At 40.9% G+C, this 57,671-nt stretch carries 51 protein-coding genes and 1 pseudogene (1 of these 52 running past the window's edge); 9 read left to right on the plus strand and 43 right to left on the minus strand.

Annotated features, from left to right (window positions below):
- Positions 1–99: 99 nt before the first annotated feature.
- The 16 genes from ABES02_RS13995 to ABES02_RS14070 all read right to left on the minus strand — a co-directional run bounded on the left by ABES02_RS13995 (position 100) and on the right by ABES02_RS14070 (position 13,147).
- On the minus strand, positions 100–552 hold the full coding sequence (locus ABES02_RS13995; RefSeq protein ID WP_430135737.1) for an SRPBCC family protein: 453 nt from the start codon (positions 550–552) through the stop codon (positions 100–102).
- A 116-nt stretch (positions 553–668) separates the two neighbouring features.
- Positions 669–1,487 carry an urease accessory protein UreD gene (locus tag ABES02_RS14000; protein WP_430135740.1) on the minus strand — a complete coding sequence of 273 codons (819 nt, stop codon included), beginning with the start codon at positions 1,485–1,487 and terminating at the stop codon, positions 669–671.
- The gene (gene ureG / locus ABES02_RS14005; RefSeq protein WP_430135743.1) at positions 1,488–2,099 is read right to left on the minus strand and encodes an urease accessory protein UreG; all 612 of its coding nucleotides are present in this window, start codon (positions 2,097–2,099) and stop codon (positions 1,488–1,490) included.
- Between the two features lie 25 nt (positions 2,100–2,124).
- The gene (locus ABES02_RS14010; protein ID WP_430135746.1) at positions 2,125–2,811 is read right to left on the minus strand and encodes an urease accessory protein UreF; all 687 of its coding nucleotides are present in this window, start codon (positions 2,809–2,811) and stop codon (positions 2,125–2,127) included.
- Complete coding sequence (gene ureE / locus ABES02_RS14015; protein WP_430135749.1) at positions 2,804–3,250, minus strand: urease accessory protein UreE; 447 nt, start codon at positions 3,248–3,250, stop codon at positions 2,804–2,806. The genes ABES02_RS14010 and ureE overlap by 8 nt, the downstream gene beginning before the upstream one ends.
- Before the next feature lie 14 nt (positions 3,251–3,264).
- A complete protein-coding gene (gene ureC / locus ABES02_RS14020; RefSeq protein ID WP_430135751.1) occupies positions 3,265–4,977 on the minus strand; it encodes an urease subunit alpha in 1,713 nt (570 codons plus the stop codon).
- On the minus strand, positions 4,974–5,303 hold the full coding sequence (locus ABES02_RS14025) for an urease subunit beta (protein WP_430135754.1): 330 nt from the start codon (positions 5,301–5,303) through the stop codon (positions 4,974–4,976). The genes ureC and ABES02_RS14025 overlap by 4 nt, the downstream gene beginning before the upstream one ends.
- Before the next feature lie 161 nt (positions 5,304–5,464).
- Positions 5,465–5,767, minus strand: a complete 303-nt coding sequence (locus ABES02_RS14030; protein ID WP_430135756.1) for an urease subunit gamma — start codon at positions 5,765–5,767, stop codon at positions 5,465–5,467.
- On the minus strand, positions 5,764–7,023 hold the full coding sequence (locus ABES02_RS14035; protein ID WP_430135759.1) for an ArgE/DapE family deacylase: 1,260 nt from the start codon (positions 7,021–7,023) through the stop codon (positions 5,764–5,766). Before ABES02_RS14035 ends, ABES02_RS14030 begins: the two co-directional genes overlap by 4 nt.
- Position 7,024: 1 nt before the next feature.
- Complete coding sequence (gene allC, locus ABES02_RS14040; RefSeq protein ID WP_430135762.1) at positions 7,025–8,269, minus strand: allantoate deiminase; 1,245 nt, start codon at positions 8,267–8,269, stop codon at positions 7,025–7,027.
- Between the two features lie 15 nt (positions 8,270–8,284).
- Positions 8,285–9,646: an allantoinase AllB gene (gene allB, locus ABES02_RS14045; RefSeq protein ID WP_430135765.1), complete on the minus strand. Its 1,362-nt coding sequence runs from the start codon at positions 9,644–9,646 to the stop codon at positions 8,285–8,287.
- A 10-nt stretch (positions 9,647–9,656) separates the two neighbouring features.
- Positions 9,657–10,016: a hydroxyisourate hydrolase gene (gene uraH, locus ABES02_RS14050; protein ID WP_430135767.1), complete on the minus strand. Its 360-nt coding sequence runs from the start codon at positions 10,014–10,016 to the stop codon at positions 9,657–9,659.
- Positions 10,013–10,966 carry a factor-independent urate hydroxylase gene (gene pucL / locus ABES02_RS14055; RefSeq protein WP_430135770.1) on the minus strand — a complete coding sequence of 318 codons (954 nt, stop codon included), beginning with the start codon at positions 10,964–10,966 and terminating at the stop codon, positions 10,013–10,015. Before pucL ends, uraH begins: the two co-directional genes overlap by 4 nt.
- Positions 10,967–10,979: 13 nt before the next feature.
- Positions 10,980–11,447, minus strand: a complete 468-nt coding sequence (gene uraD / locus ABES02_RS14060; RefSeq protein WP_430135774.1) for a 2-oxo-4-hydroxy-4-carboxy-5-ureidoimidazoline decarboxylase — start codon at positions 11,445–11,447, stop codon at positions 10,980–10,982.
- Between the two features lie 25 nt (positions 11,448–11,472).
- Positions 11,473–12,090, minus strand: a complete 618-nt coding sequence (locus ABES02_RS14065) for an NTP transferase domain-containing protein (protein ID WP_430135777.1) — start codon at positions 12,088–12,090, stop codon at positions 11,473–11,475.
- A gap of 4 nt (positions 12,091–12,094) precedes the next feature.
- Positions 12,095–13,147, minus strand: a complete 1,053-nt coding sequence (locus ABES02_RS14070) for an XdhC family protein (protein WP_430135780.1) — start codon at positions 13,145–13,147, stop codon at positions 12,095–12,097.
- Positions 13,148–13,724: 577 nt separating this feature from the next.
- Between ABES02_RS14070 and ade the strand changes: the two genes are divergently transcribed.
- Positions 13,725–15,464 carry an adenine deaminase gene (gene ade / locus ABES02_RS14075; protein ID WP_430135783.1) on the plus strand — a complete coding sequence of 580 codons (1,740 nt, stop codon included), beginning with the start codon at positions 13,725–13,727 and terminating at the stop codon, positions 15,462–15,464.
- Positions 15,465–15,517: 53 nt separating this feature from the next.
- Here the strand turns inward: ade and ABES02_RS14080 are convergent, their stop codons facing one another.
- Entirely contained in the window at positions 15,518–16,486 is a 969-nt protein-coding gene (locus tag ABES02_RS14080; RefSeq protein ID WP_430135786.1) for a bile acid:sodium symporter family protein, read from the minus strand.
- Between the two features lie 16 nt (positions 16,487–16,502).
- Positions 16,503–16,859, minus strand: a complete 357-nt coding sequence (locus tag ABES02_RS14085; RefSeq protein ID WP_430136138.1) for a rhodanese-like domain-containing protein — start codon at positions 16,857–16,859, stop codon at positions 16,503–16,505.
- A 187-nt stretch (positions 16,860–17,046) separates the two neighbouring features.
- Here ABES02_RS14085 and liaG point away from each other — a divergent pair, with 187 nt between their 5' ends.
- Together liaG and ABES02_RS14095 are read left to right on the plus strand one after the other, a co-directional pair.
- Positions 17,047–17,913, plus strand: a complete 867-nt coding sequence (gene liaG, locus ABES02_RS14090) for a LiaG family protein (protein WP_430135789.1) — start codon at positions 17,047–17,049, stop codon at positions 17,911–17,913.
- Positions 17,914–18,042: 129 nt separating this feature from the next.
- Positions 18,043–18,432: a hypothetical protein gene (locus tag ABES02_RS14095; protein WP_430135793.1), complete on the plus strand. Its 390-nt coding sequence runs from the start codon at positions 18,043–18,045 to the stop codon at positions 18,430–18,432.
- A 54-nt stretch (positions 18,433–18,486) separates the two neighbouring features.
- On the opposite strand, the gene ABES02_RS14100 is transcribed toward ABES02_RS14095, so the two are convergent.
- Positions 18,487–20,727 (minus strand): putative bifunctional diguanylate cyclase/phosphodiesterase, encoded by a 2,241-nt coding sequence (locus ABES02_RS14100; RefSeq protein WP_430135796.1) that lies wholly within the window; start codon positions 20,725–20,727, stop codon positions 18,487–18,489.
- Positions 20,728–21,028: 301 nt separating this feature from the next.
- Here ABES02_RS14100 and ABES02_RS14105 point away from each other — a divergent pair, with 301 nt between their 5' ends.
- Positions 21,029–21,550 (plus strand): DoxX family membrane protein, encoded by a 522-nt coding sequence (locus ABES02_RS14105; RefSeq protein ID WP_430135799.1) that lies wholly within the window; start codon positions 21,029–21,031, stop codon positions 21,548–21,550.
- Between the two features lie 55 nt (positions 21,551–21,605).
- Here the strand turns inward: ABES02_RS14105 and ABES02_RS14110 are convergent, their stop codons facing one another.
- From ABES02_RS14110 to ABES02_RS14155, 10 genes and pseudogenes are all read right to left on the minus strand, one after another.
- Positions 21,606–22,571, minus strand: a complete 966-nt coding sequence (locus ABES02_RS14110; RefSeq protein WP_430135802.1) for a carbohydrate kinase family protein — start codon at positions 22,569–22,571, stop codon at positions 21,606–21,608.
- A 26-nt stretch (positions 22,572–22,597) separates the two neighbouring features.
- Positions 22,598–24,067 carry a glycoside hydrolase family 32 protein gene (locus ABES02_RS14115; protein ID WP_430135805.1) on the minus strand — a complete coding sequence of 490 codons (1,470 nt, stop codon included), beginning with the start codon at positions 24,065–24,067 and terminating at the stop codon, positions 22,598–22,600.
- A 68-nt stretch (positions 24,068–24,135) separates the two neighbouring features.
- Positions 24,136–25,584 carry a sucrose-specific PTS transporter subunit IIBC gene (locus tag ABES02_RS14120; protein ID WP_430135808.1) on the minus strand — a complete coding sequence of 483 codons (1,449 nt, stop codon included), beginning with the start codon at positions 25,582–25,584 and terminating at the stop codon, positions 24,136–24,138.
- Between the two features lie 159 nt (positions 25,585–25,743).
- Positions 25,744–26,730 (minus strand): LacI family DNA-binding transcriptional regulator, encoded by a 987-nt coding sequence (locus ABES02_RS14125; RefSeq protein WP_430135811.1) that lies wholly within the window; start codon positions 26,728–26,730, stop codon positions 25,744–25,746.
- A 113-nt stretch (positions 26,731–26,843) separates the two neighbouring features.
- Entirely contained in the window at positions 26,844–28,514 is a 1,671-nt protein-coding gene (locus tag ABES02_RS14130; RefSeq protein ID WP_430135814.1) for a glycoside hydrolase family 13 protein, read from the minus strand.
- Between the two features lie 188 nt (positions 28,515–28,702).
- The gene (locus tag ABES02_RS14135) at positions 28,703–29,671 is read right to left on the minus strand and encodes a sugar phosphate isomerase/epimerase family protein (RefSeq protein WP_430135817.1); all 969 of its coding nucleotides are present in this window, start codon (positions 29,669–29,671) and stop codon (positions 28,703–28,705) included.
- Positions 29,668–30,687, minus strand: a pseudogene (locus ABES02_RS14140) (Gfo/Idh/MocA family protein). The gene ABES02_RS14135 and the pseudogene ABES02_RS14140 overlap by 4 nt, the downstream one beginning before the upstream one ends.
- Entirely contained in the window at positions 30,684–31,718 is a 1,035-nt protein-coding gene (locus tag ABES02_RS14145; protein WP_430135819.1) for a Gfo/Idh/MocA family protein, read from the minus strand. The pseudogene ABES02_RS14140 and the gene ABES02_RS14145 overlap by 4 nt, the downstream one beginning before the upstream one ends.
- A 2-nt stretch (positions 31,719–31,720) precedes the next feature.
- On the minus strand, positions 31,721–32,446 hold the full coding sequence (locus ABES02_RS14150) for a ThuA domain-containing protein (RefSeq protein WP_430135822.1): 726 nt from the start codon (positions 32,444–32,446) through the stop codon (positions 31,721–31,723).
- 109 nt (positions 32,447–32,555) lie between these two features.
- Entirely contained in the window at positions 32,556–33,314 is a 759-nt protein-coding gene (locus tag ABES02_RS14155; RefSeq protein ID WP_430135826.1) for a sugar phosphate isomerase/epimerase family protein, read from the minus strand.
- 127 nt (positions 33,315–33,441) lie between these two features.
- Here ABES02_RS14155 and ABES02_RS14160 point away from each other — a divergent pair, with 127 nt between their 5' ends.
- Complete coding sequence (locus ABES02_RS14160) at positions 33,442–34,218, plus strand: helix-turn-helix domain-containing protein (RefSeq protein ID WP_430135829.1); 777 nt, start codon at positions 33,442–33,444, stop codon at positions 34,216–34,218.
- 139 nt (positions 34,219–34,357) lie between these two features.
- Here ABES02_RS14160 and ABES02_RS14165 read toward each other — a convergent pair whose 3' ends face one another.
- From ABES02_RS14165 to ABES02_RS14185, 5 genes are all read right to left on the minus strand, one after another.
- The gene (locus tag ABES02_RS14165) at positions 34,358–35,185 is read right to left on the minus strand and encodes a carbohydrate ABC transporter permease (RefSeq protein ID WP_430064394.1); all 828 of its coding nucleotides are present in this window, start codon (positions 35,183–35,185) and stop codon (positions 34,358–34,360) included.
- Positions 35,186–35,211: 26 nt separating this feature from the next.
- Positions 35,212–36,441 (minus strand): ABC transporter permease subunit, encoded by a 1,230-nt coding sequence (locus ABES02_RS14170; RefSeq protein WP_430136140.1) that lies wholly within the window; start codon positions 36,439–36,441, stop codon positions 35,212–35,214.
- 205 nt (positions 36,442–36,646) lie between these two features.
- Positions 36,647–37,960, minus strand: coding sequence for an ABC transporter substrate-binding protein (locus ABES02_RS14175; protein ID WP_430135832.1), 1,314 nt, complete (start codon positions 37,958–37,960; stop codon positions 36,647–36,649).
- Between the two features lie 11 nt (positions 37,961–37,971).
- A complete protein-coding gene (locus ABES02_RS14180) occupies positions 37,972–38,985 on the minus strand; it encodes a LacI family DNA-binding transcriptional regulator (protein WP_430135834.1) in 1,014 nt (337 codons plus the stop codon).
- Positions 38,986–39,216: 231 nt separating this feature from the next.
- Positions 39,217–40,284, minus strand: coding sequence for a LacI family DNA-binding transcriptional regulator (locus tag ABES02_RS14185; protein ID WP_430135837.1), 1,068 nt, complete (start codon positions 40,282–40,284; stop codon positions 39,217–39,219).
- A gap of 458 nt (positions 40,285–40,742) precedes the next feature.
- On the opposite strand from ABES02_RS14185, the gene ABES02_RS14190 reads away from it, so the two are divergent.
- Positions 40,743–45,167 (plus strand): alpha-amylase family glycosyl hydrolase, encoded by a 4,425-nt coding sequence (locus ABES02_RS14190; RefSeq protein WP_430135840.1) that lies wholly within the window; start codon positions 40,743–40,745, stop codon positions 45,165–45,167.
- A 264-nt stretch (positions 45,168–45,431) separates the two neighbouring features.
- Here the strand turns inward: ABES02_RS14190 and ABES02_RS14195 are convergent, their stop codons facing one another.
- A complete protein-coding gene (locus tag ABES02_RS14195) occupies positions 45,432–47,015 on the minus strand; it encodes a response regulator transcription factor (RefSeq protein ID WP_430135843.1) in 1,584 nt (527 codons plus the stop codon).
- Positions 47,012–48,853, minus strand: a complete 1,842-nt coding sequence (locus tag ABES02_RS14200; protein WP_430135846.1) for a sensor histidine kinase — start codon at positions 48,851–48,853, stop codon at positions 47,012–47,014. Before ABES02_RS14200 ends, ABES02_RS14195 begins: the two co-directional genes overlap by 4 nt.
- Before the next feature lie 277 nt (positions 48,854–49,130).
- Between ABES02_RS14200 and ABES02_RS14205 the strand changes: the two genes are divergently transcribed.
- From ABES02_RS14205 to ABES02_RS14215, 3 genes are all read left to right on the plus strand, one after another.
- Positions 49,131–50,015 (plus strand): carbohydrate ABC transporter permease, encoded by an 885-nt coding sequence (locus ABES02_RS14205; RefSeq protein ID WP_430136142.1) that lies wholly within the window; start codon positions 49,131–49,133, stop codon positions 50,013–50,015.
- Positions 50,015–50,842: a carbohydrate ABC transporter permease gene (locus ABES02_RS14210; RefSeq protein WP_430135849.1), complete on the plus strand. Its 828-nt coding sequence runs from the start codon at positions 50,015–50,017 to the stop codon at positions 50,840–50,842. The genes ABES02_RS14205 and ABES02_RS14210 overlap by 1 nt, the downstream gene beginning before the upstream one ends.
- Positions 50,843–50,915: 73 nt before the next feature.
- Positions 50,916–52,214 (plus strand): ABC transporter substrate-binding protein, encoded by a 1,299-nt coding sequence (locus ABES02_RS14215; protein ID WP_430135852.1) that lies wholly within the window; start codon positions 50,916–50,918, stop codon positions 52,212–52,214.
- Between the two features lie 75 nt (positions 52,215–52,289).
- Here the strand turns inward: ABES02_RS14215 and ABES02_RS14220 are convergent, their stop codons facing one another.
- The 7 genes from ABES02_RS14220 to ABES02_RS14250 form a co-directional block, all read right to left on the minus strand.
- On the minus strand, positions 52,290–52,967 hold the full coding sequence (locus tag ABES02_RS14220; protein ID WP_430135855.1) for a helix-turn-helix transcriptional regulator: 678 nt from the start codon (positions 52,965–52,967) through the stop codon (positions 52,290–52,292).
- Between the two features lie 57 nt (positions 52,968–53,024).
- The gene (locus ABES02_RS14225) at positions 53,025–53,486 is read right to left on the minus strand and encodes a DUF2231 domain-containing protein (protein ID WP_430135857.1); all 462 of its coding nucleotides are present in this window, start codon (positions 53,484–53,486) and stop codon (positions 53,025–53,027) included.
- A 17-nt stretch (positions 53,487–53,503) separates the two neighbouring features.
- Positions 53,504–53,830, minus strand: a complete 327-nt coding sequence (locus ABES02_RS14230) for a hypothetical protein (RefSeq protein WP_430135860.1) — start codon at positions 53,828–53,830, stop codon at positions 53,504–53,506.
- Positions 53,831–53,980: 150 nt separating this feature from the next.
- A complete protein-coding gene (locus ABES02_RS14235; protein WP_430135862.1) occupies positions 53,981–55,369 on the minus strand; it encodes a sigma-54 interaction domain-containing protein in 1,389 nt (462 codons plus the stop codon).
- Between the two features lie 415 nt (positions 55,370–55,784).
- On the minus strand, positions 55,785–56,570 hold the full coding sequence (locus ABES02_RS14240) for a 3-hydroxybutyrate dehydrogenase (RefSeq protein WP_430135864.1): 786 nt from the start codon (positions 56,568–56,570) through the stop codon (positions 55,785–55,787).
- 17 nt (positions 56,571–56,587) lie between these two features.
- Entirely contained in the window at positions 56,588–57,241 is a 654-nt protein-coding gene (locus ABES02_RS14245; RefSeq protein WP_430135867.1) for a 3-oxoacid CoA-transferase subunit B, read from the minus strand.
- Between the two features lie 15 nt (positions 57,242–57,256).
- Positions 57,257–57,671, minus strand: the 3' portion of a protein-coding gene (locus ABES02_RS14250; RefSeq protein ID WP_430135870.1) for a CoA transferase subunit A. It continues 287 nt past the right edge of the window; the window shows 415 of its 702 coding nt (coding positions 288–702); its start codon lies off the right edge, out of view — the gene reads right to left on this strand; the stop codon is at positions 57,257–57,259.

Below are 57,671 nucleotides of genomic sequence, written 5' to 3' on the forward strand. Positions count from 1 at the left end.
ATCAACGAGCTTCGAAAATCATCAATGTACTTTAACATAGCTTTTATTTAAATTTCATCACCTTGAAAAGAGCTAGAAATGTCTAGCCCTTTTAAAAAATTATCTCTCCGCAAACGCTTTAATTTTCGGCAGCACGTTATCCCAGATGTCGGCACTCATGTCACGATATTTTTTGCCATCCTCCATGACGGAAAAATCGCCCTGTAAAATATGTAGAGTGGTTTTTCCATTCGCCTCAGACAGTTTGAAGGTGATTCCATCTTCTTCGGTTACTAGATGCCTATCCTCATATCGAACATCAGATACAGTAAATCTGAGCAATTTATTTGGTTCTAGAGCTGTAACGATTCCTTCCACTGCCACTTCTCCGTCCTGTCCCTTCCAATACACGGGACTGCCAAGCTCCCAAGTAGTTTCGATATGAAACTCTGGCCCGCCGCTTGAGAATTCCACTGCCCATTGATCGGTAAATTCGCGTTTGGTAATGGCTTCCCATACTTTCGATGCAGAAGCATTAATTTCAGTCGTTTTGTCTACGAACAATTTTTCCATATGTACCTCCAAGGATTTTTAATAAGTTATTTCCATTATATCTCAAGCATTAACAACGCTACAAAAATTTATAAAGCCAGCGCCTTAAAAAAGCGCTGGCTCATTCAAAAACACTTTTAATATTTTCTAAGAAAAACAGCCTCTTTATCCAACAATCTTTCCCGGATGGTTTCGTGACAGTGTGATAGAATCTTTTCTATTGACTGTGTGGAATTGGCCAAAATCCTAAGAGCAAATCCAGGAACAGCGAGTATCGAAAGACCAATCTTGCAATTGAGCATTAGCTCAAATCGTTCATGTAATACTTCTAATAAATCCTGATTCACATCATCATGGATGACGACCATCGTCCCAAAATGAGTAAACCCTTCCATCAATCCAATACCAATGATATCCTTATCTGGTTCTAGTTTGATATGATCAAATAAGATAAGCCTATCGGCCATAAAGACTTCCATCTTCGATTGCAGCAGGTCATATTGAAAAACCGTTCCATCCGGTGCCCAGCCTGGGGTAAAAATTTCTGCACAGATTAGCGATGCTCCACTCTCCATCCGAACAACCATCTTTTGTTTGAAACATGCATGCTGATAAGCAATGACCGGATCCGGCAGATATTCTAAGACACTACCACTTTTCAAGAGGATATCCATCTCCTGAATGGCAGGACAAGTCCGTGTTTTGTATATCTTAGTAGAGGATTGATTGGTCACAACGGCCTCAGCATTCTCTTCCAGTACAATGTCAATCTTATAGGAATCCCCGTTAAGGTAACCTCCGCCTGGATTCATAATATAAAAAAAAGCCTCACCGCTTGCTGTCAGATAAACCGGTCTGGTAATTTTAAAAGCTCCCTCTGAATACGACTCTTTTAAAATCGTTTTTTGTCCTTTTCGGGCACCTACCAGTTTTAAATATCCAGTTCCTTTTTCCACTTACGCTAACCCTGCGAGTAAAGCGTTTCTCTTAATCCAATCTATGACTTTACCAACACCTGTATCCGTTTTTAAGTTGGTGAAAATATAAGGTCTACTCCCTCTGGCCACCTTCGTATCTTCCTCCATTACTTCCAAACTTGCTCCTACATAAGGGGCTAAATCAATCTTATTAATGATGAATAAGTCGGATTTAATCATTCCTTGCCCCCCCTTACGAGGAATTTTTTCCCCTTGGGCAACATCGATAATATATATTGAAAAATCAACCAATTCCGGACTAAAGGTAGCAGCAAGGTTATCACCGCCGCTCTCTACAAAAATAATTGAAAGATCCGGATGTTTGTTCTTTAACTCATCAATGGCAGCAAAATTCATCGAGGCGTCTTCACGAATGGCGGTATGTGGACACCCGCCTGTCTCCACTCCGATAATCCGGTCCGCCGGGAGAACGCTGTTTTTTATCAAAAATTGGGCATCTTCCTTTGTATAAATATCATTGGTTACCACCGCCATTTTAAATTCAGCATTCAAGTGTCTAGTCAATCTTTCCACCAGCATGGTCTTCCCCGCTCCCACTGGTCCACCAATTCCAATTCGTATCGGCTCCATCGTCTCCCCCACTTTCGTTTTTATGCTAAGACATAAACAATCGTACATGTAATCGTTGATGACGCATTTGTGCAATTTCCAAACCTGGAGTAACAGCCCCAAAGTCATCTCGATCTAGCATTTCTATTTGCTTCATTGCTTTCAATAAATAGGGGTGGATTTCCAATAATATCCTCTGCCCGTCTGTCTGCCCAAGAGGAATTCCGCGAACTCCATTTTGAACAAGAGTCCCGATTGAAGAATATAAATAGGTCAATATCGCCTGCTTTTTTTCTATTTTTAAAAAATAACAAATCATAGCAAAGACAATTGCTGGATGACCAAAGGCTTCCTTTGTGCGTATTTTTTCTAAATATACATTTAATAAAGGAATAGCGTATAAATCTATTCCCATTTTAATCAGCCTTTCGCCAATACGCCTGTTGGCCTGTCTGGTTTCTTCAGGGATGTTTTGTACGAACAATCTTTGATCCAGTGACCAAATTTCATTCATTTCATTATGATTCAAAGCATCAAAGGCTAACCGGCAGGCCAGCCCATCGGTATAGGTGATTTGTTTTTCTAAATAGACCCTGATCCATTCAAAAAACGTTGTTTTATTATGAACACTTCCTTCCTGAACATAGGTTTCCAGTCCAAAAGAGTGCGAGAAGGCACCAGAGGGAAAATTGGAATCACCTAATTGCAGTAATGCCAATAGATGGCTATCCATGATGATGACCGATATGACGAAAGGCCTTTTTCACTTTCCTTTCCTCTCTAGCAAAGGGAATCTTTAGGGAATCTAACAGCTCCTCAACTAGATAATCGAATTGTACAAGCATTTCATCTCCTTCAAACTGGGCAGGTAAATGCCGGTTGCCTAATTGATGAGCTATTTCTCCCATTTGCTGCAAGTTTGTCGGCCGAATCACAAGTAAGTCATCCGTCATGACACTTACCACTATTATATTTCGATCATCTATATATAAAATATCTCCATCAAGTAAGTCCCTAGGTTCCTTGAGACGGATGCCAATCTCTTTTCCGTGGTCGGTTTTCACTCGCTGTATTCGTTTCATCAAGTCATCGCTAGATAAGAAGACTTTCTCGATATGGCGGCCAGATACAGGGGTTTCAACCACATTACCCACGATTTGCTCGATGATCATTCAAAATTTCCTCCTTAAAATAAGAAATAACGCTGGGCCATCGGTAGAACATCAAGTGGTTCACAGGTGACAAGTTGTCCATTTACGGTCACTTCATATGTTTGTGGATCGACATCGATCAAGGGCATTTCGCCATTAAGCTTCATATCTTTTTTTGTTAGGTTACGTACTCCTTTTACTGCCTTAATCTGCTTTTTTAAACCTAACTTTTCATGCACGCCGAGCTCTATCGCCGATTTAGACATGAATGTAATCGAGGTGGCGTACTTTGCTTTTCCGAATGAAGCAAACATGGGGCGATATAGTACCGGCTGCGGAGTGGGGATGGAAGCATTAGGATCACCCATCAAGCTATGAGCAATCATTCCCCCTTTAATGACCATCTCCGGTTTCACTCCAAAAAAAGCTGGATCCCAAATAACAAGGTCAGCGATTTTTCCAACCTCCACAGACCCGACATCGTCTGCAATTCCATGTGTTATCGCCGGATTGATCGTATATTTGGCTATGTAACGCTTCACCCGATAATTGTCGCCTGCACCCGAATCTTCCAACAGCTTTCCTCTTTGTTTTCTCATCTTATCTGCCGTTTGCCAAGTCCGGGTAATGACCTCCCCCACACGTCCCATCGCCTGAGAATCCGAGCTAATCATGCTGAATACACCCATATCATGAAGAATGTCCTCAGCGGCAATGGTTTCTTTTCGAATCCTTGAATCAGCAAAGGCAATATCCTCCGGGACTTCAAGGTCTAGATGATGGCAGACCATGAGCATATCTAAGTGTTCATCTAAGGTGTTGATTGTATAAGGTCGAGTTGGATTGGTAGAGGATGGAAGGATGTAAGGGAAGCTTGCCACCTTTATAATATCAGGAGCGTGTCCACCGCCAGCCCCCTCCGTATGGTAGGTATGAATGACTCTTCCATTAATGGCAGCCAAGGTATCCTCGACAAACCCGCCTTCATTCAATGTATCCGTGTGGATGGCTACTTGAATATCATATTGGTCGGCGACCCTAAGACAATGGTCAATCGCCGATGCCGTTGTTCCCCAGTCTTCATGGAGTTTAAGGCCGATTACACCGGCATTGATTTGTTCAATTAATGGTTCTTCTGCAGACGCATTTCCCTTTCCTAAGAATCCTAGATTCATAGGAAATTCCTCTGCTGCTTCTAGCATGCGGTAGATATTCCATTCCCCTGGCGTACAAGTTGTCGCATTCGTTCCGGTTGCTGGGCCCGTTCCGCCGCCAATCATCGTGGTAATTCCAGACGATAGAGCTGTTTCAATTTGCTGGGGACTAATAAAGTGGATATGTGCATCGATCCCGCCGCCTGTGACAATCATTCCTTCTCCAGCAATGACCTCAGTCGAAGCTCCAATGACCATGTCTACACCATCCATGAGTAATGGGTTACCGCTTTTGCCGATCCCGGCAATCCTACCATCGCGAATCCCGATGTCAGCTTTATAAATCCCGCTATAATCGACAATAATGGCATTAGTAATAACAGTATCGAGCGCTCCTTCAGCACGGGTGGCACGCGGGTGCTGACCCATTCCGTCACGAATCACCTTGCCGCCTCCGAACTTTACTTCATCCCCATAAACAGTAAAGTCTTTTTCGATTTCAATAAATAAATCTGTGTCGGCCAGGCGGATGAGATCGCCGGTAGTGGGACCAAACATATCGGCGTATTGCTTTCTTGACATTCGAAAGCTCATGAAGGGCCTCCCTCCCTTTGATCCAATTTCCCATCGGTTTTATTGTTCAACCCATAGACTTCACGCTGTCCGGAGAATGGGACGAGTTCTATTTCTTTTGCATCGCCAGGTTCAAATCGGACAGCGGTACCTGCCGGGATATTTAAATGCTTGCCAAATGCTTCGTTACGTGTGAATTCAAGTGCCTTATTTACTTCGAAAAAATGAAAGTGAGAGCCTATTTGAATCGGACGGTCTCCTTTATTGAGTACACTTACTTTTGAGACTGGCCGACTCGTATTGCAGATAATAGGTTCTTTTTTTAGACGGTATTCTCCCGGAATCATTATTTTCAACTCCTATTAAACTTGCAATTTGTAGAATAGTCTCTCTAAATTGTAGAATAGACCCCTTTTTTTGTAGAATACCTCCTATAATTTGTAGAATAGCCCCCTTTTTTTGTAGAATACAAGTTTTAAACCTAAACTAAACCCCCATTTGTATATAGCTATCGAATCGGTTCATGGACCGTGACTAGCTTTGTTCCATCCGGGAATGTTGCCTCTACTTGGATATCTCTAATCATTTCTGGAATGCCTTCCATTACATCCTGTGAAGTTAGTATTTTTGTCCCCTCACTCATCAGCTCCGCTACCGATTTTCCATCTCGTGCACCTTCGATAATCTCGTAAGTAATGAGAGCAACTGCTTCTGGATAATTTAACTTTAGACCGCGATCCTTTCTGCGCCTTGCCAGGTCCGCGGCGACAACAATCATTAATTTTTCTTGCTCCCGTTGAGTAAGTTTCACGCCTTCTCACCACCCAATAAATCATACAGGGTGCAAGCGATGATTTTTGCAGCATCGAGTAAATCCTCAAGACGAATATTTTCATCGGCCCGATGTCCATTCGCTTCTTCTAACACTTTCGGTCCGACACCAAACATAATTGTGGGGATACCTTCTGCATAGAAATGACGGGCATCCGCATAGATAGGGACACCGTTGATGGATAATTCACCTTTTCCCTTCATAATCGATTGCCAATTCGCACCAAGCGCAGCAATAAGCGGTGAATCTTCTGGAACAGGACCAAAGCTATTGGCATGGAGGATTTTGTGAATATCCACTTTTAATCCCTCGATATCTGCAGCTGCTTGATTCACCACTTCTCGAAGCTCTGCTTCGGCTAGAACCGCGTCTTCTCCAGGAATCAATCTTCGATCAATCCGGATCTTGCATTCATCTGGTACGACATTGGTGTTGATTCCTCCAGTGATTAGCCCCACTACCAAGGTCGGGTGATCGATGCCTGGTACCGCTGATTTTTTCGCACTAAGTGTTTTACGATATTCATATAAAGCCTTTAAAATTTCTGTCGTGGCTTCAATCGCGTCTATTCCAGTATGGGGAAGCGCGGCATGGGCAGATTTTCCGATCGTTTTAATTTCGAAATGCAAGCAGCCGTTGTGGGCATTCACGGCAGAATAGGTAAACCCCGCGGCAATGGCGAGATCAGGTTTAATGACCCCTTGATCAAGCAGCCGCTTCGGTCCTATTTCTCCCCCCGTTTCTTCGTCAAAAGTAAAAGCCAAATCGACTTTCCCTTGCAGGGCGACATCGAGCTTTGCCTGTTTTAACGCCAGTACGGCATACGTATAGGCTGCAATATCTGATTTGGAGACAGCCACTCCCCGGCCATACATTTTTCCATCGATAATCTCCCCTCCATAGGGGTCAGTACTCCAGCCTAAACCTGGCGGCACCACATCACCGTGTGCATTTAACACAACATTTGTCCCTTCGCCGCTGCCAAATTCGGCGCTGGCAACGACATTCGCTAAACTAATCATTCCTGCCGCTTTCACGGCAGCCTCTTCCACCTCCAATAAAGACGAATCCTCAAATCCGAGCTCAACTAGCTGCTGGTGGAGGAGGGCGGCAATAGGATAACAGTCTCCCGCCGGATTATCCGATGGGGTCTGCACCAATTTTTTTAGAAAACTGATCATGTCCTCTTGGTGCTCGTCAATCCACTGAATCACCCTTTTCTTATCTTGGTTCAACTCACTTCTCCCCTTTCTCTTGGTAGGCCAGCTGATATAACAATTGAATGACTACTTGAAGCCCTGTTTCTAAATCGTTGGTCGCAGTATATTCGAAGGGAGAATGACTAATTCCTCCCTGACTGGGGACGAACACGATCGTGGTGGGACAAACCCGGGCAAACAGCTGGGCATCATGCCCCGCTCCGCTATTCATCACATGATACGTAATACCCCGATCCATGCAAATGGACTTAACCTTTTCATTTAAGGCAGCATCCATTTGAACAGGTTCAACCTCATGCCATTTTTCTATCTGAAGCTTCAGGCCCATTTGTTTAGCGATTTCCAAAGAGCGTCCAGCAAATTGCTCGCAAAACCGGCACAGAACCGATTCCAATGGATGCCGGGCATCCACCGTAAAAACAACTTGGCCGGGAATCACATTGGGCACATTCGGTTCAACCACAAACTGCCCTACCGTTGTGACCAGATTCTCATCGTATTTTTTAGCTTGTTCATATAATTCATGAATCATTGACACCGCTCCATGGAGCGGATCTTTCCGCCATTTCATCAGGGTTGTACCGGCATGGTTGGACTCTCCCTTGACGGTGATTCGATACCTTTTTTGACCTACAATCGTCTGAACAACCCCAATCGATTTTTGCGTTTTTTCCAAACTCGGGCCTTGTTCAATATGTAATTCAATAAAGGCGTCGATATCGCTGCGGATATTATAATCAAAGTTAGAAAACCCAAATCCAGCCTCTTTCATCGCTTCCTCAAAGCGGATTCCCTCTGAATCTTTTAGATGATAAATATCTTGATAGGAATAGACACCTGTCATCATCCCAGACCCCCAGCAAGCAAGGGGAAAGCGGCTCCCCTCCTCTTCGCATAGCGAGACGACCTCTAGATTTACACGTGGATGGCCATACTGCTGTTTAAGCTCATCTAAGGCTAGGATTCCTGCCAGGATCCCATAAGCTCCATCAAACCTTCCCCCAGTATTCACGGTATCGACATGCGAACCTGCAAGAATGGTCGGGGCTTGCAAGTCACCGCAAGTCAATCGTCCAAACAGATTTCCAATCGAATCATAATACGTTTGCAGTCCAAGTTCCTCCATCCATTCCTTAAGGGCCTGCTGCGCTTCTTTCCATGGCTTGGAATAAAGCGGGCGGGTAACGCCGCCGCTAGGAACGGCTCCAAATGAGCTAAGCCACTCGATGGCTTCCGCCAGATTTTTGGGGTAATGACCCATCACACTCTCTCCCTGTTAGAGACTTTGACCAAACTTCTCTTTCGTTACACCCGCTTGATCATCATAAATAACCTTGCCGCGCAAAAGGGTTTTCTTTATTTTGAGAAAAAATTCCCGGTCCTCATATGGGGAATATCGATTTCGAAAAGCAAAGGATTTTTGATCGGCTACGGTTGTTTCATCTAATCGTATCAATACTAAATCCGCATCCAGTCCCGGTTGGATCCTTCCTTTTCTCCCTGCGATTCCAAACCGCTGCGCAACATTGGAGCTCCCTAAAGGCAAAATGTATTTTAAAGGAATTTTCCGTTCAAGGGCCTCATCCATGACAGCAAGCCAAGTAAATTGAACCCCCTGTATCCCGCCCCATGCGTCCCAGATAGAATCAGTAGATTTCATTGAATATAGACATGGAGAATGATCGGATCCGATGGTATCAATCAAGCCATTTGCGAGGCAGTCCCATAATCCTTCTACCTCATCTCGCGGTCTTAGCGGCGGCGCACATTTATAAATGGCCCCATTTTTATTAAAATCCTCTTCATCAAAAATTAAATAATGCGGGCAGGTTTCAACCGTTACGTCCACGCCGCTTTTTTTGGCTTGCTCAATAAGCTCCACCACTTTTGCCGAACTGATATGGACAAAATGGAGGGCCGTTCCATACTTCGCTGCAAGCTCTAAGGCGTAACGAACAGCCTTTTCTTCAGCGGATACCGGCCTGCTTGCTAAAAAAGCCTTCCGCTCATTCATCCTAGGTCGATTTTTATAATAAGCTGTCAGTCTACTAATCTCCTCTTCCCATTCCGCATGCAAAGCGAGTATTTTATCGTGTTCCTTTGCCGCTTGCATTGCCTGTTTTAATTCATTCGGTGATACACACGGAAAATCTTCGATTCCACTCGCGCTCATAAACGCCTTCCAGGCGATAATCCCCTCACTCATTTGTGCCAGCTCGGACCGATTTTGCAAATTATCAGCAGTCATCCCGCCCCAAAGAGCGTAATCAATAGAAGACAAAACAGATAAGTATCCTTTTTTCCGAGTAAGATGCTTCATGTTTGTGATTGATGGCGAACAATTCAGCGGCATATCGAAGATGGTTGTCGTGCCGCCGATTGCAGCAGCTTTGCTCCCGGTCTCCATTCCTTCCCATTCGGTCCTACCGGGATCATTAAAATGGACATGGGCATCAATAAATCCCGGAACCACCAGACAGCCGCTTGCATCGATAATCGCTTCTGTTTTCTCTATTAAAGGTTCTGCTTGAATTTTTACAAGCGAGTCAATCCGCTCATCAATGATTTTAATATTTACTTCCTGAAACCCTTCATCCGTAAAAACAAGCCCATTTTTCACCCATAACTCTGTCGGCATCGGTTTCACCCTAACTTCCTCGATAAGTACTGTATCCCCCAGGTGAAATCAACAGAGGGACATGATAATGGGAGACAGGATCGGAAATACCAAACCGAACAGGAACGCACTCTAGGAACGAAGGATCGCCATTTAATGTTCCACGGTTTCGGTAATATTCTCCAATATGAAATCGAAGTTCATAGATTCCTTTTTTCATGGATGGTCCCTCCAAGAGCGGCTGGCTTAGACGGCCATCCTCGTTCGTATGACTTATTTGTAAGAACTCAAACTGTTTATCGGATTCAACCAGCCATAATTCAACTAACACACCGGCTGCCGGCTTTCCGATACTCACATCTAGAACATGGGTTGTCAGCCTGCCCGTCATTTGTGTGAATCCTCACCATTAGCAAGATCCGCTCGTGTCATCGAAAAACGTTGAAAACCAAACGGAGGGCGTGGCTCGGTAAAGACTTTTCCTTCCTCTGAAGCAGGGATCTCGTCTAAAACCGTTTCCCATGTCCGGTTGTTGGATTCAAAGCGGACCTCGACTAGCTGTGGGAACCTTTCCAGTATTCGCTTTCCAATCCGATAAATCAGATTTTGGATAGACGGTGAGTTTTCTTCATGGAAAACCGTATAGGCAATATCTCTTATCTGCTCTGCGGCAACATAACCATCGGGTGAATGGCCCCTCGCATCCTCTAAATCGTTATAACGCCAATCAATATTTAAAAAGATAAATAACGGGCGATCATAGGATTCCGGCAGTGTCGTATACTCATCCTTCACATAGCCGTAAAAAGAACTGCCCCTGACCTTTATCAGCTTTAGCCCTTTTAAACTGCTTATATGGTCTGAAGTAGCTATTTCACCCTCTGAGCGTATCAGATCAACAGATGCACATGCCTGTTCATTTAATGAATAGCGGAACACCAATGGACTTGGTGCAAAACCACCCTTTGTCGGAACAGGAAGTTCGTCAAAGGGAATTTGTTCGCCGGAAATCTTGATAGCGGTCATTTGCGGGTATTTTTCCAGAAACCTTTGTCCGACAAATTCCAAGAATCCTTCCTGTGTTGCACCCTCATAGTCCCCTGCATGCTTGAGAATAAAATTCTTCATCGAATCCGTTGCGACCACTAATGTGTTATCCCCATCTTTAAATGAGGAGAAAAAGGCGTCCCCCTCTACAGCCACTTTTACATTTATTCCAAAAAGGATATTCTCACAGCCCTGATAAGCTGATTCAGGAATGGACCGGATGGCCCTAAGGGGTTTTGCGTACGTACGATATACCCATACAGCCTCTTTTCCATAACTCATCGTTCTTTGCATGTGCTCATCCCCTTTAATCGATGATATCGTTCAAGCGGAAACCGGCGATTTTATATACTTCATTCAATGCGGTAACACATTCAGCTTCATAGTTATAGTTCACTCGCTCCTTCATGGCGGAAAGGATCGTATCCTTGTTTTGGCCCTTCACTGCCATAATAAAAGGAAAGCCAAATTTCTTAACATACCTTTGGTTCAGGTCGATAAACTCCTCGTATTCATCCTTTGAAAGCTGATCAAGGCCAGCACCCGCCTGCTCTTTTTGAGAAACCGCCGACATTTTTAACTTGGATCCAAGATCGGGGTGTGCCCTAAGAAGTTCCAGCTTTAGTGCTTCCTCTGCCTGATGCACAATCGTTACCATCGTTTGAAATAGTTCTTTACGAGATGGGAAGGGAATACATTTCCACGCCTCTTCGGCCACCCATGGAGAGTGTTCAAATATCCAGCCGATTGTACCAACGAATACTTCTTTCTCCATTTGATTTATCCTTTGAATTGTTAGACTATCGATACAGATAACCTCCTTTCACCTTTTCGTAGTCTTCTTTCGTATCAATATCTAAAAAATCCCTAGCATTCTCATAATCTACAAATTTCCCTGCCAATTCTTGCGATAACAGCAGCTTTCTTGCTCCCTCATCCCCTTGAAGCTTTAACAATGCAGGGATAACTTCTGTTGAAAAAATAATCGGCGGCCGTGGTATCCCTTGAAAACGTGCTGCGACAAACCCAACGTTTTTCTTATGTTTTCGATAGCTTAAAATTAAATCATTGATAATAGATAATGAGAGAAATGGTTGATCGGCGAGGAGGACCATAATTCCCTCAGGCTTTCTATCCAACGCTGCCAGCAGTCCGCGGCGCAGGGAATATGCCTGCCCCTTGACCGAATCACTGCACGATAGGGGTGTCCACCTATTCCTGAAGGGCGGGAGAAATAGTTCCGAATCAATCCATGTGAGAGCGTCCGCTTCTCTCGTTATAACAAAGATATAATCCAAATTAGATTGAAGTACGGTCTGTAAACCAGAATTTCCAACTGTTGTCTTACCCAATGGAAGTGCAAGTTTATGAGCCTTCATCCGCCTGCTTTCACCCGCTGCCAGATAAATAGCTATCAATCCGTTACCCCTCAATGGACTTCACCTTTTCGAGCTTTTTGATCCGCTGCTTTTGTATTAATTCCGCTACGATGCTGACGGCGATCTCCTCCGGACCTTCTGCCCCAATCGAGATTCCAACCGGGCTGCTAATCTCTGGAGGAATCCCATTCCCTTCCAAAAGACGTTCAGTTCTCAATTTAGAGCCAATCACCCCTAGGAACCTTAATTTTTTGTTTTGTAAAAGCTTTAATATCTCTTTGTCTCTTTGAAAATGGTGAGTGGTGACGATCACGGAATCGCTGCTTGATAATTGAAGCTTGGGAATAACCTCATTTGGAACACCAACCAATATTTGAGTAGCATCTGGGAAAAGTTCCTGTTTGCACAAACCAGGTCTCCAATCGGAAACTAGCACCGAAAAACCAGTCTGTGATGCCAGCTTTACCAGCGGCACTGCATCCCTCCCTGCTCCAAAAACGATTAACCGTGGTTTAGGTTCAAAGGAATGTATGTAAAGATCCGCTGTTACCTCCGGAAAGAAACTGATTCCGCTTTTAGGAGGATTTTGGTGAACTTCACTCAAAAGATTCTTGAGATTGGAAGGCAAAATACCTTGCCACTTCCCAAAAAAATGCTGATGGTCAGTAACAAACAAGTATTCAACCACCGAGTAATCAAGAGTCAATTTTTTTACCACCGTTACCCGTTTTCCACTTTCTAGTAGGAATTTTAATTTACGCAAATGAGAATAAAGACAGGCATCCACTGGCTCGAGCAAGATGCTGATGACTCCATTACAGCCTGCCCCCTGTCCCCAAGACAAATCGTCCTCATCCCGCATATCATAGACAATGGTTTGCGAAATCTGTTGGTTTCTAGTCTCTTCAACTCGATAGGCTAAATCCTCTTCTAGACATCCTGCACTAATCATGCCGACTTGTAATCCATTTTTTCTTACTAGCATAGAAGTGCCTGCTTTTCGGTAGGCAGAACCTTCTACCCGAATGATTGTAGCAAGAACATCACCTTCAGCTGCCGTATTAAGAGAGTTTAATATCTCATGTATCCCTTCCATTTAAGACAACCTTTCTTTAAATATTGGTTGTTAATGCCGATTGTTGAATATGCCACCAGGTTGTTGGGGTGAGAACCTCTGACAGCTGGAAGATGATGTTATAGCATCTGTCATCAGCCTTTTACCTATAATATCCAAAAGGCGAAATAGCATCTACATTAGTGTCATATAATCTCACAAAGGTATTTTCAATACAGATATCTGGCAGAAATATAATAAGGAAGAAAGTTAAGTCATTCATACTAGCTAGTTTGAAATAGAGGTCCTTTTGGAGCAAATTCTAAGAAAAAGTCTGTCGGATAATCTGACAATAAGAGAGAAATTATGAGGATGCTATTGAATAATTATCTATAGCTTAAAAATGCAAAACTGTACTCCCCTTCAAACCCACTGCAAAGCCGCATGAATCGAATGTTTACTTAATATATAGTAGATAGGAGAGGTTGTTATGTCAGATTTTCATTTTATGGAGAAAGCCATCGATATTGCCCTAAATAATGTCCTTACCATCCACGGGGGACCATTTGCAGCAAAAAATAATGTTGAATACTAATCTGATTAAAGAGGATGATGGCCAATGGAGATAAATCGATTAATCAAAAGAATATCAGTAGCATCTGGCAGGGAGCCCGCCGATACGGTTATTAAAAATGGGAAGATTATTGATGTCTTTAACGGTGAAATAATCGAAGGAGATATCGCAATTGTTGATGGATTCTTTGCAGGGATCGGAAGATATGATGGAAAAAATGTGATTAATGCGAACGGGCGTTATGTTTCACCAGCTTTTATTGATGGGCATGTACATATCGAGTCATCGATGGTTACAGCCACTGAATTTGGAAAAGTCCTTCTCCCACACGGGGTTACATCGGTAATAGCTGATCCTCATGAAATCGCTAATGTTTTAGGGGCAGAAGGGATCCAATACATGCTTGATTCCTCTGAAAACCTTCCATTTGACTTTTTCTTTATGCTTCCTTCCTGTGTGCCAGCAACCGAATTCGAACATTCAGGTGCGACTTTAAAAGCGGATGCATTAAGGCCTTTTTACCATCATCCTCGCGTTCTTGGCTTAGCTGAAGTCATGAATTACCCAGCTGTCATGAATACTGAACCTGATATGCTTGAAAAAATTTCAGACAGCAAACAGGCAGGGAAAAAAGTCGACGGCCATGCTGCCGGACTGTCTGCGAAAGATTTGAATGTCTATATGTCTGCTGGCATTCGAACAGATCATGAAAGTACAACTGCTGAAGAAGCAAAGGAACGCCTTAAAAGAGGAATGTATTTGATGATTCGTGAGGGCACGGTTGCAAAAGATTTGCAGCAATTAATTCCGGTCGTGAACGAGCGAAATGCTAGACGCTGTTTATTTGTAACTGATGATAAGCATTTAGATGACCTGATCCAGGAAGGCAGTATTGATCATAATGTAAGGTTGGCGATTGCTACTGGACTCTCCCCCATAACTGCCATTCAAATGGCAACCCTCAATGCCGCAGAATGCTTTGGACTTGATGATAAAGGGGCCATTGCTCCGGGATACAAAGCGGATTTCATCTTATTAGATGATCTTAAAACAATCAAGGTGACAGATGTTTACAAGGATGGAAATATCGTAGTTGAGAATGGGATTTTGGTAAATACCACAGAGAATAAGCTTTTAAACGAAACCGCTCATTTAAAGAATTCTGTTCGATTTCATGAAATTACAGAAGAGGACTTTCATATTTCCTTAAAGGCAAGCAAAGCAAATATTATTGAAATCATTCCAAATAGCCTTGTTACCCGCCATATCGTTGAAAAGGTAGATCGGTGTGAAAAGAGCTTATTCAAAATTTCAATAGCAGCAGATCAATTAAAACTGGCCGTAATTGAACGCCACCACATGACAAACAATGTTGGATTAGGTGTAGTGAAAGGCTTAGGATTAAACACAGGTGCAATTGCCACAACCATTGCCCATGATTCCCACAATCTTATTATCGCCGGGACGAACGACCATGATATGGTGGTTGCAGCCAATGCCATCAAAGATATGCAGGGCGGTTTAATTGTGGTAAATCAAGGTAGAATAATAGCAGCATTAGAACTTTCCATCGCTGGGCTCATGTCGGACCGTCCTTATCAGGAGGTTTTATCCAATCTTAAAAACATTAATGACGCTGTGAAACAGCTTGGAGCAAGCGACTTGTTTAATCCATTTTTAACTTTATCTTTTTTAGCGCTTCCCGTTATTCCCGAAATAAAGCTTACCGACATAGGCTTGTTTTCCGTTTCTAAATTTAAACATGTTAGCATTGTTGACTTTTAATAATACAAGAAATCCCCTCACTAATATAATGTAAGGGGATTTTAACTTTTTCCCTATAAAGCAACCGATTCCTGCTTTTCCACCTTTTCATGATAATATCGATCAAGAAAATGGCCATTTAGTGATGCCAGTATTTGTTGAAAAAGCATGCCAACGACAACAGGTACAGCAACCGCAGCCGGAAAAAAGGAAACTGCTATAACGGCTCCGGCACTGATATTTCGCATTCCCCCCGTAAAGGTCAAGGTAATGACTGTATCTCGGTCACGCTTCATGAAACGTCCGATTAAAAAGGATAAAAAGTATCCAGAAAGAGCGACAAAAAAGACGACCAATATAATACTGATAAGTTTAAGATTAATATGTTTTAAATATGGTGCAACAACAGCACCATTCAGCATCACGACAATTCCAATCGCGAGTTTAGAAAAAGGAGCAAGTTTAGAGCCTAATTGATCTTTTATTTTCCCTTTAGTCATTTGGTTTAAAAACATCCCGATAATGGATGGAATGACGATCATCCCAAATAACCCCTTCATAATACTTATGAAATCCATATCAATTTTCTGACTCACAAATAAGGATAGAGAATACGGAACAATAAACGGTGATAATAATGTATCTATTAAAATAATCGATAATACGAGCGGTATGTTTCCTTTGTAGATAGAAACCCATATGAAGCTTGTAACACCTGTTGGGATTACCATTCCTAATATGAGCCCGGTAATCGTGTAAACATCACCAAGGAAGGCAATATGGCCTACTCCCCATGCCCATATTGGCATCAAAAGATGAAGAGTTAGCATCGCTAAAAAAATCGGAATTGGATGGGTAATAACCTCTTTAAGCGATTGGAAATTGGAGCTCAAACTACCTGCAAACGTCATGAAAGCAAAAATCCAAGGTATTAAAAAGGAATAGTCCTTCAAATAAGTACTGAGCAACACACCTGTCACAACACCGGTCGGAGTAATGAATGGCATAATTTTTTCTAGTTGTTTATTTAATTTCTGCAGCATTTAGGGTCTCTCCATCTTAGTCTTTAACAGATTTCAAATATTCCTTCCAAGCCGTGAGGCCGCCCTCTAAAACAATCACCTTATAATCGTGGCTGTCTAAAATATTGGCACATTTTGCTGCCGAGTTGCCCGTTGTACAGCTGACAACAATTTCCTGTTCTTTTGGCAAGGATAGATGAGAGGTCTCACCTGTTTCTTCAAGATCAAAAATATTGGTCTTAGGAATATTAATACTTTGAATTTGTGGATCCTCGATATGAAAATCTTTGTATTTTTCTTCTGCCCTTACATCCAGCAGAGTTATCTTTTCATTTCCTCTCAGTCTTTCGTGCAGTTCTTTCGGCGATATTTTTTGTATCGTCAACGTAAACACCTCCACTAAAAGGATAACATAATTTCTATTAAATTGGATGTTAGTCTTTCGTGAAACGAAAAATTCCCAACTTCCCTCCTTTCCGTCTCAAGTCTTAGTTAAAAATAAATCTCCAGTACATTGGATAGTACTAGAGGATTTCTTATGATGGTTATAGAAGTTGTTAGAAAAAAGGGGATGGAAAAAAATGAAAAGAATTTTGTTTCTATTAATAGTCATTACCGGTTTATACATTGTCTTTAACCACTCCTGGCAATTCAATGCTATTAGTGCAAGTAAACAAGACGGGCAAGCAGCAATTTCTGCAGATACCGAAATGATTAAGATAGATGTTTCGAGTGTTAGTACAATCATTATTCCGGAGGATAGGGAAGATTTAAAGGCTGTTTATACCGGTAAACAAAAGCTAAATATTCGCGAAAATGGAGACGAAGTAGAAGTTTCCATTAAAGGAAAATGGTTTGATTGGTTTAACTGGGGCCCATTTTCCGAAAAGAGAAAGTTAAAAATCTATATCCCTGAAGACTATAACCAGAACATGCAGATTGATTTAGGATCAGGAAACGTAAGTTTTTCAGGCCGCTCCAAAAACAATCCAATGAAATTAGATGAGTTAACCGTCGATATTGGTTCTGGGAATATGAATCTCAAAAATCTGCACGTCAAGAATTTTAACCAGGATGTTGCCTCAGGAAATGTAGATATCGATTCACTAAAAACTGAAACAGGCACTTTGGATCTTTCCTCTGGTAATCTTGATATTAAACATTATACGGGGGCGGTTGAGGCAGATGTATCCTCTGGAGAGTTAAATATTCAAATCGATAAATTAGTTGATTCCATTAAATTAGATTTAAGCTCTGGAGATGTGGGGCTCGATTTGCCAAACAACTCCGATTTCACGCTAAACGGAGATGTGAGCAGCGGGAATATCACTTGTGACCTGCCACTAACTTCGAAGGATGTCAACAATAAAAGCATCCATGGTACACATGGATCTGGCAAATATAAGATTGACCTTGATGTTTCTAGCGGCAGTATACATGTCCATTAACTTGAAAAAGCGTTTGGGATCTTAACATATCCCAAACGCTTTTTCATTTAGATATAAATCTGTAACCAATAACACCCAAAAATCATACCGTATATTGCCTTGTGTTTTGATCATGGAAGGAGCGTTACAATGTATAATAACCCTTTTCAATATCAGGTTTTTCCTCCAATTCCTGTCTACCCGCTTTATGCCATGTACCCTCAAATGCCTCGAACATATCCATCAGTGGATATTAAAATATTCTCGCAATCCGTTCATACGTTTCGTCTGCTAATGGAACAGGGAAGTATTTTGTTAAATCGATTAGGCGATGCCGGCTTTGCACATAAAATGATGGCTGCTGCCCAGCAAGGAAAAAAAGTTGAAGTGGACAGTTTAATAAAATCAATTGGCCTGAAAGTTCCAGTCGTTACAAAATATACGCCCTCCGGAGTAAACTTCGTCTTAACTACACAAACGGGCCAAAACCAGCCAGCTAGCTGCTGCACCTTAACTGTTGCGATGAAATGGGGAAACTAAAGAGAACCTCTCATGGAAAACATATTTATTTTATAACAAAAGTGGTATCCCCAATTAATTCGGGATACCACTTTTTTCATTATGATTGGCAAGAAACAGTTCTATTTGATTAGCATGTAATGGTTTACTAAACAAATAGCCTTGTCCAATATCACAGTCATTATTCTTTAAAAAGTTAAGCTGTTCTTCTTTTTCAATTCCTTCAGCAATAACTGTAAAGTTAAGATTTAACCCCATATCAATAATCGTTTTCACCATCATGCCTTGGTTGGAATGGTATAGAATATCATCAACAAAGGATTTATCGATCTTAATTTTATCAATTGGGAGATGCTTTAAATAACTTAGGGAAGAATACCCTGTTCCAAAATCATCCATTGCTAACAGGACGCCCCGCTCTTTTAATTGATTTAAAATAATCGTAGAATTCTCTAGGTTTTGCATAACACTTTCGGTAATTTCCAGTTCCAACTGACACGCTTCCAGCCCAACTTCATCCAATACAGCTGAAATAAACTCAATCAGATGATCATCTTCAAATTGCCTTACAGAGACATTAACCGCAATCGGAAAATCAACGAACCCAGCATTCTCCCATATTTTCCTCTGTTTGCAGGCCTCTTTTAACACCCATTTCCCAATTGGTACAATCAAGCCTGTTTCCTCTGCTAATGGAATAAATTCAGCAGGAGATATATATCCATGCTCAGGGTGCTGCCAGCGCAACAAAGCCTCAACCCCGACGATTTCTCCGGTAGTCAAGGACAACTGAGGTTGATAATAAAGCATCAATTGATTCTGCTCCAATGCTTTTCGTAAACCATTTTCCAGTTCCATTTTCCGTATTGATATACCATTAAACTGAGAGGAGTAAAATTGGAAATTATTTTTGCCTCGTTCTTTTGCTTTGTACATTGCCGTATCAGCATTCTTAATGAGCGTTTCCTCATCCGTTCCATCATCCGGGAAAATGCTGATTCCGATGCTGGGAGTGACAAAAAATTCTTGGTTATTCACTTCAAATGGCTTGGAAAAATCATTCAAAATCCGCTTTGCCACCTCAGTGACTTTCTCCTTGTCGATATCCTCAAGCAATATGATAAACTCATCGCCGCCCTGCCTTGAAACAACCCCTTCGTTATTGACCGCCATTTCTAATCTGATAGCAACTTTTTGAAGAATAATATCTCCAATTGTATGACCTTTTGTATCATTAATAATTTTGAAGCGGTCTAGGTCAAGGAACAATACCGCTAATATTTTGTTTTCTTGAGTTTTTAAGATTTTGTTCAATTGCTTTCTAAAACGATTTCGATTTGGCAGTCCAGTTAAGGTATCATAGTAGGCCATTGTTTTAATGGTTTTCTCTGTTTTCTTTCGTTCGGTGATATCTCTGCCAACTACTTGCACAGCAAATCTGCCCTCATAAAGAATTGGGGTTGATGCCATTTCCACATCTATCGACTCTCCATCCAACCGTTTCACTTGAAATTCGAGTCTTTTTCTTTCATGATAGCTATTATCCACGCTGCTTGACTTATTCGAAAAAATTTCGATAATATTTGGCGGAACAAACTTTAATGGAGATGTGCCTATTAATTCTTCCCGATTGCTGGCCCCTACGAGCTTCCAGCCTGCTTCATTTATATATTCAATTTTAAATCGGCTTACAACGGCAATGATGTCAGGCGACATCTCTACTAAACTCCGATAGCGATCTTCACTTTCTTTTCGATCGGTGATATCAAACAATACACTATTAAAGTCTACTAATTTTCCCGTACTGTCTAAGGTTGGGAAGCCTCTATCATGAATCCAGCGGACTTCACCATCAGGCCGGATAATCCGGTATTCACTAGTGACTGTTTCACCTATTGCCACTTTCTTTTCTCTTTCAGCTAAAACAGGTAAGTCATCAGGGTAAATCACTTTTTTCCAAAGATTAAGATCGTTGTGAAAATCGATATAGGAATAACCATACAATTTTTCGATGCCTTGAGTGATTAATAGATTATCTGTTCTTAAGTCATGGGACCAGATAGCCACATCAAGGGTATCAAAAATATTTTTCAATTTCTGTTTACTTTGTCTTAATTCTTCTTCATTGTTCTTCATGCCTTTTAAAGAATCAATTACATAAGGAAATATGACTATTAGTATGATAATAGTTGCAAACTTTATAAGGATAAAGGAGGGGAAAAGAAATGAAGATAACAAACCAAGGATCTCTGTTAAAACAACAGAGTAAAATACCAGTATCCAATTAAGCTTAAAATTCTTGATCTTGGTTCTCATACTAGCCTCCTTTATAAGGATTGTTTATTACTAGGTTATTATCTTTAAAATAACAAATATTTATCTACAAAACAATTGCTTATTCGACAAAACTGAAAGCGATTACACCGTTTTATCCACTTGATAATCATATTAACGACTCTCTGTTTATACAAAATAATGTTTTTTCCAGTTTGTTCAATTTTCTGTCAAATCATTTCAAACAAACTGTGAACTTATCACTATTGTCATGTTTTTTATAGTGAAAAAGAATATAGTGAAACTATAAAAAACAAACAAAATTTGAAGGGTGGAATCATTTATGTTTAACAAATTTTTAAGAGAAAATAAGATTTCTGCAGTTATCCTAACAGTCTTACGTTTATACCTTGGATACTCTTGGATTACCGCAGGAATTGGAAAATTAACTAGTGGCGGCTTTGATGCTTCTGGATTCTTAAAAGGAGCGATTGCAAACCCGGTAAAAGGGCCAGACGGAACTGTCGTATTTGGCTGGTATGTGGACTTCTTAAAACACTTTGCACTTCCAAACGTGGATGTGTTCAACGTATTAGTACCTTGGGGTGAAACATTGATTGGTTTAGGCTTAATCTTAGGATGCTTAACAACTACAGCCATGTTCTTTGGTTTAGTGATGAACTTCTCTTTCTTCCTAGCAGGTACAGTATCTCACAACCCTAGAGACATTTTCCTTGGCTTTATCATCTTAACTGCGGGTTATAACGCTGGTAGAATCGGGTTAGACCGTTGGGTTATTCCTTTCTTCAGAAAATATAACAAAAAAGGCACTGGTATCGAAGCCCCTAAAGCAATAGCAAAATAACATAATGAAAGAGACGATTCGAGTCGTCTCTTTCTTTTTTAATTAATCCTTTTATTCATTCAAGGAATTCCAGTATTTGTTGTTTTGTTGGCAGTGAGGAAATGGCTCCTTTTCCAGTTGTGGTCAAGGCCCCGCCTCCATTTGAAAAGGCCAGTATTTCCTCGTTGTTTCTTTGTAAGAAATCCTCGAGGCTGACAAGTTCCGCTTTCATTTCCAACAGTTTATAAAGAAAACCTCCAATAAAGGCATCTCCTGCCCCAGTTGTGTCCTGAACTTCAACAGTAAAACCACTTGATTCATACTTATTGCCATTTACATAAAGATCAGCACCTAAAGCTCCTTTTGTATAAACGACCGCTTTTACATTGCCGGTGAATAGGGATTGAACGGCCTCATCGATATCCGTTTTCCCCGTAATAAATTCAAGTTCCTCATCTGAAATTTTTACAATGTGGGCAAGCGGGAGAAATTCACGAATCGCTTTTTGACATGCTTCCGGGTCTTCCCATAATGGCAGTCTTACATTGGGATCGAAACTGACAATTCCACCATTGTCCAGTACTGCTTGGATCGCTTTTTTATGTGCTAGCTTCATCGGACTTTCAACCAGATCCACAGAACAAAAATGGAGAATATCCCCTGCACTAAACCAGGAAGGTTTAATTTCCTCTTCCTTTAATAACAGATCCGCCGATGGGTTCCGATAAAATGAAAAATCCCGTTCACCATTATTCTTTAATGACACAAAGGCAAGACCCGTATTCGCTTCCTTCGTACGGAAAATTTTATCCGTTTCAACGCCTGCCTCCTGCAGCTGTTCAATCAGAAAATCACCGAATGCATCCATTCCCAGCTTCGTAATAATCGTTGATCGTTCCCCGTATTTTGCCACCGCTGCAGCCACATTTGCCGGAGCTCCTCCCGGGGCGCGTTCAAACGAAAGGACATCCTTCAGATTGACCCCTTTTTGCAGCGGGACGAAATCGATTAATACCTCACCTATTGCGAATAATTTCCCCAACCTATCCACCTACTTTTCCATACTGCCTAATCTATTGTCCATTTCACAACCCTAAGATTAGCCTGACCTTCATTGGCAAAAAAACGAATCCCCGTACTTTCTTTCTTCGGAAAAATTCGGGCTGTAAACACTTCCTCGCCGTCGTTAATAAAAACTTCGACAGAAGAAACATCAACGAAAATATGAAATTTAATTTTTTCAGCATCTAGATGACACTTTCTTATCGTACCAAATTTTTCAGCAAACGGCTGTCCTGAAAAGGTGCGATCCAATACAATTTTTTTAGTGGCTTTTTCAAATTTAACGATTGTTTTTTCTTGTTCTCCAACACGAAGTTCAATTCCAAACTCATCAGCATCGGCTTCAGTAAATTCGGCAATTAACTCATATGATTCTCCATGAAAATCATCAATCGCATGAATGCCGTAAATGATGGTTTCAACAGTAATTTTTTCACCTCGAAGTTTTTTTAGTTCACTGACAGGGGTTTGAAGTAATTTATTGTCTCTTATCGTAATATCTCTCGGAAGTGTCAAACAATGAGCCCACCCGTATCGATCAGTCGGATAATCAATCTCCGGAAGCCCCATCCATCCTGACAATATTCTTCGTCCTTTTGGATCAAACATCGTTTGTGGAGCATAAAAATCAAATCCACGGTCCAACTCAGTGAAGCTGCCATGTACAAAATTTTTTTCCGCAAGATCAAGCTTATCGCCAATCAGATAGCCAGATTGATAAATATTTTGAAATTCATCTTCCTTTGGAAGAATACCCTGTGGGGAGAAAATTAAAATGCCCTTATTGTTTATCTCAAAATAGTCGGGACATTCCCACATGTAGCCGAAATGCCTCATGTTTGTATTGATTTCCCCTTCAAATTGCCAGTCCATCATATTTGGTGAGCTATAGAGTAATACACATCCCGTCTCATCAAAACGCTGCGCACCGATAATCGCGTAAAAGCTTTCACCCGCTTTCCAAACCTTAGGATCACGAAAATGTTCAGTATACCCTGTTGGAACGGTAGAAATAACCGGCTTATTCATTTTTGTAATACTCCCGCCTAGATCCATAATGGCGATACATTGATAGGGTTTCCTTACCCAGTTTTCATCACGGGTATTTCCGGTGTACATTAAATAAAGCTTTCCGTTATTCTCAATCGCGCTTCCGGAATAGGCGCCATGGCTGTCAAAATAATCATATGGTTCAATGGCAATTCCGGCGTTTTCCCAATGAACCAGATCCTTAGATTTCGTATGATACCAATATTTCAAGCCATGCACGGGCCCTAACGGGAACCACTGATAAAACAAATGATATTCTCCTTCATAAAAAGAAAAACCATTAGGATCATTTAATAGTCCTGTGACAGGCTGAATATGAAATTTCTGTCTCCATGGACATTCATTAACCCTTTTTGAAAGTTCGTGTATTTCCTTTTCCTCTGTTTCGTCTAATCGTTTATATCTCCGTTCTTTTGTCCATTCCATTGATGCAACCTCACTTTTAGGACAAAGAGAGGAGAATCATTTGATCCTCCATACTTTGCATTGTTTTATTATGCCGCAGCCTTTGAAGATTCCTTAGCTTGTTTAGAAGCATTTCTTTTGGCCAGGATCATTGTTGTTAAAAACGCAATCGCAAAGGAAATGGCCATTCCTAAAATATAGAACGTGATGGTGCCGGGTTTTATCGAGATTACTCCTGGAAGACCAGCCGCACCAAGGGCAATGGCTTTCACTTTAAATAATGAAATAAACGCAGAACCCGCAGCAGCACCAGTTATCGCTCCAATAAATGGATATCTAAGTTTTAAGTTCACACCAAACATGGCAGGCTCGGTAATGCCCAAAAGTGCGGAAATACCGGCAGCCGAAGCTACTCCTTTAATTTTGCTGTCTTTCGTCATAAGCAGAACAGCAATAGTTGCAGCTCCTTGGGCTACGTTTGACATTGCTGCAATCGGGAAGATGAACGATCCCCCTGTTTTTGCTATATCAGCCAACAATTGTGTTTCAACAGCAATAAAACTATGGTGCATACCTGTTATAACAATCGGTGCATAAACTAGTCCGAAAAGGGCTCCGCCTATGAAACCTGTCGTATCGTACATCCAAACTAGTCCATCCGTTAGGAAATTACCTGCGGACCGCATCACTGGTCCGACCAAAGTAAAGGTTAATACTCCTGTAATGAAAGTCGCCAATAATGGTGTAATTAAATTGTCCAATGCTGATGGTACATGTTTTCTTAGGTAGGTCTCTGTTTTGGCTAAAATATAGGAAGCAGCTAAGACTGGAAGAACCGTTCCCTGGTATCCAACCTTTTGGATTTCAAACCCAAAGATTTTCCAGACAGGAATTTTACCCTCTGCTAACGCGGCACCATAGCCCCATCCATTCAATAAATCCGGGTGAACCATCAGCATCCCCAATGCCGCACCAAGATAGGGATTTCCGCCAAACCGCTGGGTGGCTGAAAAACCGATTAAAACGGGGAGGAACACAAAGGCTGCATTAGCAAATGTATTTATTAGTGCAGCTAAATCTGCCATTTGCGGGTAAGCTTGAATCAATGATTTTCCTTCTATAAATAAGTCCGAAGCAGTTAGAACATTATTAAGTCCCATTAATAAACCACCGGCAACGATGGCTGGGATAATCGGAACGAAAATATCAGAAAGCATTTTAACAAATTGCTGGAGCAGGTTTAATTTTTTCGCTCCTGCTTCTTTTACTTCTTTTGTCGACATTTCGGTTAAACCTGTTAGGGCAGCAAATTCTTGATAGACTTTATTAACTGTTCCAGCACCGATAATAATTTGATATTGTCCTCCAGTTGAGAAGGTTCCTTTTACAATATCCATTTGGTCAAGTTTTTCTTGCTTGATTACTCCTTCGTCATGCAGGACTAAGCGTAAGCGGGTCGCACAATGTGCTGCTGCTGAAACATTTTCTTTTCCGCCCAGTGCTTCAAGAATCTCATTTGCTTCCTTTTTGAAATCCATTCCGATATCCCCCTTTTTTATAGGTTCCCTTAGGAACCGGTTCCAAATTTTCTTAAAAAAATAAAGCGTCTTTTGTATTGGTTTAGGAACCGGTTCCAAATAAGTCTAAAAAGAAAACCGAGTGTTGGAACCGGTTTCTTAACTGTATTATATTTTATATTAATTTAGTTTGTCAACGCTTTCTCTTTCAATAATTTCATATTTTGATAAAGTCAATTTTTCCACCTGTTCCCCATTTACCAGCCTTACAATATTTTGCGCTGCCATTTGTCCGGCTTCTTTATAATAAAACTTGGCGGTTGTTAATGCCGGGTGAATGACCTCAGTGATTTCATACCCTCCAAAACCTACTATAGAAATGTCCTGTGGCACTTTCAATCCTTTTAAATAGGCTGCTTTTAATGCTCCCAGCGCAATATTGTCCGTGGCACAAAACAAGATAGTTGGCTTTGTTTCACTTAATATTTTTAAAGCTTCGCTCATTGCATCCTTAATTTTAAAGCCCGTCTCAAAATAATGCACTTCACAATCTTCATATTTGTCAATCGCTGCATTGAACCCTTTTTTACGTTTTACCCCTACTGAGATATCGGCTTCCGTTACTCCTAAATAAGCTATTTTCCGATGTCCTTTTTTTAATATATAGTCAGCCAAATCGTACCCTGCGAAAAAATCATCATGAATAAGACTGTAGGTATGTTCATTGTGCTGCCCTACTAGAATCACAGGTATCTGCACTTTGGCAAACGCCTCCAAATGGGCCTCCGTTATGACTGTGGCAAGCAGAATAATCCCAGCAATCTTCTGACGCTCGAAACTATAAATACTTTCAATCTCTCTTTCTAAATCTTGATTCGTATTTGCAATCAACATTTGAAAACCTTGTTCCCTTAAATGTTCATCGATGCCAATCAACGTATTTGAAGCCGCATATGAGTCAAGGCGGGGGACAATCGTTCCAATGATATTTGTTTTTTTAGCTTTTAAACTTTGAGCAAACGTGTTCGGTATATAACCAGTTTCATTAATGACCAGTTCAATTTTCTTTTTGGTCGCGTCACTGACAGAGCCTCCATTTAAATAGCGGGAAACGGTGCTCTTGGCAACACCAGCAATTTTGGCTATATCGGAAATGGTTTTCGTCATTGAATCTCCTCATCAATTTGCCTTTTTAGTTATAGTATACACAAATATCGATTATAATAAAAAATCAATGATTATCCGATAAACAAATTGAAAGGGGCCCCTCGGCCCCTTTTTTACTTTACTAAATACACTCTTGTTTCATAAGGCTTTAATGTGAATTCTTTCCGTAATTTATGCCCCGTTGCTTCATAATTGTTTAATACAAGTTCAGAACTGGAATAGGAAACAGTTGACGGCAATTTAAACCTGGTTTCTTTTTTACTAAAATTATTGATGATAATAGCTTTCTTGCTGCCTAATTGCCGTGTGTAGACAAACAGTTTCGGGTGGTTCGGAAGCAGCAATTCATAGGTCCCGTAAACAAATAAAGGATTGTCTTTTCTTAAGCGGATTAATCTTTTATAAAATGACAGAATTGAGTCTGGACCCTCTAATTGTGACGCTACATTAATATCTGTATAGTTTGGATTTACGCCAATCCATGTTTTCTCTCCTGTTGTAAATCCTCCCATGCTGCCAGAACTCCATTGCATCGGCGTACGGGAATTGTCACGGCCTTTTTCCCAAATGACCTTCATTACTTCATCATGGGAACGTCCTTTCGATGTTTCAATGTTATAGTAATTAATCATGCCGACATCATTATAATCATCAATCGAAGGGAATTGGACATTTGTCATGCCGATTTCCTGGCCTTGATAGATAAATGGTGTCCCCTTCATGAGGAAATACATAGCGCCCAGCATTTTGGCACTCTCTTTCCAATACTCTTTGTCATTTCCCCAGCTTGATACCCGGCGCGGCTGGTCATGGTTTTCGATGAAAAGGGCATTCCAACCCCTTCCCTCTAGGCCTTTTTGCCATTTGGTCAACACCTTTTTCAGCTTGCGGACATCAATGGAACCCTCTGCATCTTTATCCCAAAGGTCCAAAAATTCAAATTGAAAAATCATATTGAAATAGCCGTTTTCTTCGCCGACCCATTTGTCCGCATCATCCAGGCCGACACCGTTCGCTTCACCAACGGTCATGACATCGTAATTTTGAATTGTTTTTTGCGAGAATTCTGTGAGGAACTCATCAATTCCCTCGACATTCATCATATAGTCGAAGCAAGGAACGTAATCTAATTTTTTGGTATTTGGCATATCAGGAAAGCCCGGTTCTTTTTTGATATGCGAAATGGCATCGACACGGAAGCCGTCGATTCCTTTGTCCAGCCACCAATTCACCATGTCATAAAGGGCATTTCGTACCTCTGGGTTTTCCCAGTTCAAGTCTGGCTGTCGTGCGGAAAAAATATGCATGAAATATTGATCGGTTTCCTGGTCATATTTCCAGGCGGATCCGCTGAAAATCGATTCCCAGTTGTTTGGTTCCTTGCCATCCTTGCCGTCACGCCAAATGTACCAATCCCGTTTCGGATTGTCCTTTGAAGAGCGGGATTCAATAAACCAAGCGTGTTCATCACTTGTGTGATTGATAACTAGATCCAAGATTAACTTCATCCCACGCTTATGGGCACCTTCTAGAAGTTCATCGAAATCGGCCATCGTTCCAAATTCGTCCATGATATCCTGGTAGTCGGAAATATCATAACCATTATCATCGTTCGGCGATTTATACATCGGTGACATCCAAATGACGTCGATTCCCAATTCTTTGAGATAATCTAGTTTTGAGGTTACTCCCTTAAGGTCTCCAATTCCGTCTCCGTTGCTATCCATGAAGCTGCGGGGATAGACTTGATAGGCGACGGCTTCTTTCCACCATTTTTTGTTCATTTGGCACCTCTTTTTGAAAAAATTAAGCAGCTTTTTTGATAAACTCATCCTTTTTGCTTCATATTTTGGTGAGGAAAAATTTTATCGGCGAATTTCTAAGGTTTATCGGCGAATCTGAGTATTTATCGGCGAATCTTTCATTTTATCGGCGAATTTAGCCTAATTATCGGCGAATCGTAAAATCCCCTTTACACCCACCACATCTGTGAAACGGATTCTTCAATTAAAACTGATTTTAGATTAACAACAGCACGTTTGAAACCTTCATCTATCGACATGATTGGGTCTTCGTGTTCAATGCTGACTACATAATCATAACCATAAGTACGAAGCGCGCTCATCATATCAGACCATTCTTTTAAACTGTGACCGCAGCCGACCGAACGGAAGGTCCAGGCCCGAGTTCTCACTTCTCCATATGGCTGCATGTCTGTTAATCCATACATATTCACGTTTTCTTGATCAATGTATGTGTCTTTGGCATGGAAATGGTGAATAGCTCCTTCTTTGGCCAAAATCTTAATGGCCGCGACCGGATCAATTCCCTGCCACCATAAGTGGCTTGGATCCAAATTGGCACCAATAGCATCACAGGTTGCCTCACGTAATTTCAATAACGTGTATGGTGTATGCACTAAAAATCCCCCATGAAGTTCAAGACCGATTTTTACATTATGTTCCTTTGCAAACTCTCCGACTTCCTTCCAGTAAGGAATCAGTTTTTCTTCCCACTGCCATTTTAACACCTCACCGTTTTCGTTTGGCCAAGGAGTAACCGGCCAGTTAGGATATTTTGCTCCTTCATGATCGCCAGCTGTTCCTGAAAAACAGTTGACCACCGGCACACCCAACAGCGAGGCAAGCTTAATTGTTTTCAAAAGTGTCTCATGAGAACGCGCGGCAAATTCCTTTTCAGGTGAAATCGGATTGCCATGACAGCTAAATGCGCTAATAGAAAGACCACGACCTTCTACCTTCTGAATGTACTCTTTACGGGCTTCTTCACTATCTAATAATGCATCTAAATCACAATGGTTATTCCCAGGGTAGCAGCCTGTTCCAATTTCTACTGCTTGAAGTCCTGCTTCTTTTACAGTATCCAACATATCTTCAAAGGATTTATCCGCAAATAAAACGGTAAAAACACCTAGTTTCATAATGAATTTCCTCCACTCTCATAGATTCGATCAATAATTTGTGAGACTTGAAGTGCTTCCTCTGGCTTTACCACCAGCTCATCCACACCTAGACAAGCATTGATAAAATTCTTCGCCTGCGGCACACCCGGATTTTCCTCACCCGGAAACCAAGCGGCCTCACTGTTTAACAGCATTCCGTTCTTGGTTGTGTAAAGCTCAAACGGAAATACGTTTAGACCGCCGTCTACTCCCGAGATATTGACATTCGCCTGGTCGTCCTTGATATTTGCAGCCCATGACGTTTCAAACAACATTGATGCCCCATTTTCAAATTAAAGATAGGCAGTGACATGATCATCAACATTAAAGGTTTTATAATCAAATGTTCCCCATTGGTTCACTTGATTCGGTCTTTTACTTAACGCATTATAGGTGGAGCCAGACACCGTAATTTCCTTTGGATTCCCCATTAGCCATAGCGCTAAATCAAGGAGATGGCAGCCAAAATCAATCAGACTTCCGCCGCCTTGAAGGTCTTTATTGGTAAAAACACCCCAGCCCGGTACTTTACGGCGCCTTAGAGCTTGGACTCTTGCCACCAGTGGGGTTCCCACTTCGCTCATCACTTTTTTGGCTGCTTGGGCTTCCTTCATGAAACGGTAATGATAAGCAATCGCGAGAACTTTTCCTGCTTTTTGAGAAGCGGCAATCATTCCCTTGCACTCTTCAGCATTTAGAGCCATCGGCTTCTCACAAAGAACATGAACTCCAGCCTCAAGGGCGGCAATGGTAATCTCGGCATGAAATTTATTTGGTGTACAGATACAAACCGCATCCACCTTGGAAAATAGCTGATGATAATCCTCAAATACGTGCTGAATATGATATTTTCCAGCGACTTCGCTAGCCCGTTCGCCATTTACATCACTTAAAGCAGTAATTTCACAGATGTCACTTAACTCTAGAAAAGCTGGGATATGGCGGTCCTGTGCAATCCCGCCTACCCCGATTATTCCGATACGAAGTTTTTTCATCGCTCTGTCACTCTTACAATTTGTTTTGACTCATTTGATAGAAGAGCCGCTAAAATAACCTCAAGTGATTTCATACCTTCTACACCTGTTACAGGTGGTTCTTGGTCCAGGAGAACTGATTCAACAAACTTTTCAATCACATGTGAATTTTGTTGACCGCCCTCTTCATTGGATTGGATTTTTCCAAGCTCATATTTGACCACTTCGCCGTTCGCATATTGAACAACCAGGGAATGGGTTGGGTCATCCTCTAAACGAAGAATCGCCTTTTCTCCATATATAATAGTAGAATTATCTTCTTTGCTTACGTACGCCCAGCTTGCCGCAAGGGTACCAATAATCCCGTTTTCTGTTTTTAAAACACAAACCGCATTATCATCAACATCCGCGAAATTCTTAGCACTAGTTTCTACAAACGAACCAACCTCAACGATTTCTTCCCCTAACACATAACGGAGTAAATCGGTTTTATGGACACCTAAATCCCCCATTGCCCCCACAAATGCTTTTTCTTTTTGGAAAAACCATCCCTCTTTTCCTTCGACACTCCATCCCTCAGGACCACCATGTCCGAAAGCAGTGCGGAAGCTGTAGATTTTACCGATTTCACCACTGGCAATTAACTGGCGTGCTTTTTGATGAGAAGGTACGAAACGTTGATTATGGGCAATCATTAATTTTTTGCCGCTTTTTTTAGCTGCGGCGATCATCGACTCTGCTTCTTGTTTTGAGGTTGCCATTGGTTTTTCACATAAAACATGGATACCTGCTTCTAACGCTGCAATCGAAATCGGTGCATGAAGATAATTTGGCGTACAAACGCTGACAGCATCGACCGTACCGCTGCTCAATAATTCTTCATAACTTGTAAAAGAATTAACGCCGTATTTCTCCGCCACTTCTGAAGCACGTTCTTCATTAATATCACAAACTGCCACAAGCTCTACATTTTTATTAGCTTTATATTCAGGTAAATGACGGTGCTGGGCAATACTGCCGCATCCGATGACCCCGACTCTTAGTTTTTCCATGTTTATTTGCCTCCTTTAATCTCTTCTAAAGGTTTTGCATTTCCGTAGACTGGACGTTTCCGTTTAACAGGCCCGGCCCACTTCACGGCATTGATAATAACTCGCTGGATTTGTGGGTTATGATAGGTTGGATAGGTTTCATGACCAGGTCTGAAATAAAACACTTTTCCATTTCCGCGTTTGTATGTACAACCGCTGCGGAAAACTTCCCCGCCTTCAAACCAGCTTGTAAAAATTAGCTCATCAGGCTGCGGGATGTCAAAATGTTCCCCGTACATTTCTTCTTTTTCTAATTCAATATATTCAGAGATTCCTTCTGTAATCGGATGAGAAGGGCTTACAACCCATAGTCGTTCTTTTTCATCGGCCTCGCGCCACTTCAAATCACAGCTTGTTCCCATTAATTTCTTAAAGATTTTTGAAAAATGCCCTGAGTGAAGGACAATCAGCCCCATACCATCAAGGACACGCTGCTGGACCTTTTGGACAATTTCATCTTTAACTTCACTATGAGCGAGATGCCCCCACCAGACTAATACATCCGTGTCGGCTAGAACTTCATCTGTTAAGCCATGCTCCGGCTCATCCAGGGTAGCTGTTCTTGCTGAGAATCCTTCAACTTGAAGAAATTCTGCGATTGTACCGTGGATTCCTTTTGGGTAGATATCCCTTACGACCGGATTTTTTTGTTCGTGACGGTTTTCATTCCATACTGTTACTTTCAACATGACTTAACACTCCTTTTAAATTTCGCTTTATATATAATTTTAGAGAATATGAGAATTAATGAAACGGCTTACATTGACTTATGGGGTGGAAAATATTGAACTAGAATTATTACTTTATTTGTAACGATTTCAAGTATTTCATGCTGATTTCAATACTTTCAAATGGCGTACGGCGGCTTACATCCTGCTCTACTACCCACCACTTCACACCTGCTTCTTCTCCTTTTTGCAGCACCGCATCAATATCAACACCGCCTGTTCCAAGCTCCGCAAAAAATTGCTCTCCATCTGTTGTCATGTCTTTTAAATGGATAAGGGGTATTCGATTTTTGTAGCGATCCATCCACTCGACCGGCTTTTCAAACGCTTTTGTCAGCCAATACACATCTAGTTCTGCCTTCACATTATGAGTGTTAGTTTTATCAAATATTGCTTCAAGGAACGTGCTGCCATTGGACAATCGCTCTAGTTCAAAATCATGATTATGATAGCAAAGAGTAATCCCTTCCCGGCGGCATGTTTCACCTGCATGATTTAAAAATGAGATAAGAGCTTTGTAATCTTCTTTGGTGCGGCGGTCTGGCATTAAGTAAGGGCAGACGATATAGTTGCTGCCTAAGATTTTCTGATCTTCAATGACTTGATACAGATTGTTTTCCAATTGTTCAAGCGGCACATGGCTCGCGGCTGCCTGAAGGCCAAGCTCATCTATTAATGCTTTTACTTCTTTTGCAGTCAATCCGCCATACCCGGCAAATTCAACTCCGTCAAAGCCCAGCTCTGCCACTTTTTTTAAAGTGCCTGCAAAATCTTTTTCACTTTCTTCCCGCAAAGTAAACATTTGTACAGCTATTGGAATGTTTGACATCCTTAACCCCCATTTCTTGAAACCTTACTTATTTGATTACATCTTAAAGGGTGTATCTGCAAATAAACATAGATGATATAATTAAAACATGTACTATTTTGCTATTTTGTTAGTATGGAGGGAGCTAATGACCACAAACATATTATTTTGCGGCTATTCTTATCACACAAATGGATATCATTCCCAACACAAATCAGGTTATCCGTCTTACCTTTTCCGTCTGCAAACAGAAGGTCTTTGCGAAGTAGTAGTGAAAGGAAGAAAAATGGAACTCCGGAAAGGCGACCTTCTCCTAATTAAACCAGGGGATCACTATGAACTGCTGGTTAAAGCAGGGCAAAACAGCGGGGACTATCACTTAGTCTGCGAAGGAGTTTGGGTGGATGAATGGTGGAACCGTTCCGTTAAGCCTGATGTCTCCCGCATCGACCTTGACGAAAAGCTGTTAGCATTATGGCACCATATCATGATTGAAAAGCGTCGTCCATCTTCGAGCCAAAATGAAGAGCTCTCAGGCTATTTGCTGCGAGCGCTCTGTTTATCTCTGGAAAGAGCAGTCAACGAAACAGTCCCTTCCTTCCATCACCCGTATACAGTTACACGAATGATGCGCTACATTGAAGAACATGCCACGCTCGCCATCAGAGTGGAGGATGTGGCTCGGCATGCAGGCCTCAGCGTCTCCCGGTCCGTTCATTTATTCAAAAGCAGCATCGGGAAAACGATAATGGAATACGCGCAGGAAATCCGCTTATCTGCGGCAATCGAGCGAATGAAGTATACGACTATGACGCTCGAGCAGATTGCAGTTGATTGCGGCTTCGGAACCTACCCATATTTTCACAAAGTATTTAAAAAGAAGTACGGTCTTGCTCCAGGATCTTACAGGCGGTTAGAATACTAGAATTAAGTGAGGGTTTTAATATTACTAGAAAAAGACATAGCATTCGGAGCTCTAAACACAGCGAATGCTTTCAATCTTTCCCTATGTTAACAAGTACCATTTGAATTCCCAAACAGCTTGAAATGCCTTTCCCTACCCTTTACTCTTTTACTGATCCTGAGGTTAAACCAGATACAATCCTCCGCTGGAAAATTAGAACCATGATTACCAAAGGAACACTTACAACTACTGTTGCAGCTGCAATTTCCCCCCACGGAATGGTAAATTGCCCCTGGAACATCGCAATCCCAACCGGTACTGTCTTATACTTTTCATCTGTATTGAGAGTAAGGGCAAAAAAGAACTCATTCCAACATGCAATAAAGACAAGGATAGCGGTAGTAAATATTCCCGGCACTGCCAGCGGCATAATGACTTTCCAGTAAGTTTGCATTAAGGATGCCCCGTCTATTTTTGCCGCCTCTTCGAGATCCATAGGAATTTTACGGAAAAACGTTACCAAAATCCAAATGGAAAGCGGTAAAGTAAACGTTGTATAGGGTATAATCAATCCCAAATAGGAATTAGTAAGCCCAAGATTCTTCAAGAAGATAAAAATAGGTGTGATCGTCGCAATTTGCGGAAACATGGAAACAGATAACACAATTCCAAGAATGAATGTTTTTCCTTTAAATTGAAGTCTGGCAATGGCATAGGCAGCAAACGATGCAACGGCCACGGTATACACAGTTGTTATAGTTGAAACAACTGTACTATTCCATAAATATTGCAAAAACGGATGATCAACAAAAACTGAGATATAATTCTCCAATGTAGGATGTGAGGTATATGGAGTAAATGCCTTGTCTCCAAACAATTCTGTAGCCGGTTTGATCGAACTAATCAGCATCCATAGGAATGGAAACATGACAACAAATACAAACACTACGAGAAACACATAAAAGAATGGACTTGCTTTTTTCTGCATGGTAAACTTCCTCCCTTACTAAATCCCTATCTGTCATTAAGCAGGTCTCTGCCCAAAAACTTGATATAAATCATTGATATGATCGCTACGCAAATAAACACAATGACAGAGAGAGCTGAACCATCACCAAAATTCGTTTGATTGAACATCACTTTATAAGCGAGGAGTGAAATGGTTTCCGTAGAGTTGGCAGGCCCGCCGCCGGTTAGAACATAAACTAAGTCAAAGACCCGGAATGCATCAAGCGTTCTAAACAGGAGTGCAACAAGTATACTTGACTTTAAAAGCGGCAATGTAATTTTCATAAATTGTTTCCATTTTCCGGCCCCATCAATCGATGCTGCTTCATAGAGTGAAGAAGGAATGGTCTGAAGCCCGGCCAATAACAGCAATGACATATATGGAGTGGTTTTCCAAACGTCAGAAAAGATGACTGAAAACATTGCCCCTGTATCGGTTACAAGCAGTTTCTCCATGTTATCAACCAGCCCGAAACCTTCAAATAGCTTGGCAACAATTCCATTTTGACCATCATACAAAAACTTCCACATAAGGGCGGATACAGCCGTAGGAATAGCCCATGGAATCAGGATGCTTGCCCTGATAACCCCCCGGCCAACGAAAGCTTTATTAATTAAAAGGGCAATGGCTAGTCCAAGAACTAACTCTACTAAAACGGAGATAATCGTAAATGTAGTCGTATTTCCAATCGCCTTCCACAGTCTGCTTGTTGATAAATTATCTTTGTAATGCTGTAAGCCGATAAAGTTGGGCTGAATGAGAGCATCTCCATATCCTGCAGCTAAACCTGTGAGTTTCTTTTCTTGAGAAAACTTAACATTGACGGACAAATTCTTTATCTTGTCATTTATTATTTTCGCCGTTTTTTCATATTCTTTTGCCAAGCTTCGATCAATTTCGGCAATGCTGACATCAGGGTATACCTGTTTAAAATTCATTAATTTATCATTAACTGAATCATATTTTGCGCTGATTTCGGAATTGCTTTGAAGCTTTTTATCAAGTGTTTGCAGTTTTTCCTTTAATGCTTGAAGCTCCCCTGCTCCATTCTCATTCTTGATTTCATTATCAATCGCCCCGATCAAAAACGGATAGTTATTCAAATAATGCTCCAGGTTGAGATTATAGCTTAAGTGAACTTCCGATTTAGTGGGGTCGTTTAATTTTAAATCAAACAAACTGAAATAAAGGGATTGCAACACAGGCCAAATCGCAATGAGAAAAATTAAAATCATCGCAGGTGCGACAAGATAATACCCTGCCGTTTTTTCAGTAAAAAAATTATTTCTTTTCTTTTTCGAGGTAAAAGAAGTCTTTATAACCGGTGTTTGATGATCTTCCGGCTCTACATTAATGGTATTTTTCACGTTGCCCCCTCCTTTTAATGCGATAAAATGGATTAGCCTTCAAGCTGAAGGCTAACCATTGGTCTTTTAAACTTTATTTCTTAAGTACTGCCTTCATTTCTTTTTCCATATTTTGAGCCGCTTGTTCAACAGTTTGCTCTCCTGCAATCGCTTTTGACACGTTAATTTGGATAATCTCAGAGATTTCAGGATAGTTAGGAGCTACCGGGCGTGAAATTGCCGCACTTAATCCATCAACAAAGCCTTTATCAGCAAAAGTTGGGTTCGCTTTAAGAATCTCTTGGTCTTCGTACAGTTTTGTAATCGTTGGAGCGTGTCCGCCGTAAATGGCATCAATCTTTTGACCTTCAGCACCCGCCATGAACTTTAAAAATTCCCATGCTTCTTTTGGATGCTTGGAATACTTGTTGATACCAGCCATCCAGCCGCCCAGTGCTGCCGCAGATCCTTTGTCACCCGCAGGTAGTGGTGCTACCCCAACTTGACCTACAATTTTGGACTTTTCCTTGTCATTTGCACTAGCATATTCATATGGCCAGTTGCGCAGGAATACAGTTTGGCCCTCAATAAAGGCTTGATCTGATTCAGTTTCAGTAAAGGTTGTGATGTTGCCAGGAACTACCTCAGACTTGGCAATTTCGACCATTTTATTCAATCCCTTGATAGCTTCAGGACTATTAATAGCTACATTGCCATCTTTATCGATAAAAGCCCCGCCATAGGAACCGACAAATTCTACAGCGTTACACACAAGACCTTCATACTGCTTCGATTGGAACACATAGCCAAATTTCGTGTTGCCCTGTCCCTTCTTTGCCTTCGCCTGTGCCAATAGCTCATCCCATGTTTTTGGAACTTCTTCTGCTTTTACTAAATCTTTTCGATAGTAAAGAAGCCCGGCATCAACAAATTTGGGAAGGGCCCATTGTTTGCCATTGAACTGGGCTGCTCCCAAGGCACCTTGGTTATATTCACTTAAATCAACGCCATCCTGCTGAATGAAACGGTCAAGCGGAAGCACATAGCCAGCCTGGGCAAATTCGGCAGGCCAAATGACGTCCATATCAATAACATCAATATCAGAAGATTTCGCATTAAAAGCGGTGATATAGGCATCGTGCTGCTGCCCGGTATCGGCAGGCATTTCCCGGAATTCTACATCAATATTTGGATGGGTTGCTTCAAATGCTTCTACCATTTTGTCAGTTCCCTTTGTTACATCCTTCCCGCGTGCATAGACGAGTTTAACTTTTTGCTCGGTTGTTGTTTTCGATTTGTCACCGGCTGGCTTTTCCTTTGTACTGGTTTGATCGGAACTGCAGGCAGAAAGCGCCAGTGATAATGTTGCAAAAACAGCTAATAATTTGGCTTTATTTGTCTTTTTCATGGTTTTTCCCCCTATTTTGAAATCGATTTCAATTTTGACATTGTTGAATCTCTAATTACCAAATCATAGGGTAATAGAATCTCTTGGTGATTGGCTTCTTTCTTAATAGCAATGAGATCAATTATAACTTCCATTGCTGTCTTTCCTAAATCTTCGATTGGTTGTCTAATCGTTGTGAGAGCGGGTTCTACCACTTTGGCGATTGGCTGGTCATCAAAACCGATGATGGCGATCTCATCCGGCACCTTTTTACCCAGTGCCTTTGCTGCCATAATCATTCCAGCTGCAACCTGATCACTGCCTGTAAAAACAGCAGTAGGTGCTTCTTTCAAATTCATAAGCGTTCTTAATACTCTTTTACCGTCCTCAATGTCGAATACATTTGAAAATATCCATTCCTCTTTAACCAAAAGTCCATATTCCGCTAGAGCTTTACGGAACCCGGCTTGTCTATCCTTAGCTAAGTTGCTCTTATCGCCACAGGTACATGCAATTCTGTGATGGCCTTGTTCAATCAAATGCCGTGTCCCAATGTAGCCGGCCTCAAATTGATCCATCCGGATGATGGGAATCTTTGCATCTCTTTCATATTCATTGCATAAAACCATTGGAGCGAATGCTGAAAAAGGCTCAATTTGTTTCCACTCGTTTTCATAAGAAGTTAAGATTAGACCATCTACTTGCTTTGTTCTTAATAGCTCCAAAAAATCCAGTTCTTTCTGTTTGCTATATCTTGTTTGGCAAATGAGTAACTGGAGATGGTTCCTAGTTGCTACCATATCCATCGCTTCCAGCAAATAAGCAAAAAATGGATTTGTAAGGACCGGAACTAATATGGCGATGGTGTCTGTTTTTTGATTCCTCAGCCTCTGTGCAGTTGTATTTGGAACATAATTTAACAAATCCATTGCTTCGCGAACTAACCTTTTCTTATCTTCTGTCACATTTGGGTGATTGTTGAGTACCCTTGAGACGGTAGCCCTTGAAAGCCCTGCTCTTTTTGCAACATCGGCAATCGTTGCCAAACAATATCCCCCCTTTTCCCTCCTTTATTAAAGATGTTTTCTAGGTTTGTAATCGATTTCAGTAAGCGTTTACAATTTCACTCTAATAGATTCTGAAGATAAATTCAATATATTTTTCAGAAAAATTTAATAATTTAAAATCATTACATTACTAGTTAATGAAAAATAAAAATTACCCCGGTTGATTACAAGACCGGGGTAATTTTTATTTTAGCTTTATCTATCAGCCTGCTAGACTATCTCGAATTCATCTGTATTTTGATCATCTGATGGTAAAGGAACTTGGTGACTGCATGATTGACGTTCAACTAATTTATGAGGAATGATTATGCGCTTGGTTGGTTCTGCCCTATTTTCGATTATTTCAATTAAACTCCTTGTTGCTTGATATCCAAGATCAAAAATATTAATATCCATTGATGTTAGTGGTGGTTTTGACATTTCTGCTAAGAGTACGTTATTAAAGCTAACGACAGAAATTTCTTCCGGAACCTTAACCCCTAGTTCATCTAATGTACTTAGTACACCTAGTGCCATTAGGTCGTCAACTACTACAAGCGAAGTTGGGCGTTGTTCAAGAGCCATTAACTCACTCACCGCCTCTTGACCGCCCTCGCGCAGGAATTCCCCATGAAGGATATATTCATTTTTAATAGGAATGTTTGCCTTATTTAAGGCCTGTTTATACCCATCCAAACGGTCAACAGTGACCATTAGTTCTAGACTTCCTCCAATAAAAGCGATTTTTCGATGCCCATAGTCTATTAAGTATTCAGTAGCTTCTCTCATTGCCCGTACATTATCATTATCAACATGTGTGATTTCTTCCGCATCCTTAAAAGGTTTTCCTATAACTACAAAAGGAAAATCCCTTCGTCTTAAGTACGAGATGAGTTTATCCTCCACCTTGGAATTAAGAAGAATTAGACCATCTACTCGCTTTCCTTGAACCATGCGGATAACTGCTTCAAATGTTTCCTCGTCTGATTTTCCAGTCGTTAAATACATGGCATATTTATTTTTATGGGATCCTTCACTGATTCCCTGTAACACCATTGAAAAAAAGGGATTCTGAAACACCACATCACCAGAGCTTGGCATGACAAGGCCTATTGTTTGTGTGGATTGACTTGCAAGACTTCTGGCATTTTCATTAGGATGATACCCTAGTTGTTCCATTGCTTTTTTAACTTTTCGTTTCGTTGCTTCACTAATTCGTGAATGGTTAGCAATTACTCTTGAAACAGTTGATGGTGCGACATTTGCAAGCTTTGCCACATCCTTAATGGTAACGGCCATTTTAGCTCACCTCTTATTCGATGCTTCTTAGCCCTTTTTTTTTAAAATGCTAGAAACATGTATATATTTTAATCTACCATTTTTATTCTTAACCGCATTTACGAAAACGGTTGCACAATCTATTTTTATTATAATTGGTATACAACCAGTTATACAGCAAAAAAAAAGATACTTCGATTGCTAATTTATTAATATAAAAAAATGCTTTTAGAAGTGATAATTCCTTCTAGAAACAGGTAAAATCAAAATTTTCCCCTGAATATAGTTTCAGAAAATTTAGATATTGAAACTGATTTCCTATTGATTTGTGTTAAGAAATAGATATAATAAATTTTGAAAACGCTTGCGCAAACGGTTGCACAAAAGAATTTGTCCCTTATGCCTCTTACATATGGTTTTTTTGTGCAATTTCATGCAAACGTTTTTAGATTAATAGAGTAAGGGAAAGGAGATTTTACATGAAAAGAAAGCACAGAGCACTTCTGTCACTTGTTACCGCATTGGGGTTAATTCTTCAATTGTTTTCTGGGCTTGCGATGAGTCAAACAGCAAAAGCTGCAGAAACAGCCCCAAAGCAAGTTGTACTCGTTGGCAACCTGCAGACAGAGTTAGGAAGTTCAGGAGATTGGAATCCCTCTTCCGCTAAAACACAAATGACCTACCAGGGAAATGGGTTGTATTCTTTTTCTGGCATATTACCTGCAGGTGATTATGAATACAAAATTGCCTTGGGAGGCAGCTGGTCCGAAAATTACGGAGATGGTGGAGTACCTGGTGGGCCTAACATAAAACTAACTCTGACCGAACAAAAAGAAGTCACCTTCTACTACAATGACAATACCCACGCCATTGCCGATAGTACCTACTATACACCCTTGTCAGGAGACAAGCAGCCACGTCTAGCGGGAACCATTCAACCTGCCATTCAGGCTGGGTCTGCATGGAGCCCTTCAGATTCAACAGCGTTGATGGAGGACACCCATTTTAACAACATCTATTCCTTTACTGCAAAGGTTCCAAGAGGAAACTACGAATACAAAGTTGTCTTGGGTAAGGACTGGACAGAGTCATACCCTGCGTCCAATGAAAAGTTGAATGTACTTTCTGATACGACAATCACATTTTTCTATAACAACCAAACAAAAGAAGTTTCTACAGATTATAAACCAACTGGAGCTGATGGATTGATTGATAAAAATGCTCTTTATCATGATTCATGGGATCAAGTTTACCGTTCCCCTTTTGGAGCAGTTCCTGCAAGACAGCCGGTCACATTACGCTTTTCGGCTAAAAAGGGTGACCTGACCAGAGCGAGCCTGTATGTGAAAAATTATAATACAGGCACAACAAAGGTTCTTTCTATGAAAAATGTCGGCTGGGCAGACACAAAAGACAAAGGTGCCATTGAGTACTGGGAAACCACTTTTACACCGGCTGACAAAGGAGTTCACGGCTATAAATTCATCGCCGGGGACCAGGATAAAACAGCTGAATATGGAGAAGACACACAGGAAGGGCACACCGGTAAAGCTGAAGATAAAAATGCTGGGCTCTTCCAATTGACAGTATTCGATCCGGGATATCAAACACCGGATTGGATGAAAGAGGCTGTGGTCTATCAAATCTTTCCTGACCGCTTTTATAACGGAAACAAAGCAAATGACCATCTAAAGGACAAGATTGGAGCTCGCGGAAGCCAGCCGATTGAACATCCCGCTTCCTGGTCTTCCCTGCCTGACAATCCATATGAACAAGGCACTGATTCCTATACTGGAGATGGAGAATTTAGCAACGACTTCTTTGGCGGAGATATTGCCGGTATTAAGGAAAAACTTGATTATCTGCAATCTCTTGGTGTCAATACACTTTATTTAAATCCAATCGCCACGGCACCATCCAACCATAAGTATGATGCAACAGACTATAAACAGGTGGATCCGATGTTTGGCTCCGAAAAAGAATTTGAGGATTTCGCCAAAGAATTATCAAAACGTCACATGCACCTTATTTTGGACGGAGTTTTCAATCATGTATCCGACGATTCCATCTATTTTGACCGTTATAACAAATATCAAACTGTAGGCGCATATGAATACTGGTCCCGAATTTACGATTTGATGAATAAAGAAAAATTGTCCGAAACGGCTGCTAAGTCTAAGGCCAAGGAACAACTCATAGCAGAGGGGCAAACCTTTAGCCCATATGGCTTTGAAAACTGGTTCAAAATAGAAAACATAAAAGTTCCCAATGAAAAAGTAAACGGTGTTTCAACTGGAGAGCATTATAAGTATGAAGGCTGGTGGGGCTATGATAGTCTCCCTGTATTCGAATCCGTTAACGGCACAAAGGTCGACCATCCAAGTGAACTGAACAACACATCATTGTCTAATTATTTAATGTATGAAAAGGATTCTGTAGGAAAAACATGGATTAACCGGGGCTCATCAGGCTGGCGCCTGGATGTAGCCAATGAAGTGGACAGCTCATTCTGGCAGGAATTCCGCAAGCAAATGAAATCCAAAACTATGACAGGAGCAGGGAAGACCCTTAAAGAAGGCGAACAGCCCCTCATTCTGGGAGAAATTTGGGATGATGCCTCCAAGTACTTTTTAGGGGATCAATATGATTCCGTTATGAATTACCGTTTCCGCGGAGCCATTTTAGATTACTTAAAGAACGGTAATGCCGTTAATGCACAAAACGCGCTAATGGCTGTACAAGAGGACTATCCGAAGGAAGCTTTTTATGCCCTCATGAACCTGATGGGTTCCCATGACACGGCACGGGCGATATTTCTTCTTGGCAACGGCACAGATACGTATAACAGAGCAGAACAAGATCCGAAATACAATTACACTGAAGGTGTAAAACGGTTAAAGCTGGCTTCCATCCTTCAAATGGGTTACCCCGGGGCTCCGACCATCTATTATGGCGACGAAGCAGGTCAAACTGGATCCAAAGATCCAGATGACCGACGCACATATCCTTGGGGGAACGAAAACAAAGATTTAATTGCACACTATCAAAAGATAGGTCAAATTCGTAAGGAAAATGCTGACCTTTTTGCTTATGGCGATCTGCACCACGTCTACGCAAAGGATGATGTGTTAGCCTATGTCCGGACAAAAGGATCAAAATCCGGCCTTGTTATTATTAACAGAGGTACTGCAGCACAAACTGTTGAAATCGATACAAAAGCACTGCTGGGAAATGGCCTTCGGTTGGTGGATCAATTGGATCCGAAGTATGCGGCTGAAACGAAGGAAGGCAAACTATCATTAACAGTGCCAGCTGATTCAGGAAGGATGTTAATCAGTGTAAATGAAATGAAAAAACCAGAATCTGTTAAAGAATTAACTGGTACAGCAGGTTCTAAAGGGATTACTTTAAGCTGGGCAGGAAGCGGCACGAAATTCAATGTCTATCAATCTACCGTTGCGGGGGGATTTTGGACAAAAGTGAAGGAAACAACAGATACTACTGTGAATATTTCCGATTTAAATAATGGTCGCACTTATTATTTTGAAGTAACAGCCGTGGACAAAAACGGTAACGAATCTGCACCTGCTTCCACAGCTGGACTGGTGCCCCATTATGATGTAAGTAAAGCCAGTGTTAAGGACTTGACTGTATTAGACAACGGAGAGTTGAATTTGGCACAGACCTCTAATGTTAATGCCGCTTTTTACCTGCCGGGTGCGACAGAATCCGGTGCAGCAGAAGGAATCACGGCGGAGCTTCAAGTAAGATTAAAAGGCCAAACCACTTGGTCCTCTTATCAAGCCCAATATAATGGCCAATCCCAGGACGACCAAGCAAATGAGTTTCAGGGAAGCTTTACAGCATATGAAGCGGGCATATATGAATACCGTATGGCCTTTACGCCGGATCTAGGAAATTCTTTTGTTTACTCAACGACAGGAGAAGTGACTTATTCACGGAGTACGGCAGATACTACCCCGCCTGCCAATGATGTCACTTTGGAGACACCGATTAAAGAATCCGGTCAGGTTAACTTAAATTGGAAACTTACTGATCCAAATCAGCCATTTAAAACGGTCATTTACCGTGACGGCCAAATTCTTTCAACACTGGACGGCAGTGCCACTACCTTCCGTGATTATCAAGTAGCAAATGGTACCACGTATAAATACCAAATTCGCGTCTATGATCAAGCTGGAAATAAGGTGGATTCGAACACGGTAAGTGTGACGCCGGAAATCGTCATGGTACAGGTCACTTTTAAGGTGCATGCACCAGATTACACAGCTTTGTCGGCAAAAGTGAATATGCCAGGCACTCTAAATGGGTGGAATACAAGTGCCTGGGAAATGAGCCGCAACGGTGCTGTAACTCCTGATTGGGAATACACTGTAGAACTAGAGGAAGGAACTGAGCTAACCTATAAATATACGAGGGACAATTCTTGGGATCAGGAAGGGCTGGCAGACCATACCCCATCTGATTCCTCAGATGAAGATATCAGCTATTACGGCTATGGTGCCCAAGGAACCGATATGAAAATTATCGTCACAAACCAAGGAAACAACAAAATGGTTGTCCAGGATACGATCCTACGCTGGATTGATAAGCCGTTAGTAGTCAGCCAAATCGAGGTGAACGGGTCGACTATGACCGTTAAAGGGAATGCCATTAAGGGCGCTGACCTCACCATTAACGGGGAAAAAGTGACGGTCGGAAACGATATGAATTTCACTCATTCCTTTACTCTAAAAGAAGGACAGACACAAGTACCTGTTCACATTGAACCAACTGATACAACCAAGTCCACCATCTTTAAAGGAGACGGCGGGTCCATTACCAAGAATACAAAGAACTATTTACTCGATGTGATGACAAAAACGATTAGCGAAACCAAATAAACATTCACAATTTCACAAAAAAGTCGTACTATTTTCCTTTGGCTATAAAAAAATGAGCAGAAACAGGTTATTACCGATTTCTGCTCATTTTTAACTATGGCTATTTTCGCATAAATTGTTGTTTTTCGTATAAGCTTATTAACCCGTACAATTAGAAGCTTCGTGGCATCTTTTCGTAAGAACATTTGCGAAAATTGCCTAGGAACATAGTAAATGCCCTTTATTAAGTTCCAAAAGCAACAAAGTTTACGAAAAGAGCCTTAACTATTGATTAACATATTCCGCACGATACTCATTCGGTGTAACACCCACCACCTTTTTAAACACCTTACGAAAATATTTATCATCCTGATAGCCAATCATGTTTGCAATTTCATAGATTTTTAACTGGCTATTTTTCAATAATGATTTTGCTTTTTCTATCCGAATTTTCACGACATAGTCTGAAATATTCACATTAAATTCTTGCTTAAATTTCCTTGAAATATATTCACGGCTGATATAAAAATGCTCAGAAATCTCCTGCAGTTTCACATCCCGATCGAAGTTTGCCTGCAGGTACTTTTCGATTTCATAGATGATGTTACTATGTTTCTCCTGCGTGCTCCTTCTTACTTTTTTCAAGAAGACGGAAATCTCCCTTTTTTTTCTTTCTATATATTTTTCTAACTGAAAGGTGCCGTTTTTGCAAAAAAACAAATCGACTCGTTTCTCAATATTGTCTGTTGCTTTAAAAGGGAGGTTATAAGTCTTATACCATTTACGGCTGATAACTAAATATTCGTTTTCAAAATGCAGCAACTGATTTAATGATAAATATCCGTTCTCTGTATAGTCATTGACGATTTGATTGATAACGTCTTCAAACGCCTCTATTTTGCCAGCCTGGACAGCTAGTTCAATACTAGAAGAATAAGCCATCAAATTACGTAAAGCATCAGGCTGCAAAACATCCTGCCGATAGACTCTCTTTGTTTTTTCTAAAATATTACTATTCAATAAAACCTGCTTGGCATGGTGATAAGAATCGATTAATTTGAAGCTCTGATTTACAGGTTTTCCAATTGAAATAGGACATGAAATTTCCATCACATTCCTAGCTGTCGTATAAATTCGTCCTAAAAGTTCGTCTATTAAGTCAAACTTGTTCCAGAAAATAATCACGATTTCACCCTTATTAGATAAATAGCGAAATCCTATTCCGCATTCATTCTCCAATAATATTTCATTAATAACATTTAGGACTGTAAAATAGGCTAGGTCTCGATCTCCCTGAAATGCTTCAATAGTCCTGCCATTAATCCGGACTAGAGCAACTAGATAATTTTGCGATAGCTGAAAACCAAATTCTTCGTACAAATTTTCTTTCATGCTTTCACTGTTCAATAGCTGGGTTAACTTTCGGTCACGGTAGACAGGCTTCATTTCATTTATTAATTGCGAGCTGCTTTCTTTTCTTTGCCTGTCCGCTTCTTCCTTTTTCCATTCCGCTACTGCTTTCACCAGCGTTTGATTTAAGATTTCCGGATCAATCGGCTTTAATAAATAATCTATACTTCCGAAATGAATCGCTTTTCTCATATAGTGATAATCATCGTAACCGGTGACAACAATTGTTTTACTATTGGGCTGATTGTCCTTAATCCATTCGAGCAGTTGGGTGCCGTCCATTTTAGGCATCTTCATATCGGAAAAAATAATTTCAGGCTTAATCGTTTGGATCAGCCCAATAGCTTCCTCTCCGTTTACCGCCTCAAAGATTTCGTTAATCCCGTTCTGTTCCCATTCTCCTAGCAGTTTAATACCATCCCGCACATGTTTTTCATCATCAACGATTAAGACCTTCATAGATGTTCCACCTCTTTTGGCATGACCTTTGGAATCTCAATGGTAACTGTAAATCCGCATTCTTCACCACTAAAAACGTCCATTTTAGCTTGATTATTGTAATAGATTTGCAGGCGGTCATATATATTTTTTAACCCGATTGCTTCTCTTTGCTTTTCTTCTTTTTGTACACCCTGGACTAATTCATGTTTGATATTATTTAGCTGCTCTTCATTTACACCAATGCCATTATCTTTAACTTTAATGCACACATAATCATCATTCAGCAGATAACCCTCAATATGAATGACAGCTTTCTCAACCTTCTGATCAAATCCATGTTTAAAACAGTTTTCGACAATTGGCTGCAAAATCATTTTCGGAACAAGAATCTCTTCTACTTCCTGTTCGATACTCAGGTTAAACTCAAATTGTTCATCAAATCGTTGTTTTTGTAAGGATAAATAAGCATTCACATGCTTTAGCTCGGAAGCAAACGGAACAATATCCTCCCTCATATTCATGCTGTATCTCATAATACTAGATAAAGACGTTAGCAAGGAATACACCGGCACCGCCTTCATTTTTAACGCGAGCGTGCCAATGGATTGAAACGCATTATATAAAAAGTGCGGATTGATTTGGGACTGAAGCACTCTTAGCTGTGAGGACTTATTCTCAATTTCCAGTTTATATTCCCGCTCAATTAATTCATTAATTTTAGCAATCATTAATTTAAAGTGCCTCCCGAGCATCCCTATTTCATCGTTCCCGAGTGATTCAAAATCAGCCTCAAACTCACCCTTCTCTACTTTTTTCATATTGGCAATTAATACTTTAATCGGAGCCGTGAGTCTAAAGGAAATAAAAAGAGTAGCCATTAATACAATAACAAGGGTGATAATGCCAATCAAAATATTAGTGAGAGCTGTCTGTCTGGCACTTTGATAAAGTACATCATAAGGAATTCGTTTAACAATATACCAATTTTTAAAGGAGTTAGAGAAATTTTCATAGACGATTACCCCGGAGAATTGTTTATCCTTCCATTCAAGACTTTTACCATTCTTAGGATTCTTTTTCACTTGCTGGAACCACTTTTCTTTATTTTCCTTTCCAATCTCATCTTTATTGGAAGAGTAAATAATCACTCCATTTTCATTCATAATATAAAGGTCTTCTATATTTTCCGAATACAACCGGCCGGCAATATCACCGATTTTTGAAAGATTAATATCAATTGATAAAAATCCTAAAAACTTGTCCGAAGGGACATCCCGTAGGATATTATGAAAGCTTAACACATCCACCTTTTGGGAATTGGGGATAACAGAAATATTGTTATAGCTATAAATTTCGTGCGGCGGCTCAATTACCGAAAAGCTGTTCAACCGATTTAGACGAGCATAATAAGGATGTGAAAAAATATGTTCATATGTCCCCCGCCCGCTTATTGTCGAATGGTAGTTCGTATAAGAATCTTTTTCCTTATCGATGTAAAGATGCATTTGCTCAATTTCTGGTCTTGAATTAAACAAATAAGCCAACGCTCTGCGTACTTCTTCCTGATTATAAGTTAAGTTCCGTGAAATCCCGTCTCTCATTACATTCATAAAGGGAGTGTAGCGATAAAGAACTGTTGACATTTTGGCAACATCTTCTAAATATGTAGACAGTTCTTGTTCACCTTTTACAATTAGGTCATGATTGGTGGAAACAAAACGCTCATTGAGCGACTTTGTCGTTTGATTGTAAGTAATCGCAATAGCCGTTCCAAAAGGGAGTATGATGACAGCCATTAACGTAATGATAAGCTTTTTCCGAATACCCCATTGCATGATTGATTCGTTAGTTTCCATGAAGAAACTAACATCCCCCCTGTCCATAACCCAAATATTTTCTCTCATTTTAGCACAATACTCCATGGCCTTTCATCGTGGAATTTTCCACCTACCCATTTTGACTGTTCAATATTTTCCACCCTACTGGTCAATGTAAGCCGTTTCATAATTTTCTTGAATCTCTAAAATGGAGTTATAGGAGGTGCAGTCAGTGAATAACGAGAGTAAGTTTGAAAACGTAAAAAGTGCGGCGTATCAAAGTAACTCGAGCTCGAAAGTCTCGGAGGCAGTTTTAATAAGAAATAAGAAGAAGCTGAAAGAAGCAGGATTATTTACCTTATTTGTCGGCCCGGTCTTTCTAGCTTTTGCAATTATCGTCTTAATCCCTTTCTTTACAGGTATTTACTATGCCTTTACTGACTGGAACGGGATCACAGGTGACATCAAATGGGTCGGATTTGATAATTTTAAATACTTATTTACCGAAGACAAGCAATTTCAACAGTCCTTCCTGCTGACAACAAAATATACAGTTGTAGCGATTATTTTAACGAACTTGATTGGATTTGGGTTAGCCATACTAGTAACTCAAATGTTGAAAACAAGAAATATTCTGCGAACCGTTTTCTTCATGCCTAACATGGTTGGTGGACTTTTACTCGGATTCATCTGGCAGTTTATTTTTGTAAAAGGGTTTGCTTCTATCGGACAATTAACAGGAATTCCTTTTTTCGAGTTAGCATGGTTAGGGGATGCCAATACGGCATTCTGGGGAATTGTGATCGTTAGTGTCTGGCAGGGAGCAGGTTATATCATGATTATCTATATTGCCGCCTTGCAAAATGTTCCACAGGAATTAATTGAAGCGGCGAAAATTGACGGAGCAAATCGCTGGCAGATTCTTCGCCATATCACGATGCCACTGGTAGCACCAGCTGTTACAATCTGTTTATTTTTAACAACGGCTTCATCCTTTAAGATTTTTGACGCAAACCTGTCGCTAACAAACGGCGGTCCGTTCAAATCGACAGAGATGCTGGCCCTTAACATTTATACTGAAGCCTTCGTCAATAACCGCTATGGTATTGGGGAAGCAAAGGCATTAATTTTCTTCATCGTCGTTGCCGCGATTACTGTTCTTCAAGTAACGATTTCGAAGAAGCGGGAGGTTGAATCATAATGGGAAACAAGTATACAGGAAAGACATTTATCGGCGAAATCTTTGCCATCCTGCTTGGTCTTGTCTTCTTAATTCCATTCTATTATTTGATTTCAAACTCCTTAAAACCGTTTGCCGAGATTTTATCGAATACATCGGCTTTACCAAAAGTGTTCATGTTCGATAACTATGTGAATGCCTTTGAAAAATTGAACTATCTAAAAGTATTTACAAATTCTTTCTTGATTACGGTTGTAAGTAATGTCGTCCTGGTCGTCTTCTGTTCGATGGCAGCCTACATGCTCGTTCGAACGAAAAAGAAAATCAGCAATGTAATTTTCATGACCTTTGTTGCTGCGATGATTATTCCTTTTCAATCCATCATGATTCCGCTTATCAAAACAGCCGGCAACTTAGGAATGCTAAATAGCATTTGGGGACTAGTCATTATGTATTTAGGCTTTGGATCAGGGATGACCATCTTCTTATATCACGGATTTATTAAGGGTATTCCGGTAGAATTAGAAGAGGCTGCCATTATCGACGGCTGTTCAAGGTTTGGCGTGTTTTGGAGAATCGTATTCCCTTTATTAAAACCGATTACTGTAACGATTATCATCCTTAACAGCTTATGGATTTGGAATGATTACTTATTACCATCCTTGGTCCTTCAAGATCCAGAATTAAGAACCATTCCATTAGCAACCTTCTTCTTCTTTGGCCAGTACACGAAGCAATGGGATTTAGCATTGGCAGCACTTGTTCTTGGAATTATTCCTTTGTTAATTTTCTTCTTCTCGATGCAAAAACACATTATCAAGGGGATTACAAGCGGTTCGATTAAGTAACACCCTCTGCTGTCTGAATTTCAGACAGCAGGGATTATATAAAAATAAAATTCATTTTTCGGAGGGAAACCAAATGGCTATCAAAAAATATTCAATTGCAGCGGGGATTCTATCAGCTTCACTTCTATTAGGTGCTTGCGGCAACAGCGACAGCGCATCAGGAACTAAGAAAGACACTGGCAGCAAGGATGGAAAAGTAGTTGTTGATATCTTTAACGGTAAGGTAGAAATCGCCGACCAATTGAAAGCGTTAACAGATAAATATACAAAAGAGCATCCTGAAGTTACGTTTAATATTGAATCAGTGGGCGGCGGCGCCGATGGAGCAGCAGCTCTAAAAGCTAAATTCGCTTCTAACAAAGCACCTGATATCTTTGGAAACGGCGGCTATCAAGAAGCGCAAACATGGAAAGATAAATTCGAAGACCTATCTGATCAACCATGGGTGAAAGATGCTTATCCAGATGCTTTAAAACCAATGACCATCGACGGAAAAGTATACGGACAGCCAGTTAACATGGAAGGTTACGGCTTTGCATATAACAAAAAGTTATTTGCAAAAGCAGGAATCACAGAACTTCCTAAGACTTATTCAGAGCTAGAAGCAGTATCCAAGAAACTGAAATCTGCAGGCATCACACCTTTCTCTGTTGGCTATGCAGAATGGTGGGTATTAGCAAATCATGGTCTTAACGTTCCATTTGCTTACGAACAAGCGGATGACGAAAACTTTATTGCAGGCTTAAATGAAGGAAAATCTAAAATTGAAGGCAACAAATACTTTGAGGACTACTTCAAGCTTGTTGATTTAACAGTAAAATACGGCAACAAAAACCCATTAACTACTGACTACAATACAGAAGTTACCCAATTTGCGAATGGCGAAACGGCAATGATTCAGCAAGGTAACTGGATTCAGCCAATGCTTGATAAATTAAACCCTGGCATGGAAGTTGGATTCATTCCGTTGGCACTTACTGATGATGCAGCACAAGCTGATAAGTTAATGGTTGACGTTCCAACGAACTGGGTTGTATATAATAAAGCACCAAATGCTGACAAAAAAGCAGCAAAAGACTTCTTAAACTGGATGGTTTCATCTGAAGAAGGTAAAGCCGCATTAGTAAAAGAATTCAAGTATATCCCAGCCTTCAAAACAATCGAAGCAAAAGCAGAAGATATTGGACCTCTAGGTGCAGATCTTCAGAAATATTCTCAAGACGGCAAAACTTATTCTTGGCAGTTCATGAAGTATCCTGATGGTGCTGGTCAAGAATTCGGTGCAACATTACAAGCATATGTAGGCGGTCAAAAATCTAAAGATGAAGCAATGAAAGCTTTAGATGCAACATGGGCTAAATTAAAGAAATAAGAATTCTATCAGTGGTGACAGGCACCACAAAAAGACAAACAAGGAAAATGTCCACCCAGGGTGGACATTTTCCTTTTATGCTTCAAACGCAAAATAAGTCGATTCATTATCAATTGGCTCGTCCAATAATACTTGAAAGACACATCGGCCATCTCCATTTTGAAAACGTTCTTTACGTATCACTCGATAGCCAAGTAAACGGGAAAGCATTGTTACGGTTACATTACAGAGGACTGGCCGCTTGTAAGCGACATTATAGAAAGGACAATTCTTTTCGATTAAAAAGAGGTCATTATTTAAATTTTCCACCTCCATAAAGTTATCATCTTTAAGGTATAACTCCCGTAAAGCTTCCATTCGCTCCTCAAGGCTAAGTCCTTGGAGTCGTGACTCCCACTCTCGTACCCTCACCTCTGCCATCGTAAAAAGTACCTGTTTTAATGCTTCCAATCCAAGCTGATCCGAGACGGTATCAAGCACTTCAACCGTTAAGGCGTCATAATGCTTTGGAAATAAGTGATCGCCTGCATCGGTTAACCTATAGCGCATCGAAGGGCGTCCTCCTCCGTTCGATGTCTCCCTATTTATGTTTCCTTCTATCCATCCTTCATTCTCAAGCTGTAAAAATTGTTGACGCACGGCCTCACGTGTCATCTCTAGTCTTGAAGCTAATGAAGCAATCGTCGCTGGACCCTCTCGTTTAAGAGTTAGGAGGAGAGCCTGACGAGTTTCCGAAAGTTGTTCGATATTCACTTAAAAGTTCCTCCTCAAATTTATTCTGCTAACTGGAGATTTCACTGTTCACTTTCTCTACGAATCGGAATTTCTTCTGCCAATACCATGTCGATATACCAGCTCTCCTCCATACCAACCACCGATAAGTAAGAGAAAAAATCCAATTACCGAGAGAGATTCAGCAAAAATAAAGTGATACCCAGTTGGAATTAGTGAACCTAATCGAAAAAAGAAGCTTCCTCCATAAAAAACGGATGCGGAAATGACGAGTAGCATGTGTTTCATAGCAATCGTCTCAGAAGGTCCTTCCTTTGGTACCTTCCCAAAATCAACCAGTCCCGTTATAATCGCAAGGAAAGCAAATATCAAGCCTACGGCAATACTCCATTTCGAGAAGCTCCACCAAAGTGAATCTCCCCGCAAAAAACCGAGGAGATCCCAAAGCAAGGATATTGTCCACAAAGCCATAGGAAAATGGGTAAAAATCGGGTGCATAGGATGGCGTAAAAGTTTTGATCCACTTTTGTTCTTGCTCATCCAGATTCAATCCCCCTCTATAAAATGGCAATAATTAGTAATACTTCTCCAATTACTGCCAGCAGTCCGTGAAGAAAAATTAGTCCTTTTGGTAATGGCCGATTTCGCAAGTGGAAAGAAAATAATACAAAACCGCCAAGCGCCGCTATGACAAACAGTACAAGCGCAGTTAAAGGTAAAGTGCCCGATGCTCCCTGAATAACGGCAATAATCAATAAAACTAAGCCTGTGGCTGCAACAAGGCCATGAATAATGGCAACTGATAAAGGTCTTTCTTCACGAGACGCAAGAACGAGTCCCCCTAAAGCAGCAAGAGCAAACACAATCGCTGAAGCAGTGAGCATTTAAACCCCTCCAATGATGTAAAGTTTTTATGAATTTCTTTACATATATATGGTGGGATTTTACTAGTTATGCAAGATAAATATTGCATAACTAATGTTATTATTTCTTCTCAACAAAAAGGCTCTTCACTTTGTGTGAGGAACCTAATTCTAAATACCATACATTTTACATTTTTCATAAAAACTGGTTTTTCCGATTTCTAAGAGCTTGGCTGCCTCCAGCTTATTTCCGTCTGTTACTTTTAAGGCTTGATGTATCGCTTGTTTTTCGACTAAGGCAATGGTTTCCTTCAAGGGCATTACTTGTATATCCATCCTTTGTTGTTTGGGGATATAATAATCCACTTCCTGGTCTCGAAGGTATAGTGGGAGATGATGAATCTCAATTGTTTTTCCATCTAATACATTAATCGCCCGCTCTAAAACATTTTCCAACTCACGGATATTGCCTGGCCACTTATGCTCTTGAAGTCTTTCAATTACTTCAGGTGAAAGCACTGTGTTTTGCCGGTGGAAATTTCTCTCAAGTTTTTTTAACAAGCCTGCAGAAATTAACGGGATATCATCCGTTCTTTTTCGGAGCGGCGGAATTTCGATTTTTATCACATTTAAGCGATAATATAAATCTTGCCGAAAAGTTCCCTCCTGCACCATCATTTCTAAATCCCTATGAGTAGCCGCAATTACACGGACATCAACTGGAATCGATTTTTGGCTGCCTATTCGCTGGACTTCTTTTTCCTGTAGTACGCGAAGAAGCTTACTTTGCATCGAAAGCGGCATATCGCCGATTTCATCGAGAAAAATCGTCCCATGATGGGCCGCTTGAAATTGTCCCTTTTTACCGCCCTTTTTGGCTCCCGTAAAAGCTCCGTCTTCATATCCAAATAACTCAGATTCTAATAGGTGTTCAGGAATCGAAGCACAATTAATTGGAACAAATGGAAAGGCCGCTCTGCTGCTGCCATTATGGATGGCATGGGCAAATAACTCCTTTCCAGTACCTGATTCTCCAAGTAATAAAACAGATGAATGGCTGCTTGATATTCTTTCAGCTAGTTTCTTTGATGCTAAAAATGCTGGACTATTTCCAATTAAGTCTGCAAAATTATATTTACTTTCTTTTTCGAATCGATTTTTATAATATTTTAGTTCTTCTACAAGTGACTGGATTTTGGATTGATATTGCCGCCATTCTTCGGGGTTACGAAACATCACTGTTCCAAGCGCCCCAACAAGTTCCCCGTCTACCACAAGCGGTAGGCGGTTGGCGATCATTTCGCTGCCATTAATCCGTTGTACAGCGGCTAACTCTGCTTGTCCTGTATTGGCGACAATATGCATGCGAGTGTTTTCAATTACTTCATTGACATGTTTCCCAATCGCATATTCTACTGTTGTTCCAATAAACTCACAATAGGCGGCATTAATATATTTGATGATTCCTTGACAATCAACAATGACAATCATTTCTGCCGCTAGATTAATAACTTCCTCGAGCCAGTGATAGGGAATATGCTCAATTATTTCAACCTTCATCCACATTCTCACCTTTTCAATAGTGTTAATTCTATTATAGCAAAAGACTTACAAGAACCTTTAAAAAATTAAGACTAGATTGACTTTTTGCTTTTAGGTCAATGAAACGCTCTTTCTATTTTACCCTAACCCTCTTTTCATCCCGGCTTCGGTCACGTAGACCTTTCTACGTTACCCTAAGTCTCTTTTCATCCTAGCTTCGGTCACGTAGACCCTTCCTATGTTACCCTAAGCCTCTTTTCATCCTAGCTTCGGTCACGTAGACTCTTCCTATGTTACCCTAAGCCTCTTTTTCAGCCGATTTCGGTCACGTAGACCCTTTCTCTATTACCCAAAACCTCCAATTATTTTGATTACAAGAAATCTCAAAATTAACAGAGCAAAAAAATAGGAAAAGAACCCTATCCGGGTTCTTCTATTGAACAGTATAACCCCCATCAAGCACCACGGCCTGCCCTGTTACGCCCCGTGCTTTTTCACTAGCTAAAAAGACAGCATAATCAGCAATTTCCGATACGGATAGAAGTCTTTTTTGCGGGACCAACGGGTAAATGACTTCTTCTATGACTCTCTCAAACGGAACATTTCTTGTATTCGCCAGATCCTGAAGTTGGTTCTGAACAAGCGGTGTATCGACATAGCCAGGACAAAGAGCATTGACGGTTATTCCATGCTCAGCCCCTTCTAAAGCTGCCACCTTTGTTAAGCCGATGACCCCGTGCTTTGCACTATTGTAGGCAGCCTTCCCGGCGAACCCAATCAGGCCGTTAATCGAGGCCATATTAATGATTCTTCCATAGCCATGTTTTTTCATAAGAGGAAATACGTTTTTAATTCCGATAAAAGGCGCCGTCAGCATTACATCCACCAGCAGCTTAAATTTTTCTGTCGGAAATTCCTCAAGCGGCGATACATATTGAAGACCTGCATTGTTAATTAATATATCAATGCTTCCAAAAGTTTGATAGGCCATTTCGATACTATTTTTATAGGCTTCTTCATCCGTTACATCACAAGGGGCAGCCAGCGCTTGAAAGCCTTGATTATTTAGCTCATCTGCTGTTTTATAGCTTAACTCCTTGTTCAAATCTGAAATCACTACTTTTGCTCCTTCTTGTGCAAAAGCCTTCGCTATTTCTAATCCAATTCCGCTGGCAGAACCGGTTATAAAAGCGGTTTTTCCATCTAGAGGCTTCCCCATACGAGCACTCTCCCTGATTATTGTTGTTTTGACATTAGCTGCGGACTTGCAATAAAAGCTGCCTCGGTTTTTTCTTGCACTTCTTTTATAGTGGTTCCTTCCTGCAATTCCGTTAATACCATTTCTTCATCATTGAAATCAAATACGGCTAAATCGGTAATAAGCCGGTGCACAACTCGCTTACCTGTCAACGGAAGGGTACATTCTTTTTTTATTTTTGATTCCCCATATTTATTCACATGCTCCATAATGACAACTACCCGCTTCGCGCCGTTAACAAGGTCCATCGCACCGCCCATACCTTTTATCATTTTCCCTGGAATCATCCAGTTGGCGAGGTCGCCTTTTTCTGAAACCTCCATGCCGCCAAGAATGGCCAAGTCAATATGTCCGCCGCGGATCATCGCAAAGGATTCGGCACTATCAAAATAGGAAGACCCCAAGACTGCGGTTACCGTTTCTTTTCCTGCGTTGATTAAATCCGGGTCGACATGTTCTTCGTTTGGATAAGGGCCAATTCCCAAAAGTCCATTTTCTGATTGAAGCAGCACACTGTATTCTTCAGGGATTTCATTTGCGATGAGAGTCGGCATGCCAATCCCCAAATTTACATTCATACCATCCTGAATTTCCTGCACTGCCCGTCTAATAATTTTTTGGCGAACATCCATAAATGATTCTCCTCTCTATGCTTGGGTAACCGTCCTTCTCTCAATTCTCTTTTCGTAAAAATCCCCGGCTAGAACGCGTTGGACATATATACTTGGTGTATGAATGTGGTCGGGGTTCAACTCACCTTCGCCAACGATTTCTTCTACCTCTGCAATAGTTACCTTTCCAGCCATTGCGGCAAGTGGATTAAAATTTCGCGCTGTTTTGTGATAAACTAAATTTCCTAACAAATCGCCTTTCCAAGCCTTTACTAGAGCAAAATCGCCAACAATAGCTTTTTCAAGAAGATAAGTTTTTCCGTCGAAATCTTTATGTTCCTTTCCTTCGGCGATTGGTGTTCCAACCCCGGTAGCTGTATAAAAACCAGGAATTCCAGCACCGCCTGCACGGATGCGTTCAGCAAGTGTCCCCTGTGGCACGAGCTCCACC

It is taken from the genome of Neobacillus pocheonensis, from assembly GCF_050477905.1.
Lineage (GTDB): Bacteria > Bacillota > Bacilli > Bacillales > Cytobacillaceae > Neobacillus > Neobacillus pocheonensis_A.

What these genes read in the sequence shown, in the direction of transcription:
- ABES02_RS13995 (WP_430135737.1), bottom strand. Translation starts at nt 552, where the DNA reads ATGGAAAAATTGTTCGTAGACAAAACGACTGAAATTAATGCTTCTGCA.
- ureG (WP_430135743.1), bottom strand. Translation starts at nt 2,099, where the DNA reads ATGGAGCCGATACGAATTGGAATTGGTGGACCAGTGGGAGCGGGGAAG.
- ABES02_RS14010 (WP_430135746.1), bottom strand. Translation starts at nt 2,811, where the DNA reads ATGGATAGCCATCTATTGGCATTACTGCAATTAGGTGATTCCAATTTT.
- ureE (WP_430135749.1), bottom strand. Translation starts at nt 3,250, where the DNA reads ATGATCATCGAGCAAATCGTGGGTAATGTGGTTGAAACCCCTGTATCT.
- ureC (WP_430135751.1), bottom strand. Translation starts at nt 4,977, where the DNA reads ATGAGCTTTCGAATGTCAAGAAAGCAATACGCCGATATGTTTGGTCCC.
- ABES02_RS14025 (WP_430135754.1), bottom strand. Translation starts at nt 5,303, where the DNA reads ATGATTCCGGGAGAATACCGTCTAAAAAAAGAACCTATTATCTGCAAT.
- allC (WP_430135762.1), bottom strand. Translation starts at nt 8,269, where the DNA reads ATGGGTCATTACCCCAAAAATCTGGCGGAAGCCATCGAGTGGCTTAGC.
- allB (WP_430135765.1), bottom strand. Translation starts at nt 9,646, where the DNA reads ATGCCGACAGAGTTATGGGTGAAAAATGGGCTTGTTTTTACGGATGAA.
- uraH (WP_430135767.1), bottom strand. Translation starts at nt 10,016, where the DNA reads ATGACGGGCAGGCTGACAACCCATGTTCTAGATGTGAGTATCGGAAAG.
- pucL (WP_430135770.1), bottom strand. Translation starts at nt 10,966, where the DNA reads ATGCAAAGAACGATGAGTTATGGAAAAGAGGCTGTATGGGTATATCGT.
- uraD (WP_430135774.1), bottom strand. Translation starts at nt 11,447, where the DNA reads ATGGAGAAAGAAGTATTCGTTGGTACAATCGGCTGGATATTTGAACAC.
- ABES02_RS14070 (WP_430135780.1), bottom strand. Translation starts at nt 13,147, where the DNA reads ATGGAAGGGATACATGAGATATTAAACTCTCTTAATACGGCAGCTGAA.
- ade (WP_430135783.1), top strand. Translation starts at nt 13,725, where the DNA reads ATGGAGATAAATCGATTAATCAAAAGAATATCAGTAGCATCTGGCAGG.
- ABES02_RS14080 (WP_430135786.1), bottom strand. Translation starts at nt 16,486, where the DNA reads ATGCTGCAGAAATTAAATAAACAACTAGAAAAAATTATGCCATTCATT.
- liaG (WP_430135789.1), top strand. Translation starts at nt 17,047, where the DNA reads ATGAAAAGAATTTTGTTTCTATTAATAGTCATTACCGGTTTATACATT.
- ABES02_RS14095 (WP_430135793.1), top strand. Translation starts at nt 18,043, where the DNA reads ATGTATAATAACCCTTTTCAATATCAGGTTTTTCCTCCAATTCCTGTC.
- ABES02_RS14100 (WP_430135796.1), bottom strand. Translation starts at nt 20,727, where the DNA reads ATGAGAACCAAGATCAAGAATTTTAAGCTTAATTGGATACTGGTATTT.
- ABES02_RS14105 (WP_430135799.1), top strand. Translation starts at nt 21,029, where the DNA reads ATGTTTAACAAATTTTTAAGAGAAAATAAGATTTCTGCAGTTATCCTA.
- ABES02_RS14115 (WP_430135805.1), bottom strand. Translation starts at nt 24,067, where the DNA reads ATGGAATGGACAAAAGAACGGAGATATAAACGATTAGACGAAACAGAG.
- ABES02_RS14120 (WP_430135808.1), bottom strand. Translation starts at nt 25,584, where the DNA reads ATGGATTTCAAAAAGGAAGCAAATGAGATTCTTGAAGCACTGGGCGGA.
- ABES02_RS14125 (WP_430135811.1), bottom strand. Translation starts at nt 26,730, where the DNA reads ATGACGAAAACCATTTCCGATATAGCCAAAATTGCTGGTGTTGCCAAG.
- ABES02_RS14130 (WP_430135814.1), bottom strand. Translation starts at nt 28,514, where the DNA reads ATGAACAAAAAATGGTGGAAAGAAGCCGTCGCCTATCAAGTCTATCCC.
- ABES02_RS14135 (WP_430135817.1), bottom strand. Translation starts at nt 29,671, where the DNA reads ATGAAACTAGGTGTTTTTACCGTTTTATTTGCGGATAAATCCTTTGAA.
- ABES02_RS14145 (WP_430135819.1), bottom strand. Translation starts at nt 31,718, where the DNA reads ATGGAAAAACTAAGAGTCGGGGTCATCGGATGCGGCAGTATTGCCCAG.
- ABES02_RS14150 (WP_430135822.1), bottom strand. Translation starts at nt 32,446, where the DNA reads ATGTTGAAAGTAACAGTATGGAATGAAAACCGTCACGAACAAAAAAAT.
- ABES02_RS14155 (WP_430135826.1), bottom strand. Translation starts at nt 33,314, where the DNA reads ATGTCAAACATTCCAATAGCTGTACAAATGTTTACTTTGCGGGAAGAA.
- ABES02_RS14160 (WP_430135829.1), top strand. Translation starts at nt 33,442, where the DNA reads ATGACCACAAACATATTATTTTGCGGCTATTCTTATCACACAAATGGA.
- ABES02_RS14165 (WP_430064394.1), bottom strand. Translation starts at nt 35,185, where the DNA reads ATGCAGAAAAAAGCAAGTCCATTCTTTTATGTGTTTCTCGTAGTGTTT.
- ABES02_RS14170 (WP_430136140.1), bottom strand. Translation starts at nt 36,441, where the DNA reads ATGATTTTAATTTTTCTCATTGCGATTTGGCCTGTGTTGCAATCCCTT.
- ABES02_RS14175 (WP_430135832.1), bottom strand. Translation starts at nt 37,960, where the DNA reads ATGAAAAAGACAAATAAAGCCAAATTATTAGCTGTTTTTGCAACATTA.
- ABES02_RS14185 (WP_430135837.1), bottom strand. Translation starts at nt 40,284, where the DNA reads ATGGCCGTTACCATTAAGGATGTGGCAAAGCTTGCAAATGTCGCACCA.
- ABES02_RS14190 (WP_430135840.1), top strand. Translation starts at nt 40,743, where the DNA reads ATGAAAAGAAAGCACAGAGCACTTCTGTCACTTGTTACCGCATTGGGG.
- ABES02_RS14195 (WP_430135843.1), bottom strand. Translation starts at nt 47,015, where the DNA reads ATGAAGGTCTTAATCGTTGATGATGAAAAACATGTGCGGGATGGTATT.
- ABES02_RS14200 (WP_430135846.1), bottom strand. Translation starts at nt 48,853, where the DNA reads ATGGAAACTAACGAATCAATCATGCAATGGGGTATTCGGAAAAAGCTT.
- ABES02_RS14210 (WP_430135849.1), top strand. Translation starts at nt 50,015, where the DNA reads ATGGGAAACAAGTATACAGGAAAGACATTTATCGGCGAAATCTTTGCC.
- ABES02_RS14215 (WP_430135852.1), top strand. Translation starts at nt 50,916, where the DNA reads ATGGCTATCAAAAAATATTCAATTGCAGCGGGGATTCTATCAGCTTCA.
- ABES02_RS14225 (WP_430135857.1), bottom strand. Translation starts at nt 53,486, where the DNA reads ATGAGCAAGAACAAAAGTGGATCAAAACTTTTACGCCATCCTATGCAC.
- ABES02_RS14230 (WP_430135860.1), bottom strand. Translation starts at nt 53,830, where the DNA reads ATGCTCACTGCTTCAGCGATTGTGTTTGCTCTTGCTGCTTTAGGGGGA.
- ABES02_RS14235 (WP_430135862.1), bottom strand. Translation starts at nt 55,369, where the DNA reads ATGAAGGTTGAAATAATTGAGCATATTCCCTATCACTGGCTCGAGGAA.
- ABES02_RS14240 (WP_430135864.1), bottom strand. Translation starts at nt 56,570, where the DNA reads ATGGGGAAGCCTCTAGATGGAAAAACCGCTTTTATAACCGGTTCTGCC.
- ABES02_RS14245 (WP_430135867.1), bottom strand. Translation starts at nt 57,241, where the DNA reads ATGGATGTTCGCCAAAAAATTATTAGACGGGCAGTGCAGGAAATTCAG.